This is a genomic window from Halobacillus litoralis (genome assembly GCF_009856445.1).
Taxonomy (GTDB): domain Bacteria; phylum Bacillota; class Bacilli; order Bacillales; family Halobacillaceae; genus Halobacillus; species Halobacillus litoralis.
The window spans coordinates 1-56,929 of the sequence record NZ_WMFA01000004.1; the positions used below are offsets into that span (position 1 = coordinate 1).

A 56,929-nucleotide genomic window follows, 5' to 3' on the forward strand; every position below is an offset into this window, starting at 1 on the left:
GAAAAAATCTACATTGATTAATGGACCTTATTTACGTACCACATTTAAGAGTTACCTTGAATCACTGGTGGGTTAGTTTAAGGTCAGCTTCAACTGTCTCGAAATCAAGTTTTAAAGTAACGGGGGCGTTAGTTGGATAGTATCTTTCGATTATTGATCTAAAGGAATAAACAGGTGAACTGGAGTGGACCATTATTAAAACTATTTTAAGTAATGTAGCATTTGCAATTGTGACAATTTTTACGTTAGTTCATATAGTAGATAATTATTTATTAGGGATAATTCCTTTAATTTGTCTTTGGGTAATATTTGACTACATGAAAAATCTTGAGCATAAAGCTGATGTTAATACAAAAACAATAAAGATCGGTACAGTTAGTTATTTTTTAACTGGCATTATAGGTTTGTTACTCGTGTTCTTATTATAGTTATCAAGCTAAGCTTGGCGGGATTAGCGCTTGGTCAAAATATCTCGAAATCAAATCTTCAAGTATAGGGGGCATTAGTTGAAGAAGTCTTAAAAAAAGATGAACTCCTCTAGATTGGAATTCATCTTTCTCCTACTATCATACGTTAGAAGTCTTTAAACTTTCTCATTCATTGTTATTAAGTTTATCTTCAATAAAATTCCTAGCTTCTTCATTGTTCCCAGTCTTTAACACTAAACCTTTAGTATCAAAGAAATAGTACTGAGGAGTTTCCTCAATATCTAGTGAGGAGTATCTGTTCCTGGCTTCTGTTTTGGCAATCCCGATCCAAGATGGGAAAGTTTTATTCAATTGTTCATCGTCATAATGACTTAAGAAATCAGGAGTGCTTATATTATTATCATCATCTCCAAATATTTGTAGCATGGTGTAGGTACCTTCGACTTCAGGAAGTAGCTCTTTAGATATTTCTTCATTTTCACTACTGCAGCCTACTAAAAATAAGGATAAAATAATTATCATAGTCCAAGCTTGTTTTTTCATTTTTATTCTCCTTTACTATTTTAGGTCGATTATCCCAAAGGACATCTTTTAGTTCAAATTTTCTCGTTTGAAGTTAAAACCAGTAACATATCATCGAGAATTTAATTATAAGTTATCTTGAAATCGAGTCTTCATGTAAAGGGGGCAAATCAGAAATTACGATTTGTTCTTTCTTGAATTAATTGTGCAAGTAGTACAATGAAAATTATAGTGCAGGGTATAGGGGGATTAACTTGATGAAAGTAAATATATTGACAAGTTTTCTATTCTGTATCGTTTTTTTAGTTGGTTGTTCAAATGAACAAACATTTGAAGACTTTTTTCATCAAAAAATGAAAGAAATGCACGATGGGGAAAAAAACTATTCGTATTCACTGGTACATACAGAGTTAAATGCCGTTCGCGAAGAAGATGGTGTTGCAGTATTTAGAGAGCACAACAACCATCAAGGAGAACAGGTTTATATTGCTTATATTCAAAAAGATGGTGATCAATGGGACTGGAAACAAACAAGAGGAGCTGAATGGAATACCCCTGTAAAATGGTCTTCAATGAACCAAGCCCCATATATATATTCTGGTGCAATTAGTGATAATTCAATTACTGAAGTATATGCAGGCGAAGAATCAGCAAATATCATTAACGTTGAAGATGATAAAAGATTTTGGTACGTAATAAGCCCAATAAAGGATGTTAAAGTAAAGGTTGTTAAAAAAGATGATAGTGAAGAGTTTATTGAAGAAATAAACCAAGAAGAACTATAGTACAAATATTGCTTTTTGAAATTATGTACTTAAAGTAATAGATGGATTAGTTGAAAACGAAGATATCTCGACTTCGAGACTTTAAGAAATGGGGGCGTTAGTTATATAGTGTATAAGCCCCTATAAAAAAGAGTACTTCCACTTAATTGGAAGTACTCTTTTTGTAGTAATATCAACACTAAACTTTAACAGAATCCTTGGGATAAGGAAGTATTTATCTCGAAAAGAAGAGGCGGTCTAGAAGTTGTTAAGTATCCATTAACCACTCTAACCAGCACGTTACAGACGCCGGGGGAGAGAAGTCCTGTGCGACCAGAGAACTTTATTATTTCCTACCCACACCCATATGTCTTTTCTACGAAGTTTATAATTTCCAAAAGTTTCTAAGTGACTAGAAACTTTTGGAATGCTTAAAAATATTTGAAATTCAGTTGAGAATTTTTTTTTGTGTGGTAAACTAACTTATATAGTTGATATTGATAATCATTATCGATGGAAAATGTGGAATTCCATTATGTTACATGAAAATATCTGGTGTTTAAGACTGGATAATATAAGTATAGATAATGGGAGTATCAGTTCAATGAGTTTTTCTTTGCAAAAAAATAGGAAAAGGAAAGAGGTATGCAAATGGGGAGATTTAAATTAATTTTCATTATGCTGTTTTTTGCTTTGGTATTGGCGGCTTGTTCTAGTTCGGATGAGGCATCAGGTGAAGCTAAAGAATCTGAATCTACTGAATCTGAGGCTGGTGACGGTTCAGAGGAGTCGAACGAACCTGCTACTATTGAAGTTACTGATGCTCATGGAACGGTTACAGTCCCCGTAAATCCAGAGAACGTAGTTGCTCTGGATAATAGAACATTTGAAACGTTAGCTGATTGGGATATCGAATTGGCAGCTGTTCCAAAGCCGATTATGTCTACGGATTCACCATATGTAGAAGATGAGAACGTAGAAGATGTCGGCAATCACGGTGAACCAAACCTTGAAACAATTGCTGCAGTAGACCCTGAATTGGTCATTGTTGGCCAAAGGTTCTCAGGATATTATGAAGATATTAAGGAATTAGTTCCAAATGCTGCGGTTATTGATTTAAATATCGACGTTTCTGAAGAAGCTGATGCTGGAGATAATCTTGTTAATGGCTTTAAGGATACTACTCTTACTTTAGGACAAATTTTTGATAAAAATGAAGAGGCAGAAGAGTTGACAGCTGAATTGGAACAGGCCATTGAAAATGCTGAATCTGCGTATAATGAAGAAGAGACTGTTATGAGTGTTATCGTTTCCGGTGGAGATATCGGTTTTTCAGCTCCTTCTACTGGGCGTGTATGGGGTCCGCTGTATGACATGTTCGGATGGACTCCTGCATTAGAAGTTGAAGATGCCTCGACAGACCACCAGGGAGATGAAATTTCAGTGGAGGCCATTGCGCAAAGTAATCCTGACTGGCTTCTAGTATTAGACCGTGATGCTCCAATTTCAAGTTTAACGGATAAAGTTCCTGCTCAAGACGTGATTGATGAGTCACCTGCTCTTCAAAACACGATAGCAGTTAAAGAAGAACAGATTGTGTATGCACCAACGGATACCTACTTAAACGAATCCATTCAAACAATGATCGAGTTGTTTGACAACCTTGCTAATTCATTTGCTGAGTAAGGTTAAAGGAGTTTAACATCGTGCAGAAAAATACCATTACCGGGATTGAGGGAAATTCTCAATCCCGGTATTATAATCAGAATAAAATATGGACAAAGCCCTTTATAATAGCGATTGTAGTAGTGATAAGTTTAGCTGTACTCTCTCTGTTTATAGGGGTTTATGATGTGCGTGGACAAGAAGATGGTATGGAGATGTTCTTTATCACTCGTGTTCCAAGAACGATTGCGTTGATGCTCACTGGTGCGGCTCTGGCAATGGCGGGTCTCGTTATGCAGCTGATTACTCAGAACCGTTTAGTTGAACCTACGACCACAGGTACATTTGAGTGGGCAGGTTTAGGGCTCCTTTTTGTTTATTTACTATTTCCTGCTCCAACAATCGCTTTAAGAATGACTGGAGCTGTCATTTTTTCTTTTGTCGGAACGATGATCTTCTTTTTATTTTTAAGAAGGGTCAGACTTCGTTCTTCTTTAATTGTCCCTATTATTGGTTTGATGCTTGGCGCAGTCATTTCTTCCATTTCTACATTTTTGGGTCTCTTTTTTCGGATGACACAAGTGATTGAAAGCTGGTTTGTAGGTTCTTTTACGGGTGTTCAGGTTGGAAGGTATGAATATTTGTGGATTATTGTAATCATTACAATTCTTGTTTTTATTTATGCCAACCGATTGACATTGGCTGGACTGGGTGAAGATGTTGCTACAAGTGTAGGTGTAAATTATAAGGCACTCATTCTTCTGGCAAATGGTCTTATTGCTGTGGCAGTAGGTGTTGTTGCAGCAGTTATTGGGAACTTACCATTTTTGGGGTTAATTGTCCCCAACATTGTTTCAATGATTAGAGGAGATGACCTTAGAAGTAATCTGCCCTGGGTATGTTTAATTGGAATGGGGACGATTACTTTTTGTGATCTTGTTTCTAGAACCATAATTATGCCTTTTGAAGTTCCTGTTTCTTTAATCCTTGGAACAGTAGGTTCAGTTGTGTTTATTACTATCTTATTGAGAGATCGGAAAGCAAGGAGGCTGAAATGAACGCTTTAGAATACAGAAATAATGAGAATAAACCAATGAATTTTAGCCTTCCTAACAAAAACAGAACGGCCAGCGCTTTCCGCACAATGAAAGATAAAAGGCGTTACTGGATTTTGCTGACAACATTCATCGCTTTGGGCCTTCTTTTTTCATTCGGTCTGCTGGTTTACAACAATCCAGTTCCAGTAGATTCACCCTCTTTTATCCCGGTAGTTAAAAATAGAGCCGTAGCTATTGTAGCGATGCTTATAGCTGCAATTTGTCACAGTTTGTCGACTGTTGCTTTCCAATCGGTTACGAATAATAGGATTATAACGCCATCCCTATTAGGTTTTGAGGCCCTTTATTCAACCATACATACGAGTACAATGTTTTTATTCGGTGCTAGTGCAATGGTTAACTTTAGTGGTATCGGACCATTTTTGCTTCAAGTTGGTCTTATGATCTTAATGAGTGTGATTCTTTATGGATGGCTGCTTTCCGGAAAGTACGGAAATTTACAACTGGTCCTGCTCGTTGGGATCATTATCGGGACTGGGCTGAACAGTGTTTCTGTTTTTATGAGAAAACTTCTTTCTCCATCTGAGTTTGACCTTTTATTGACAAGAATGATTGGTTCTGTGAATAATGCGGATCCTGAATATTTTCCTATTGTGATACCAATGGTCATTGTTGTAGCACTGCTGTTATATTCCTTTTCCAAGAAATTGAATATATTGTCGCTTGGAAAAGATGTATCTACTACTTTCGGTGTTAATTACCAGCCTAGTATCATTTATACGCTTGTATTAGTTGCTGTATTAATGTCAATTTCAACGGCCTTAGTGGGTCCCCTTACTTTCTTTGGGTTTTTAGTTGCCATTCTGGGTTATCAAGCGGCACCTACTTATGACCACAAATATATTTTTCCGATGGCTTTTGCTATAGCGTTTTTTGTACTCACGAGTTCCTATTTTTTAATGTACCACGTATTTAATGCGTACGCTGTTTCTGTTTTTATTGAACTGTTTGGTGGGCTTACATTTTTAATCGTTATTTTAAGGAAGAGGTCTCTATGATAAAAATTCATAATGCAAGAAAGACGTATGCTGAAAAGGTTAAAATTGGACCCTTGGACATTGAAATACCAAAAGCTGGTTTCACCTCATTGATTGGACCTAATGGGGCTGGAAAGTCTACTACGCTTTTAATGATTGGCAGACTATTAAATATGGATGAGGGTCAAATTAAGGTAGCAAATATGGATGTTTCTTCAACGAAATCCAATGATTTGGCAAAGATTGTAACGATATTGCGGCAGGAGAATCATTTTGTGACGAGACTTACTGTTAGGCAGCTGGCTGGATTTGGACGTTTCCCGTATTCAAAAGGGAGATTGACCAGAGAAGACGAGGAGATTATTTCTAAATATATCGACTTTTTAGATTTAACCGATTTAGAACATAGATATTTGGATGAGCTTTCAGGAGGGCAGAAACAGCGGGCCTATGTGGCTATGGTGCTGTGTCAGGAGACTGAGTATGTATTGTTGGATGAGCCTCTGAATAATCTTGATGTCGCTCGTTCTGTTCAAATGATGCAGTATTTGAGACATGTTGCTGATGAATTTGGAAGGACTATTCTGACGGTTATGCATGATATAAACTTCGCAGCCAAATATTCTGATAAAATTTGTGCTATGAAAGATGGACAGATTTCTGCTTTTGGCACAGTAGAAGAAGTTATGAATCCGGATCTATTAACAGATATTTTTGAAACGGAAATCGAAATTATGCATGGGCCATATGGACCGTTAGCTGTCTACTAGCTCTATAGTTTTAGGAGAGAAGAAAATCTCTTGAATATGTTTGAAATTTATTTTTCCTAATCCTTCCGCTGGTTTATCACAAGATCTATACCAGATGGTGGGAGATGTATAATGAAGGAGGATGTAAAATGCAAATCTATTGGACTAAAATAACCGAGATTATCCAAGAAACGTCTGAGGTCACAACGTACCTGCTTGAATGTCCGCAAGACTTTACATGGGAAGAAGGCTCCCACACTCACTTTGCACTGCAGGGTTTTAATAGTGGTGATACCCCGAATCGCAGCCTGGTCCGCCATATGTCAATTTCCACTTTACCTCATGAGAACACGATTGGAATTACAACACGTATTCGAGAGCAATGCTCCGAGTTCAAAACGATTTTAAAGGATCTTAAAGTCGGAAGTGATGTTGCTCTATTTAAAACCCATTCTAATGTCCCGCTCAAAAGACAGGGGAAAAATGTTTATCTATTGTCGTCAGGGGTAGGTCTGGCTACGTTCAGACCGCTTGTACTTGATTATTTAAACAGGGCTGACGATGTGAATCAAATCCATTCGCTGAATATCGATTCGTCAAAAGAATTCTTGTTTACCGATGTTTTTGCATCAGACCCTGACCAAAAGTTCACTTCAAAGTTTGTCGATAACCGAACAGACTACTATGAAGAAGTGAAAAACCTTGGGGCTGATAAAGACGGTCTCTACTATGTTGTAGGCGGTGATGAATTTCTCATGCAGAATATAGCAGTTCTGCAGGAACAGGGAATTCAGGCAGACCAGATCATGCTTGACAAGCATGATCATCAACTGGCTGAGTTCCTGTAAGTTGACTTGTAGTATTAATTTCTGGAGAAATACTCATATAAAGGGGACCAAAACTACGTGTAGGGTTGGTTCCCATATTTTGATTTTGGTAGGCATTCGCTTTTTAAAAACTACGAAGGACGAGCGAGTAATGTAAAGTCAAATGAGGATTACATACAACGATTGAGATAAATGGTAGGTAATAAAGGATATTTGATTCATTCTTGAACATGTAGAGAGTGGATTTGACCAAAATATTTAAGTGAATTATGAGTAGCTAGATTATCTAATATCTCCAATTCAAATCTTACAGTAACGGGGGCAATTGATCAAGAAGCTGATAAATCTGCTTTGGGTAAGAGTGCCTGACCACGCTGCTATATAACTGTAAAAAATTAGGGGGGGTAGGCACTTTCCTCCTTTCCTCTAAACCTGGGCACTTTATACCTCCTTTGGAATTTTTCAGAATAAAAGGAATTTTATATATCTTTGAAAACGCCTTCATTTGTATCGATAATGCTTTATACTAAAAAAGGACAGCAATAGACAAAAACGGCTGAGGTATGAATAATCATTGCTGTTTTTGCTTTTACAACAAGAGAGGGGGAAATAGTATTGCTTAAAAAACGTAAAGGAATGTTTCAAAAAGGATTGGATGCCATTGAATATGTAGGGAATAAGCTGCCCCATCCAATTACACTATTTGCTATCTTGGCACTACTAGTTGTCCTACTGTCTGCTATCGTTTCCAGTTTTGGACTGAGTGTAGAGCACCCTGGGGAAGAAGGGAAAATAGTTGAAATAAACAACCTCCTCAGTGCAGAAGGTATTGAGTATATTTTCTCCAGTATGACCGAGAACTTTATTGGATTTGCTCCTTTAGGGGTCGTTCTAGTGACAATGCTTGGGATAGGAGTAGCCGAAAGAACCGGACTGATTAGTGCATGCTTACGTGGGTTTGTGCAGTCCGTTCCAAAATCATTGATCACTTATGGACTTGTATTTGCAGGCGTCATGTCCAGTGTTGCTTCTGACGCTGGTTATGTAGTATTACCTCCACTCGGGGCTGTCATTTTTGCAGCACTTGGCCGTCACCCATTAGCGGGACTTGCTGCTGCATTTGCGGGTGTTTCTGCAGGATTTAGCGCTAACTTGTTTTTATCAGCTACGGACCCCTTATTAGGGGAGTTAACGATTGATGCTGCTGCTATCATTGATCCTGCCTATGCGGAGAATATGAATATAGCGATGAACTACTATTTCATCTTTGTTTCTGTATTCTTGCTAACATTTGTAGGGGGATGGGTCACAGAAAAGATTGTCGAACCCCGTTTGGGACAGTACAAAGGCGAGTTCCGTGAAGATTTAAAGGGATTGGATGATACAGAAAAGAAAGGTTTGAAATGGGCAGGTATTTCTGTCGCTGTAGCAACCGTACTTATTGCTCTTTTGATTCTTCCAGCTGGAGCCCCTTTAAGAGGAGACGATGGAGGGATCATACAATCTCCGTTTATGAGTTCCCTTGTGCCAATTATCACCATTCTATTCTTTATCCCTGGGTTGTTTTATGGCATCGCCGTCAAAAGTATTAAAGATGACAAAGATGTGGCAAACCAGCTTTCTGAGACGATGGCTTCCATGGGGATGTTCATTGTACTTGCTTTTACTGCCGGACAATTTGTAGCTTACTTTTCAGAAACAAATATGGGACTCGTCATCGGTGTTTATGGCGCGGAATTATTAGAATCGGCCAACCTATCAGGGATCCCATTAATCTTAGGTTTTATTTTAGTGGCCGCTACCATTAACTTGTTTATAGGCAGTGCTTCTGCAAAATGGGCAATGATGGCTCCGGTATTTGTACCGATCATGATGCAGTTGGGTTATTCACCTGAATTAACACAGATGACCTACCGTGTGGCAGATTCTACAACAAATATCATTACGCCTCTAATGACTTACTTTGCTATCATTATTGCATTCGCTCAAAAATACGATAAAAAAATGGGAATTGGGACTCTGATTTCTGTTATGTTCCCATATACGATCTTTTTCCTTGGATCTTGGACACTCATGTTAATTATTTGGATGATGACTGGCATTGATTTGGGACCAGGCTCTCCCATCCACTATTAATGAATCAACAGAATACTAATTAAAAATCAGTCGGTCTATGCTAATTCATTAGCTTAACAAAATGTTAGCATCTTCCCCCATTATTTTAGCATTGTAAAAGTTTTGGACCAGGCACCATCTTTTAGAAATTAGAGTTGGGGAATATTTGCATTAACTAAGAGAAATTAAGAAAGAGAGCTAAAATTTTTAGCTCTCTTTCTTAATTGTTGAAAACAACGTGGATCTTTCCCTTAAGTAATAAAAGTAGAACAATGGAAACAAGAAGATAGTGATTTTATTAGAAAAAAAGTGATTGAGCACAATATGAAGGAGCTTCCTGACGAACTTAAAACTCCAAGTGAAAATATTAGTTTTGTACTTAAGGATGCCAACGGAAATATCAATGGAGGAATTACAGCAAACATGTTCTGGCATCATATGCACATTGAGTTTTTATGGGTAGAAGAAAAACTTAGAGGAGAAGGTTATGGTCGTGTTCTTTTAGAAAAGATTGAGCGTTTGGCGATAGAAAAAGGATGCAGGTTTATATATTTGGATACATTTAGCTTTCAAGCTCCTGAGTTTTACAAACAAAACGGGTATGAGGTACTATAGAGGATCATCCGAAGGGGTTTAATCAGTATTTCTTGCATAAAAGCTTCGATAAATAGTCTTAAGAAGGATGAAATATTACCATAAATATCTCGAATCCGAGTTTTACATAAACGGGGGCAACCCTGAGATTAATGAAAAGAGGTATCTAATGTATCCACGAGCAAAGTCTTTGGGATTAGTAATTCATAAAGACCTATTGTTACTAGAGCAATATAAAGGTAAGCATTCTAATGGAGAAGGAAATTTTTATCGACCTTTGGGTGGGACAATAGAATTTGGTGAGAGGTCAGATTGGACAGTAAATAGAGAATTTAAAGAAGAATTAGGAACCGAAGTAATTATTCAACGTTATCTAACCTGTCTAGAAAACATATTCAAGATTAATGGTGATGTTGGGCATGAAATTTTTCAGATATACCTTGTAGATCTCAAAGAGGAATGGATGTATGACAAACCATATCTTGAAGTGAAAGAGGGGACAAGGTTTTATAAAGCTCATTGGGTTCCAATTAGAAAGGTACTAGATGGAAATGAATTTATTTATCCAGAAGGACTTACTCAAATAATTAAAAATTATGTTTTATTTTGAATTCGAGATAAAATTTCCTTAAGTATCATTTCAGCCTAGTTTTTTTATGAAATTTAAGAATAAAGGAAAATAGGTTATTCCCTGTTAGGGGAACAAATCTTCAGCATCGTCAGAATCGACCGTGAAAATCCAGTGGCAGCCTGGGACGAACATAATAAAACCTTAATTAAAGCTCGTGGATATTTGAATAGTAAGCATTTTCTATAATGAAAAAGGTGGAAATCGAATGAAAGACCGGTTCCGTGTCGGAGAAGTGGCCAAACTATTTCAACTCTCACCTTCGACACTTCGTTACTATGATGAGATTGGGCTTTTCCAGCCCAAATATGTAGATGCTGATACAAGCTATCGTTACTATACCATTGAACAATTTGTCGTACTCGATACCATCATCTTTTTGAAGAAAAATGGATTTTCCATAAAAGATATCCAGCAGCAGCTGGAGCATCGGACTCCTGAGAATACAAAAGCTCTGCTAAAACAAAAGCTTGGAGAAGTGGAGGAAGAAATGGAGCGGTTGAAGAAGGTTTCTGAGAAAATCAAAAATAAGATTTATACAATCGAAGAGGGGATTTCTCTTAGCGAAGATCCATCGTTGGTGTATCGCTCGTTTCCGAAACGTGCTATTTCTTATTTGTATAATGATTCGCCGATCGATTTGATGAAAGAATTGGAATCATTGTATTTAAAGGACTTAGAGGGTCTTTCTTCAGCTGGACTCGGTTATGACGGATTTTTCACAGGTGATTTTGGGGCTGTCGTTGAAATAGATAGTCTAAAAGAAGGGTCTGTGAAATATCGAGCTGTCTTTGAATTGCTTCACCAAGAGAAGGAAGCTTTAAAGACATCCTATTTGAAGCCAGGGTTGTACGCTTGTTATCCGCATCACGGACCATATGAAACGATTAAATCTACCCATTCCTTTGTCATAAAACGTCTCCAAAAAGATGGTTATCGAATGAACGGAGCCCCAGTTGAAATAGCAATGCTCGATGAGTCCGTTATTCAGGACAAAACAGCCTATGTAACCTTGATTCAAATTCCGGTTGATAATAAAGGTTGACCTTCAAGCTCCTTGAAGGTTTATGCTATCTCTTGTAAGAAATTGCAGGAGGAATTATAGATGAATGGAACACATGAATTTTTAAAGCATCAATCCGTTAAAAAAGTATTTTTTCAATATTTATTTCCATCTTTATTAGGGATGATGCTGATGTCTGTGAACATCCTGATCGATGGGATTTTTGTTGGTAACGGTGTAGGATCGGAAGGGCTTGCTGGCGTTAATCTTGCTATGCCAGTGTTCTCTCTGATTTTCTCAATCGCATTGTGGATTGGAATTGGTGGGGGGACCATCTATTCCATCCATATAGGAGAGGAAAATATGGTGAAGGCGAGAAGCGTATTCTCAATAGCTGTTGCCAGTTCATTGGTGCTTTTGCTCGTCATCGGAGTGATCGGATATTTTAACGTAGAGATGATTGCGAATTTGCTTGGAGCAAACGCCTCTACCCTTTCCCATACCATCGACTACTTAACGGTTCTATTTCTGTTCGGCTGGCTGATCTCAGTACAGCAGCTGCTCAGCATCTTCGTGCGTAATGATGGCAGTCCGACTTTGGCGATGGTCGCTCTCGGCATGACGGCCATTATTAATATTGGCTTGAACTATTATATGATTTTCATCTTAAAGCTGGCTGTTTTTGGCGCGGCGCTTGCCACTGTCCTCGCAAGCTTCTTCGGGGTTCTTGTTCTTTTGCTTCACTTCTTCAAAAAGCATTCAAATTTGAGGAAGCTTTCCTTCCAGTGGTCATGGCATGCGCTTAGAACCATCTTCTTCATTGGGTTCCCGAGCTTCCTTGCAGAAGCGGGAGTTCTTGTCTTTGTTGCCGGTTATAACCTGGCGATGGTCGGCTTACTGGGTACAGAAGGAGTCGCTGCTTTTTCTGTCGTTAATTATTTGCATGGCTTCATGTTTCTATCGTTCTTTGGCATTGAATCAGCGCTGCAACCGATGATCAGCTACTATCATGGGGCAAACGAAAAAGGCCGTATCAAAGAGAGTGTGAAGATTGGTGAAAAGACAGCATTCATGCTTGGGGCCATCCTCTTTATTACCGGTCTGCTTACTGCACCATTGCTCGTTTCACTCTTTGGACTGGAATCAGAAGAAGTCCGTGAATTGGCTGTTCAAGGAATTCGGTTGTTTTTCGTAGGTTATCTTTTCCTTGGTTTAAATTTCGTTTACATGACTTATTTTCAGTCTATTGGTAAAATCCGTCCATCGGTCATCATTATTCTATTAAGAAGTTTTGCTTTCATTTTGGTCCTGCTGTGGATGCTTCCAAAACTTCTTGGCATCTCTGGTGTCTGGCTCGCACTTCCGATTGCGGAAATGATGGTTGCTTTGCTGCTTTTCTTTTTCACAAGGAAACATGTGGTGCGATAAATTTAATTAGGCTTTTGCTTCGGACATGGTGCTTTATGAAGGGATTGTCCTTTTTTCCGTTATACGAGGGGGCATTAAGCGAAATGTTTAGAAGAAGGTAAATATCCTCCTATAAGTAATGATGTTTTACTCTTTTTAGGAGGCTACCTTAAAATTGGAGATGAAACGATTATGAAACAAAACAAATATGATAATGCAAATTTCTTTTCTGCTTATAAAAAAATGCCACGGTCAGTCAAGGGGCTTGAAGCAGCTGGAGAATGGCATGTTTTAAGAGGACTAATGCCAGAGTTACGAAATAAGACTGTTCTTGACTTGGGATGCGGTTTTGGGTGGCATTGCCGATATGCTCGAGAACAGCAAGCAAGTTCAGTGATAGGTGTAGACATATCTGAAAATATGCTTCAAAAAGCTCGTGAAAACACAAATGACCCAGCCATTTCGTTTATAAAAATGCCAATTGAAGACATAAAATTTACTGAGTCTCAATTTGATGTGGTTATTAACTCGCTGGCTTTTCACTATATTAAGGCATTTAAAATAACTTGCCAAAAAGTCTACGATTGTTTAAAACCTGGAGGGACTTTTCTTTTCTCCGTTGAGCATCCCATCTTTACTTCTCGAAGTGAACAGGACTGGTACTTCGATGAACAGGGAAATATACTACATTGGCCAGTAGATAATTACCAAACGGAAGGCTTACGTAAAACCACTTTTTTAACTGAGAATGTAATCAAATACCACCGAACCCTCTCGACTTATATAAATGACATAATTGATGCAGGATTTAAAATAAAAACAGTCGAAGAGCCCATACCCTCTAATGAAATGTTAAAGAGTGTACCAGAAATGAAAGATGAAACCCGAAGACCTATGTTTTTAATGATTTCAGCAAAAAAAGTATCGACTAATAAGGGTATTTATTGGACCGTTCCTATACTACGAGCTCCTACAATAAGTAAAATCTTGTTTTTTGTAACAAGTCCCATTATCCCAAATATATCTCGACTTCGAGTCTTACGTTAACGGGGGCGATAGTTTTATAAGTGCTATCTCTTAGGGTGCTGAAATAATGGTTAGCTTTAAGGTTTTTGATTTTTAATCCTTTTATTGGTAAAATGCATTTACTCTGTTTATTACCTAAATGCTAACGATTGTCCAATAACAGAGCTGACCCGCCTTCTAACCCCAGGCGGGTCTTTTTATATAGTCAAATATATCGGAAGTTAGATTGAATCGCTCACTCAAATTAGAGTGAGTTTTTTTAAAATGAAAGAAACCCCCAACTCAATGAGATGGAGGTACTCTGTCTAATGGTTTGGTCGCTATTAATATACAGAGCATTATTAGTATTGCACAAGAAAAAACACTTATCCTATCTTAAATTGGCATCACACCTAACGAATTATAAACACCCTTCATGTCATTGGGATATTTTATTGAAGTTTGAATATCCGTGTAAGAAGGGGGGATAGAAATGAGGTATGAAAGTGTTCTGCAATATCCATTTGATATGCTTTCTATTATTAGAAACGGATTACCTATTGGTGGAAAGAGTAACAAAAAGAAAATAATCATTATAGGAGCAGGGATGTCCGGTCTTGTTGCAGGTTCTTTACTTAAGCAAGCTGACCACCACGTTACAATTTTAGAAGCAAACAATCGCGTAGGAGGAAGGGTTTATACGATTCGTTCCCCTTTTTTTGCACCCGGGAATTATTTTGACGTCGGTGCAATGAGAATACCATCAAATCATAAGTTGGCTATGGAGTATATACATAAATTCCGTTTACCAGTAAACCCGTTCTTCAACACGAACCCTAACGACTTAATTTATGCTAATAATGTTCTTACTACTAGGAAGTATTATGAGTTAAATCCAGATGTCTTAGAATATCCATTAAAACAGAGCGAAAGAGGTAAGACAGCCCAGGAGCTTTTTTTAGAAGCCACCCAGCCGTTCCGTGACTTATACTACGGCAGCCCACCTCAAGAACAAGAAAAGTTAAGAGATAGGTTTTCGCAGTACTCAATGAGAGAATTCTTAAAGTTTAATCCTTATGGTATTAGTCTCTCTGACGGGGCTATTAGGAAAATTGCTGTTCTTTTAGGTATTGAGGGTTTTCCGGAGTATTCCTTTATTGATATATTGACCGATATTGCGTTCCCTATTTTTAGTCAAGAAATAGATTTTGTAGAAATCACAGGTGGGAATGATCGCTTACCTTGGTCATTCTATCCCGGCCTGAAAAGTAACATATGCTTTAACCAACAAGTTGAACGAATTTATAACACAAAAGGTGGCATAAGAGTTCAGACTAAGAATACTTTGACAAACCAGATTTGTGTTTTTGAGGGGAATTATTCAGTGATAACGATCCCATTCCCTTTAATACAATTCGTGGATATTTACCCTTATGATTCTATATCGTTTGATAAGTACCAAATCATTAGGGAACTGAATTCAATCAATGCTGTGAAGATAGGAATAGAGTTTAAAAACCGTTTTTGGGAGAGGATTGGTGTTGGCAATGCAGTCACAGATCAACCAACAAGGTATTCTTACATACCAAGTCATGGTAGGGGGACTCCTGGACCAGCCGTTTTATTAGCGAGCTACACTTGGGGGCATGATTCAGAGTTATGGACAAGTTTATCATTGGAGGGAAAAGTCAAAGAAGCGCTCACAGATCTTGCTAAAATATATGGAAATGTTGTATACAAGGAGTACTTAACGACTGTGGCTTACGACTGGGCATTGAATCCTTTTTCAGCAGGGGCTTTTACTCTATTTCTTCCAGGACAAGGGGAAAACTTCAGCGCTGTGATGAAAAAAACGGAAGGTCGGTTACACTTTGCGGGGGAAGGACCATCCGATTTTCATGGATGGATTGAAGGGGCTATTGAATCTGGAATAAGAGCGGCCCATGAAGTAAATAAGAGAGATTAGACGCCTAGATAAGTGTTATAAACACTTATCTAGGCACCTAAGTGGGGGTTAAAGATAGTCAAGTTCGAACAATTGATGGTTACCCTGGCTTTGGAAAAATAATTCTACGCATCATCTTCCATAAAATACATTATTAAAGTAAAATATTGGTTGGAATGTAATTTATATTTAATGGAGGAAGTAGTGAGTGAAGTCAAATTCTTTTTATGAGCATCTAGTCCAAGAGTACACGAAAAACTTGGAGCGTGAATTAACAGAAAAGGAAAGAGAATTTCTCTTATGGCTTGCGCATTCACATATAGATAGCAAAGAATAAATATTTAGAGGCTCTAATATTATCTTGAAGCTGAGTCTTACATAAACGGGGGCAATTCTTTAATAGCAGAATTGCCCCCGTTAGTTTTTGGATCAAGTTAGTTGAACATCCAATTTCAGATATTATGTAGAATGTATCTAATTAGTAGCTAGCCTCCCCTTGTCAACTTGGTGCTGAAATATGGGATTGTGCATCAAGGAGTTCGAATATTGTACATTAATCCTAAGAGAGTTAGAACAGAAGGGTTTAATAGGTGGGATAAATTAACAAGTGATCATTAATAGATGATATAGTTAAGGTGGCCTTGTGACGACAGCTTTAATGTATAAAGGGTGTGAGTAATTGAATTTACCAATTAAACAACATATAGTTCCTCAAACATATCTTCGTCAATTCAAGACAACCTCACCTAAAAAGCAGGAAAAAATTTGGGTGTGTCAGAAAGAGTCAAAGCATATTAGGGAACAACGCATAGCAAAAACCCCTGTCATAAATGATTTTTATACTTTTATTGATGAAGAGAATGCTGGGGAAAAACATTATGACGCAGAACTTTTATTCGGTAAAGATATTGAACCGTTGTTCCGTAAAAGTGTCGAACCGCTAGAAAATAACAATATGTTGAGCGATTATCAGAAAAGAGAATTTAGTATATTTGTTTCTTCACAAAAATTAAGGACTGTAAGTATGAAAGAAAAAATATCTACGGAAATTGAGCAGGCATTTAAGTATGGTGTTTCTGGAGAGTGGTTTGATAGTAATGCTCTAAGTATTTTCAAACAAGAATTTCTTGAAGGAGATAAGTATATTACATATGAAGAATTTATTGAGAAATCAGAAGGGAACTTTGAAGAGGTTAGCACAGAGGTAAATAAAAACTGTTTTATCCTCTTTATTCCATGGAAATTAATTGATTTTGCGAATGAGATTGCTTCACAAAACTGGAGCTATCTTGTGGCACCCAAAAATAATTACTTCCTTACTTCTGATAACCCAGTAATACTTGAAAGGGAGATAAACGACCCTTATTTTCCTATTCAAGGAGGAGTATTCCCTTTAACCCCTAAATTAGCACTCAATATTAATTCTAATGAGGAGAAGTTTAAAAAAATCGGTGGTAAGCATATGAGGAAAATAAATGAGCAGATTATATTTCATTCAGATCGATTTGTTTATTCGCATGATGAAGAGTTCCTTAAGAGGATAATAAGAAAAGTGACTTCTTAGGCAGCAACTATTTTTTCTAATTTCCAACGTGGTATTTTTTGTGCTTTTATTGATTCTTGGATAAAAAGTTGTCTTCAACTAAAAGGGCGTTTATCCAATATGGCCGATCGCTTTTATAATTAAATCAGGTTATTTTAGTAGGGAGTGTTTTTGTGGAAGAAGTAAAATCGATGGAAATACACCATGATATGTGGAACCTCTTATCATTTGCAACCTCAGAAAGAAATATTATCCAAGAATATAATTTGTATATGAAATCGCCGACCAGAAAACTTTATTGCTATTACCTTGCAGATGAGGTTGTAGGATGTATCGGAATTGAATTATTTACGCAAAGGCGATGTGAAATAAAGCATATTGCAGTGTCGACAAAATACAGAAACAATAATGTAGGAACTAAAATGATTAACTTCATTTTAGAAAAATATTTGTTCGAAACTGTCTTAGCCGAAACCGATAGTGAGGCTGTGAATTTCTATAAGAATTATGGTTTTGAAATAACAAGTTTAGGAGAAAAGTATCCTGGAGTTGAACGGTTCAGGTGTACTTTGACTAATGAATAAACATTTTATTCTTAAAATATCTTGAAACTGAGTCTTAAACAAACGGGGGCGAATGCTTAAAAGAGCGATTATAGAATAATTGCAATGCAAGGAGGTTGCCTAATGTCTAAAAGCAAGATGACTTTCATTATTGTGATTTTAGCTATTACTTTAATGGGGTGTTCCCAAAATAAAGCAGGAACATTTCTTCTTGGGAATATAACAGAGATTAATGATAAAAGTGGGAATATGGAAATCGAAATTGTAGGATCGTTTACAGTTGATGATGCAGAATCCTTAACAGAGTTATATGAATTTGAAAAACAACCAAATTCACTAACTATAAGAGTTTCCAATCCCAATGAATATGAGGAAGGACAAAAAGTGCAGGCAAAAGCTATTAAAAATTATGAAGAAGAAGTATGGGATTTAGACAAGTTAGAATTTGAAGTAGAAGAGGTAACTTAGAGTATTCATCTATTAGCCCCGTATTGGAAAGTCCTTAAAATATCTCCAAATCAAGTCTTACGTTATAGGGGGGCTTTAGTCAAAGAAAAGCTAAGGAGGTAGGAATAGTTGAACGTACTTAAAAAGGTAAACTTCATATTTGCCATTATAGGTATAGGACTAGTGGTATTGTATTTTTTTATAGAAGATGTTCAAATACCTAAATATGGAATATTCTCTTTTTTGCTGGTTACGTTCTTGTTATTAGGAATTGAAAAAGTCAAGGATCAGCATGATAGAAGTGGATATTTATATGTTGTTACAGCTATTGTTATGTCTTTAGTAGTTATAAAAGAATTAGTTAATGTACTATAAAGAACTCGTTTCAACGGTGGTTTGGTCTAAGTTTTAGCAATTTATCTTGAAATCAATTCTTACAGTAAAGGGGGACGTTTCTATAAAATACTTAATTGATTTATTCTCAAGCTTTTCATACTTAATAGGCTGGTTCATAGTAGTTGTGGCTACATGCTACTTTATTCCATCTATATTTCTTGGAGGGATATTTTTAATAGTCTCTTTTTTAGCTATTTTATTTGGAGTGATGCTCGTTTGGGTGTCAAAACAAATATAGTTAATATGTGCAATTACGTGATGATAAAACAACTTTAAACCAGTCTTCCGCAAGCTTGGGCGTTTCTCTAATATAGAGGATCGGAGGGGAATAAGTTATGAGAGAATGGAAGCAACCTGAATGGTTTTGGTGGGCAATAGGTATCTTTTCCATATCAGAAATAGGTTTTTATTCTTTATTTTCTGTCCTCGGCAACAGTCCTAAGGATATTCTCAACGCTTCGTTGATTATTGGTTTTCTGTTATATCCTATATTCACTATTTGCATTTTATTGTTTCTAGATAAGAGTGCAAGGAAAGACATTAACACATTATTTTATTTAGCATTTCCATTAATTATTAACATACCTTTTTGATTAGTCTTCCTTGATATAATAAGACAGTTAACTGAAAGATTTTTTTAGACAATATTGAGATTGTGAGCTTGTCATAATACCACGGTTTGTAGCCAAATTGCACGTAGCAAAATTAGTAATATCTTGAATTCAATTCTTCAAGAAACAGGGGCTTTACTTCAATATTGAGAATACCTTTCTTATTAGATTAAGGATGCAATTAATAAATATAAGGAGGGATATTATATGGACAGAAAGTTGTTTATAAAGTTCATTCAACATAACCCGATACAGATAATGCAAGGAGGCACATTATGTTAGGTTATGGTCTGGATTCTGATTTTTGGTTGGGGTTATTGATTATGTTAACTATAGTTAGTGTATTATTGGTTTCTTTTAACACAATAATTAGAAAATGGTTAAAGGTGGAGAGAAAGAGGATACTTTCCTACAACCACGTTAATGAAAAACATAAAAGGATTGATTGGATAATAAGAATTATTGCTGTAATCAGTCTAATTTTAGGATATAGCATAAACATTATGAGCTATCCAGCAAATACATATTGGTTTTTACAGCCGTGGTATATAATTATTGTATTTCTTGTTGTGGCGGAATTAGGAAGAGCTGTAATGGAACGAAAGTATGCACAAAACTCTAATGCTTATAAAGTAACCATTTTGGAGATGACATTTATCCTTCTGATATACATATCGATATTAACCACAGATTTTTGGGGACTGGTATAAGTCACGCCATAAAGTGTATCTGTTTAAGAGGAGTTCCACATTAGCTTTTTCTATTAAGTAAATGAATTTCAAAAATGAAGTTGATTGAGAGGGAGTTATTATTAGAACAAGTATAATTTATATTGTAGGAGTTATTCTTTTTACAGCCTGGTTAGTTATAGCGGATTATATTAGACATGACACTTTAAACTGGGGACCAAATATTGCACAATCCTTGTTTGTCGTGACATTTATAATTGCAGCACTTTTGTTAGGGAAAAAGATCCGAAAAAATTAAATGAAATAATTGGATATAGCGTGTTAGGAATTGCCGCAGAGGGAAGTGAATGAATCACCAAAGGATTGTGCGATATAGGTGAAGTGGATTTTAAGGTTTTAAATTATAGACGATATTATATCCTCAAATATCTTGATATCGAGTCTTAAACAAAAGGGGGCAACTGTGGAATAAGAATCAGCGCCAACCTAGATAACTTGGAAATACAGATGTCTATCATTTTCTTATGGGAGTGGTAAAGTGAGTAAAAAAATCTTTAACATAATTGGGTGGGGGCTGCTTTTGGGAATGGGTGCTTCGTGGATAGGGGTTGGTTATTCGAATTGGTATTTAATATTACTTCCAATGGCGTACATTTCTTTTTCAATTAACGATGGCAGCATTAAAAAAATTGGAAAGATAAAACAGATGTCTATACTGCAAGTAATTCTCATCTTGTTTGCATATGTTACGTCAATCGTTATTGTTTATGGTCTCTTGCAATTATCTAGTTACTTGATAAGCGATATATTACACTTAACTGGAGGCATAAAGACCTTTAGTGTGATTATTGCAGTGATTCTTTCTTTATATCCTGTTAAGTTTACTTTTGGCAGAGTTGTTTATAAATTAACAAATGGGTTGAACGCTACAAGGTAAGAAAGTTGTTTTCCTTTGCTTTTAGGGGGGGCGCTTTAAAGAAATATTTGTTCGAGGAAGGAATAAAGAACAAAGTGTAAGTTCTTAGACTATTAAGGAATGCTTTAATATCTTGGAATCAAGTCTTACACAACCGGGGCAATTGCTCAATAATCAATTCTAGTAGAAGGAGGCGAAAGTTAGAGGAATAAACAAGTTATTTTCTGGAGTATAATAGCTGTCATTCTAGTATTGATTTGGCTCTTCTTAAGATAATACATATAATATAGGATTTTATAAGCGAAGAAAGATATCTCGAAATCAAGTCTTATAAAAACGGGGGCGATTGTGTAATAAGTATGATCGCTTTTCATTTAAGTAGCGCCTATATTGAACAGTAAATATTGTGAGCTTCAAGGTTAATTTTTAGAATAATCCAAAAGGAGAGTTTATTATGTACCACAAATTTAATTTCATATAACTTAGAATAAGGGGTCCTCCTTAATATGATTGATCTATGGCACAATTAATAAATCATAAATGGAGGGAACAAGTATGAATAATATAGATGTTAGAAATAAAGAACTTGAAAAGCTATTTGATTACTTAGAAAGTAACCGTTTATTTAGTGGTGTAGTACTATTGTCCGAAGAAGGTGAAGCTTTTTATAAAAGAGCTGTTGGAAAGAAATCAGAAATAAAACAGCAAACCATTGATGCAATCTTCGAAATTGCTTCAATTTCAAAAAGCTTCACGGCAGTAGCAATTATGATGTTAAATGATGAGAAAAAATTAAGACTAGATGATGATATTACAAAATACTTTCCTTCGCTTCCGTATAAAGGCATTACTATCAAAAACCTATTAAACCATACGTCTGGACTCCCAGACTACATGGAGTGGTTTGAGGATACAAAAAACTGGAATCATAGTAGGGTTGCTACAAATCAAGATGTAATTAATTACCTAAATAAGGAAAAACCAGAAGTGTTATTTAAGGTTAATGAAAAATGGGAGTATTGTAATACTGGCTATGTTCTGTTAGCAGAAATAATTGGAATGGTTTCTAATTTGACTTATGATGAATTTTTAAATAAGAGAATATTCACTCCTCTAGAAATGGTTAATACATCGACTCATTCCCAGTTTTTAGAAAGTAGACTAGAAAATTTTTCTTTAGGCTATATATACGATTGGGAAAAAGGGATATATTACCTTCCTCAACAACTTAAAGAGCATAAGTATGTTTACTTTTTTGACGGTGTTAAAGGTGACGGTGGTATAAAGTCCACTGCAGCTGATCTTCTCAAATGGGAACAAGCAATTTACAATAATGAGCTTCTTTCACAAGAAGCCATTGATATGATATTAAGTTCTACTTCATTAAAAGGAAATGTGACTACAGGTTATTGTCCTGGGCTGCATAAGGATTTTGGTGGGTATGGTCTTGGGTGGAAATTGGAAAATCACCCAAGATATAAAGAGATCGTGCTACATGATGGGTATTGGGCAGGTTTTTGTACTAGTTTAATTAGCTATAAAGATTTCAATAAGTCCATCATTATGTTAAATAATCTAGACTTTACAGACGAAAAGTTAAATGAAATCCCACACATCTTAACATTAGCTCTAGAGAGAATCTTATTTTATGAACAAGTAAATTTAGAAGAGTTTGAACAACTGATCAACTAAACTGTTCAACTAAAAGAAGGAGAATTTTTCTCCTTCTTTTTAAGTTAATGTTTTTGTGAAAGTATGTGCTTAAACTATTGATTACATTATGTGACTGTAAACAACATCAGGTTATCTTAAATTCAAGTCTTCAAGTAAAGTGGGAACATCTCCAGTTATGATTTGCCCCTCTCCAATCTATATAGATAATAGTGTTGAGCTAAGCTAAGAGATCAGTCATCATCAATAAAGTTTGAATACACTGGAGGTGTAATAAAGAGTATGAGTAATATACATTTCAAAGACATAGATGATACTAATGAATACATAGTTCGAAATATAAAATTGAAATCTGGACAAGAAAAATTTATTGAAACCGTAGATGAATGTTTGAAAGAAGCCGATACTTACCATCAATGGCATCCAGTAGCTATATATTGTAAAGAAGATATTATTGGATTTGCTATGTACGGTTCTTTTGGCCCCAATAAAGAAACTTGGCTTGATAGAATAATGATAGATAAAAGGAACCAAGGCAAAGGTTACGGTAGAAATGCGATAATAAGACTGATTGATATAATATCTAAAGAATATGAGGTAAACGTTATATATTTAAGTATTACGGAGGACAATATACAAGCTTTTAACCTATATACAAGTATTGGATTCGAGTATATGAATGAGAGAGACCCGAATAATGGAGAATTATTATTTAAATACACATTATAAGAGAAATCATCATGAACTCATTCGTCTAATAAAAGGTGCCTTAGTCTTTATTTGCCCATATTATCTTGAAATCGAGTCTTAAAGAAACGGGGGCGATTATTCAATAAGAATAGTCGCCCTGTTTAATTAGAGGCTTAGAGAGTATATTTGATAAATCAGTTTCAAGGAAATATGAAAAGGTTGGGAATGGAGTTACGAAATTCCTTGCAGAACTGAAAATCGAACATCTGAATCTGTCTGATAATGTGTGTTAGAAACATGATCTCTTCTAGTATAAATAACGAGAAAAGACACAGTACTAACACGAGGTGGTAGATGTGGCATTTATTATAATCGCAGGCTTTGTTATTCCATGGATCACAGGTGTTTATTTATATAAAAAAGCACCGATAATTTTTTATACAACGGCACCTATCACCGCGTTAATTGCGGTTGTTTTGAACCAGGCAGGAATTCATATGGGACTGTGGAGAGTGAATCATATGCCGTCAATTGTTCTATTGGATTCCTTATTTTTAGATTTAGGTATCTTCACCATCGCTGGAGCGTGGTTCACGTATATGCTGGTGTACAAAAGCATTAATCCTCTCTGGATCTATATTATATTCATCGGGGGTATGGCGAGCTTAGAAATACTTGCTCTTCTAGTAGAAACAATAGAATATAATCAATCATGGAATTTCTTTTATACCCTATTAATGTATATTGGGGGGTTTCTTATCATTGGGTGGATTGTCAACATATTAGAGAAACTAAAAGTTTTCCCATAAATTTTTAGGCATTAGAATATTACCGGTCGTAAGAAAAAAATGTATACGGATTTCTAGTTTAACTGAAAACTGACTGTGGCAAAGGAAGATACTGAAAGATACAAAGATATGGATTAATATGATCTCTAGCATAATATCACTTGGATAGCACGGCCTATGACATGGGAAGTAAACGAGTCAATAGATGTAACCGAAGAGTTTCTGAACATGGTAATTAAAGGATACGAAAAAGGTGAACCTGGTGAATGTGCCATTGAATGGAATGAAACAGGCTAAGTGATTGTTGTGGCAGCCTTTATTGATTGGAGTAATAAACATAACTGCGTAGAGTTGGGGTACTTTTTATCGGAAGAGTATTGGGGACAAGGAATTGCTACTGAAGCACTTCAGGAACTTGTTCGCTATGGTTTTAACGAACTTTGTCTTAACAGAATTGAGGGTAGGTCCGATACAGATAATTTCGGTTCTCAAAAGGTAATGAAAAAGTTAGGCATGAACTATGAAGGTACTTTAAGGAAGAATGAGTTTATAAAGGACGAGTATAGAGATACAGAAGTTTATTCCATATTGGAGAGTGAGTATTGATCCTATAAAGAGTTTTTTATTATCTTATAAATTTATGGGGATTACGCCGAATTAACAAAGTTGTTTAGCGTTTTCCCAAATACATATTTCATATAACCTAAGCCCATTTATACAAAAAAGAGACTTCCAAATTTGGAAGTCTCTTTTTACCTAGTAACGATTATTTTTGAACGTTAGCAGCTTGTGGTCCACGGTTACCTTCTACGATTTCAAAGGAAACTGTCTCATTTTCTTCTAATGTTTTGAAACCTTCGCCTTGAATAGCAGAGAAATGAACGAATACATCGTCTTGACCTTCTACTTCAATAAAACCGAAACCTTTACTTTCATTAAACCATTTAACATTACCTTGTAACATAACTTGTTACCTCCTGCGTGGAACGGATCCACATTGTATTACTATTATTGCTCTGCATATTCATTCCAGACGAAAGTTACTTACTAGTTACTTAGGCTTTCATTCGTAAACACGAACAAGAATAATTAACTTTAATTGTACCAACAAAGTCTATTTTCGTCAACCGGAGAGGACGGGGACGTGGGTTTTTTCTTATGTTCCTTATAGTAGCTGTTGTCTGTTCCACTTTGATGTTGTAGCTCCTGGTCCAAGACTATGGGACGAAGCTTGTACCCTTTATATAATTGGTCCCATAAGTAGACTTTATCAGAGCAGAGCAAGTGAGGCTGAATATTATAATGCTTCACATGGATGCAGAACGGATACAAACAAGAATTAAATTGTTTTTTGATTCTTACGGTATTGAAGGTGTACATAAAGGTTATTTAGAGATGGTATTGTTGCGATTAGAGGGGTTATATATAAATGAAAAGAAAGACCGATGAAGAAGACATGGCATTTCAAAGAATGATAAACGAAGGACATTAGACGATTATGAAAAGAAGAGAGTGGATTTAATCGGAATTACTAATGTATTTGTTGGGGTATAAGATCATCTAATATCTCCAGTTCAGGATAAAGGGCTCTTTCTCTAAGTGAGGATATAATGAACCGAATTTTAATTACAAGTGAACTATCTAAAAGGACATTTTAAAAGAATTCACCAAGTCTTAGATGAATCTACCGAATTATCCTGAAGTTGGATATTCCTTTAAAATACTTGAAGCTGCCACTTTTAGCCACTCTCTTCCATCTTTCCATACTTATCGCTCTAAGTTCGACTTTCACCCTAGAGTATTTTATTATGAAGGGAATATATTCTTTCTGTCGAATTAGTTCGATAGGAGGGAGGTGGTGGAATGCAGCACCCATCATCAAGGCTTGATTATCTAATTGTTTACTTGGAAACCCTTTCAAAGATTATTAGCGGGGATGAAGAAACGTATCCTGCGTGGGTGAATGAAAAGATGCAACAAACATGTGAACAGATTGAATCCTTAAGTAAACAACTTTACTAAATTGTGGCACCCCATAACGGGGTGCTTTTTCATGCTAACAAAACTATTAAATAAATGGGTACAAGGGTAAGGTGTTATGAACACTTAATCCAATGGCTTTAAGGGAAACAAAAAAAAGATAGGGAATTAAGGTGAACCAACTTGGAAAATGGACCGGCCAATTCTTTATTGCAAATTCCGTGCGAGGATAAAATAAGAATTCTTCCCATTTAGTTTATCTAGAAATTAAGCTTTCAAGTATAGAGGGCGTTTCTGTATTAAAAAAACTAACACTATTTTAAAAGAGGTGTTGAAATGGAATTCATAGCGTTTTTCTTATTTGGATTTTCAGCATGCTTTCTCATAAGTTCTATATTTAACTTTGTGTTTAATATGAGAAGCAGAAGGGACTGGATCATTACATTGGTATTGAGTATTGTATTAGGTTTAATTTTCTTGCCTTTCATGGTAGGTTAGATTGTTTATACTCAATATCTTGGATTTATCTCGATTTTAAGCCTTCAAGAATCGGGGGCTTTTTCTTAATACCGTTCTTGCCCCCTCAATACATAAGTATAGGTTTAATAAGTGTTAGCTTGTTGAGTGACGGTGCAGTTGAAAAAATTTACTGGAGGAGATTTTAATTACAGGTATTTTAAAATATTTAACTTATTTTGTATTTAGTCTGTTTATTATCCAATTATCCATTAATTTATGGACAAATGAAGGAATAGATTGGGTTATATTCATTGGGATGAGTCTTGGTGGGATAATAGGGGTATTGATTGTAAATAAACTCAGTAAAGTATTTGGGTAAAATGGTAAGAAACCCTAAGAAATATTTAATTTTATATGTTTGTTAAGTAGTGTTTCAGTACTCTTGTTTTTTATCATAACTTCTATATGGAATACTTTTTTCTGAAAAGAGGGGGGCAGGTATGCTGGTACTGATGTTTTCCTTGTAGAAAGCTACTGAACAAATGAGGAGTGGTGGAAATGAAAACAGGATGGAAACGCTCGACTCCGGTCATCATCCCGGATAATCAAACATTATCTAACATGCTGCATTCCTTCTTGCTTGACAGAGGGATCACGGGGGTTGAACCCATCGGTGGAGGACTCAGCAATTCGAATATCAAACTCTCCCTTACGAATGGGGAGGATGTTGTACTACGAATCTACAATGGTGGCGGCATTAAAGGTCATATCGAAAAGCGGATTCTGGAACGCGTCCAAAACCACCTGCCCGTTCCGGAAGTCCTATACCATGATTTTTCCTTGTCCCGGGTCGAGTACCCTTTTCTCTTGTTGAATTGGGTGGAGGGTTTTCAGCTTTCTGAGTTGTTCAAAGAAGGGGATACCGATAAATTATCGGTTGCCGGACACGAAGTCGGCAGGTGGCTAGCCGAGATGCATTCCATTCAGTTCTCCGGACCAGGGTTCTTTGATGAAGAGTTGAATGTGCAGGAGTTTCTGACGATAGGAGCGGATTCTTTCAGAAGTGTATTAGAGGATATCATCAGTGAGGGCTATGTAGAGGAAAACATAGGTTCAGAAATGGTTGAGGAAATCAGACGATTCGCTGATGAGCAGGGTTATTTGTTGAATCGTATTGGGGAGCAGCGTTCTTTAGTACATAGCGATTTCAACCCATTGAAAATTCTCGTCAAAACTGGCGGAGAAGAGGTGGAAGTGACGGGCATCTTAGATTGGGAGTTTTCGTTCAGCCACTCTCCGTTACATGACATCGGAAACATGCTTCGCTATGAGGATGTGGAAAACTCTCCATTCCTGCGCCCATTCATTTCAAGTTATCTTAAGCATGGAGGGGAACTCCCTGCGGAATGGCTGCAGCAAGCGAAAATGATGGATGTGATCGCGTTATGCGATATGGTGAGTAAAAAGGGTTGTGAAAAAACGCGGTTGCGTGATATTCAGAGCCTTTTTCGAAAAACGTTTCGCGAATGGGAGCGCTATGCGGAGGTTCAAGAGAATATAAGGTAGACGATGGCATGTGCACCAAACGGTAGGTCTGGAAGGAAAGTGCCAGTTTTTCATTCCTTAACCAAGGTATAATAAGTTAAGAATGTTAGAATATATCTCGAATTCAAGTATTTAACAAACGGGGGCGATCGTTCAATAGAGAATTAGCCCTTTAATACATAAGCGTAAGTAATATCAGTTGTTAAACCTATTTAACTGACAGATTAGTAAACTTTAATAAGTAAAAGGGTTATCATTAAAAAAAATATGTGGGGGTGTAATAATGTGGTTAATATTTGGGGTTATTGCCATAGTGGTAACTTTTATAAATCTTTTTTTGTATGCAGCAGGAAAGGATTATAAGCTTGCTATGGCGTTGGCTTTATCATTTACAGCATTAACAATTTGTGCTGATTACAGTTATCTTAATCGGTGGATAGATGCAGAAGATTGGGCGGCTATAATGGATGTAGTACCTGGTATGTCAAAGGTATTTTGGTTTTTGACAATTGTTTCTATCTTACTAAATATATCACCTATATTTTTAGAACGAATCCGTAAGAAATAATGGCTAAATATCACGTCATTTATTTAATATTCAACAATTGTGTAAGTTTTTATGTATAACTAAAGTGGTTTCAAGTAGAACCGTGAAAGATATCTCGAATTCAAGTCTTACATAAACGGGGGCTTATCCGTAATCGACAAAGATAGAATGTTTTAAAAAATGGGTGTTCAGAAAGTGAAACAAAAATATTCTTATGCTACTAAATGAAAAAAGAAAATATTTGAGGTGTGAGGTTCAAATTTCTCAAAAGAGGTGGTATTATGTGCGTTCTTTATTTGTATTGCTTATAGGTTGTCTAATAGGAATGAATGGTTGCTCTAGCCCTGATCAAATAATAAGAGTTGGACAGCCTAACACAGAGAATTCTGAAAACGAAAAAGGATATAACATACAAGGCAGTAGCATTACTCAAGAGATAAAAGATGAAGAGAGAGTTAATCGAGTAAAAGTTATTTTTGAAAGCTTCAAAAGTATTGAGGAACCTACAGACATCACTTTCCAAAAGCCCGACGTATTCTTTGAAGTATATGAACCAAATAACAATGTGTCTGTTCACCAAGCTTATTTGTGGTACAAGGCAGAAGGTGGAGCTGTTACAAGTAAAACGACAAACGAAAATGAATATTATGAAATTACTGCAGAACAAGCAAGTACATTAAAAGATCTATTTAATCATTAGTTGATCATACTAAAGAAAACCAGATACCGGTTGTTTCTTGGAGTTAACGATCTTAGTTGATTGTAGCGGAGGGGAGTGGGAGATCTCAGGCGGTTATGCCGAGGAGGCTCCCATCCCTCCACGCGGAAATCAACGGACAAACTTTATCGTCCAAAGACAACAATCAATGCGAATTCAGCCTAAATAAAAGAAGTTAAATGAATGTCTTATTTAACTTCTAACAGCTTGTTAGAAGATAACTACTTTTGGGGTGTTACTGCATAGATTGCAATACTTTCTTGTGATAAGTATCTAACAATCTCAGGGATTTGTTGTCTTGCAATATTGACTTTAAATCCATATTGTAAGTGTTCAATTTTATCAATAAAAGCAATTTTTTTAAGTACTTCTAAAGTGGATTTTTTATCTGCTACTTCAAAATAGACTGAGAATTTTTTGTCACTATAATCAAATGGTGTTGTTTCCAATAAAATCACTACTTTCTATAAAAATTCTTTATATTTAGTACCTGTTTATTTATTATATGAAAAATATCCGTTTTAAGCTAAAGGGGTCACGCTATTAATAGCTGCCTATGTTTTAATGGCCTGTTTGATCTTGAAACCAAGTCTTAAAGAAACGAGAGCAATTATTCAATAAGAACAATCGCTCAGGGGCATTTATTGAATGACTAAGGGAACCCATTTTTAATGAGGTTCCCTTTTTAAATCCACTATTATATGTTGTGAGTAACACCGTTTGAAGTTTCTCAACGCTTAGAGAATACAGAAAGCTTTATCAGGTTTCTTTCATCATATGGCGGAAAATGATTGGAGCTAATAAAGAGAAAAGAAGGACACACAACGTTACCCACCAACCAAACGATTTAAATGTGTCTTCAGGAATGATAAATGTGTATCCCAAATAGGATAAGAACAAAATACCTTGAAGTACTTTCAATGTTTTCGCATCGGCTTGATTCTTCTCGGCTACAAGTCTCTCATCCGTCTCCGATACAATAATTTTAGGGTTCTTTTTTATTTTCATTAGTTTAAGGAAGGAAGCTAGTGCTGCACTGAAAGGAATGAGTGATAAGGCTAAGAAGGCTTTGCTGTTAGTAAAAGAAATGGTCGTTGTTTCGAAAATAAACCAGGTGATAAAAAGGGCTAAGCTAACAAATAACGATATACCAATGGTTAATTTGGTTTCCTTGACTAACTTTTCAGCACTCATTGATCATTCCTCCCAGAATAAATCATCTAAAGTTTTATTTAATGCTTTACATATGGCCGTGCACAATTTCAGACTCGGGTTATAGTTGCCAGCTTCGATTAAATTGATGGTCTGTCTTGTAACTCCTACGATATCTGCTAATTTTTCTTGAGAAACGTCGGCTTCAGCACGGGCGATCTTCATTTTTTTGTTTTTCAAAAAAAATCATCCCCTCCTCCTACATTTATAATATTCAACACCTTACAAAATGTCAATTATATTTTACTTTTTGTAAGGTGTTTAAAGAGAAGTTTCACCATGGCCTAGAAAAGCATCTGTGACCTGCAAATTTTACCTTTAGGGGAAACTAGTTGATTAAGATGTCCAGGGCCGAAATTTTGGATTTATTAGGGTTGTACCTTGAAGTCGAGATTCCGGGAGGGGAATAAGGGAACAGATTCCACAAAATCTATCTCGAACTCGAGTCTTACATAAACGGGTCGATTGTTCACTAGAGCATCAGCCCTTGAAGTCCTTTGTTGTTAGTAATATCAACAAAAAAGGGGAGTGTTTCAACACATGACTCGATTAGGATTCAAATCACGCGCTTCAAAGTTTTCTGTGTGAAGGTAGGTGGTTAAGACTTCATAAAGTTCTTCATCACTCAACTCCTGAGTAGAGATGTTTAACATTAAAAAAAACGGACGCTCTTAGGAGGAGCGTCCGTTTTTATCCTTACTTTACCGATAGATCATGAATCGATGTTTTCATGTGTTTGGATAGTTCCTGAAACAAGTCAGCGCTAAATTCCTTCATAGGGAGAACTTTGAAATCCTGGTCATTTTCAAAGTCTACATATGTGAGTTTAAACCTGGGTTCCTTTATATTGATGGATGTTCCTTCCATTCCCTTCACTTTTTGTACAGTCATCCCCGCTATCCCACCAATCCTTCGGTACTTTTCTTCCTGGCCTGAGAGAAAATTGCCGAGAGAATAAAAAACGAGGCTTTTAGACCCATCCGTATTTTGAATCCACTCCGGTGGCTGCAGCACGTGCGGGTGATGACCGAGGATAATATCTGCGCCTTGCTCGGCGGCAAAAGCTGCCAATTCCTTTTGATCAGCACTTGGGTTTCTTTCATATTCCTTGCCGAAATGTAAACTCATGACGACGACATCAGATTTGCTGGAGGCCCGCTTGATGTCAGAGGCAATCAGGTCTTTATCAATCCTGTTCACCAGGTAAGGCTTCCCATCAGGGGTCGGAATTCCATTTGTTCCATAGGTGTAAGCCAAAAAGGAGAAAGTGATGTCATTCTTTTTGATCGTTGTGATCTTGTCTCTTTCCTCCGGTGACAAGTAGGAACCAACCTTTTTAATTCCCAGGAAATCCCATTGATTAATCGCGTTTTCAATAGCGGGAACACCCCGGTCCAGGGTGTGATTGTTGCTCATTGAAACAATATCAATGCCGTTAGCTTTTAACGTATCTCCTAATTCAAAGGGCGTGTTGAAGGAAGGGTAGGTGGATACGCCGATTGCTGCGCCACCCATGATGCTCTCTGAATTCGCAAATGTAATGTCAGCGTTTAAAAGATAGGGAGTGACCTCCTGAAACATAGGATTAAAATCATAGCATGAAGAAGTCTTCGCATCATTGTATACTTCTTTATGTATTAACAAATCCCCTACGGCTGCGAGAGAAACTTCTGTCACTTCTTTCACTTCTGTCTTCTTCGTTGGTTTGTATAGCGTTCTCATATTGGCTGACACGCGTTTTTCCAACTCTGCTTCATTCGATTGAGAGAAGATGGTGGAACCGCCAATGAAACTGGAAATCAAAAAGATCACTAAAATAATAAGCAGGCTTTTATTTCTCATCATATCCTCCTGATTTGTAGATATTTTGATTCGGTTTTCCTATAAACCACCAGTAGTATCCTTGAAAATTATGTTAAAGAGCATTTACAAAACCTATATAAGCAGGCACACGCGGTTTTTTAAAAAGGCATAAGCGGAATAGTTTCGACATATTAATGTTTATTATTATAAAATAATTTCAAAATTCAGGCAAATAACACCATTATTATTTATGATTCCCTAATATCTGTGAAAGAATGTATAGGAACAAAGTCCTTAAGAACCCTTTCTTTAGCGAAACGATTCTTAAGGACTCCTCTGTTTAGTTAGCTTTCCTGATGTGGATAGGCGTGTTTACCACTACAAGGAAGAAGTAGGTTAGCAGATAGATAAAAGTGTGAAGCATCAGGTCACGATACCTTTTTTGCGAATGAGGAGACAATCTTGGGTTACAGAAGAGGAAGTTCAAGTGTTTGTTAGTGAAGAAGTTACAAAAAACAAAATCCCTTATGTGAGATTGGAAATGAGTTCTATTTCTTTGTTAAAGCAATGGATTAATGGTTAACTGAAGCAGGACCAATGAAAGTCGGACAACACTAAAACCTTCTTAGTAAACGGGGGGATAAGTTCTTATAGTTGATTACTTTGAAGAACTTTAGGGTGAAGATCTGCAAAGACTGGCCAGATTGTTGAAAATCGCTTGTTAATAAGATATTAGTTAGTGTAAAGATTGTACATAGGTAACGTAAACTAACCCGATTTCATTATGGAAACCAATAATTATGGTAGAAGAAAAACAGGACCGGCGTACTTTGTTCGGTTTTTTTAATATTTTTGTAAGATATTTGAGTTTCTCGCGTCTTATATGTAAGGAGGTGAAATGGTGACACAGCTTGAGGATATTTATCATACATACTTTAAAGATGTATTTTTATACGCGTATAGTTTATCCGGCGATAAGCATATTTCTGAAGATATCACTTCAGAAACTTTTATGAAGGCATTGACATCGCTACACAGTTTCAGAGGGGATAGTGATATCCGTGTTTGGTTATGTCAAATTGCCAAAAATAGTTATTACTCTTATTTGCGTAAGAAAAAGAGCTTTGTAGATTTTGATTCGGTTCCAGAATCAACTAGTGGAGACAATGTAGAACACGAAATAGCCAATTCAGAAGCGTCTATGAAGGTACATGAAACGATCCAGAATTTAAAAGAGCCATACAAAAAGGTCTTTACGCTCCGTGTATTTGGAGAACGATCATTTAAGCAGATTGGCCAATTGTTTGCAAAAAGTGATAACTGGGCTTGTGTTACTTATCACCGTGCAAGAGAAAAGATTAAAGCGCGATTGGAGGATGATCGATGAAAATCAGCTGTAATGTGATTAGGGATGTATTGCCGCTATATGTCGAGAATATGGCAAGTCAAGATACTAGAGATCTAGTTGAAGAACATATAGTTTCTTGTGAAAACTGCAAAAAACAACTTGAAGAAATGAGGACTTTTGAAGAACCGCCAGTAGATACCGATATAGCTCCCTTAAAAAATATACAAAATACATTGCGAAGGAAAAAGCTTCAAACGATTATTCTTTCAGTCATGGTAACAATGGTTTTGGCGGTGGTTACAATGGCTTATCTGACAACGCCCGAATACATCTCTTATAATGAAAATGCGGTTTCAATTATTGAAAAGGATGACGGAACAGTACTTTTGAATTTTAGTGAAGAAGTCTCTGGATTTAATGTAGAACAATATCCAGCAGCAGACAATTCAGGTTATGTCTATGATATAACAACATGGGAAACGATTTGGAACCAGGAAATAAGCAAAAACAACCTGGAAAATACGGTCTTAAATCCGAATGGGGAAGCGGTCGCTTCCATCTATTATTACAATACTGATGGAAGTGAAAATACTTTAATTTATGGAGATCCAATAACGGATGGTTCTGTCATGACGTTACCTCGGTTAGTTTTAAGCTACTATGTGTTGTTTGCTATAGGATTTTCAATGATTTGTGGAATTGGATTAGTCATATTCCGGAAGAACGAGAAAATTAGAAATGGACTAGAAAGAATTATTCTAGTGCCTATCTCTTACGTGTTTGCTCACTTCCTTATAAAAGGTCTTCACTCTGCTACTTACCTTGCTGGACGAGACTTTTATCTAATATTACTAGTCGCCATTTCTTTATATTTTACCTTGTTAGCTGGAAGGAACATATTTAAGAAGTTATCATTTAAGAAGCCGGAAAGAACCTTATAATAGAGTTGCTTTCACTTCGAGTCCACCTTCAACAAAAGAGTGCGTTTGTTGAAGAGCGAGTTGCAGAAAATGATCAAACTTTTTTATAAAACAAAAGAAGAAGCCGTTTTGATTAAACTTTTTCAAAACGGCTTCCTTTATGTATAAAAGGTGAAAGTTGAAGTTCTTATATTTGTAATAAGTCTCACCAATTACTATGTTGGTGTTTTTAATTTCCTCCGCAAGCCTTTCATTGGAAAAAGAGATGGCAAAGTAAACTGAAAAATAAAGCTTATTAAGCTATTTGGGGGTATATGGTGAAGATCAACTCCATATTAACTCGGATTCGAGTCTTCACTAGTTTGAAACAAAATGCGAATTTCTTTCGTACATATATTTGAAACGGATGAAAATATTGAAGAAAGACTAATTGCAAATGTAATTTTGAAGATTAGAGGTGATCAAGGTGTTAAGTCATATTAAATTTTTCTTTTCCATGATTGTCGGCCTTTTATTATGGAATGCATTGTTTCCATCTAATAACCAGGCAATCGTTGATATATTGGGGATCTCTTTTTTAGCAACATTCTTTAAATGGTTGTATGAAGTTGCTTTCGAAGGAGCAGAAGGTACTGAGAAGTCTTAAATTAAGGTCATTAATGGAGGTGGAAACCATATGAGGTGTCTATGTGAAGAACAAGAAAAAAATGAATTAAAAGTTGAGGGAGATGTGGGAGCAGACCCTATCTGGTGTAATCAATGTAATTGTAACCTTGATCTAGAAGAGGTTCCAATTGAACTCCATTTGAAGTTGGAGTTAATGAAATGGATTGAAGAGTATGGAGCATGGATGGATTGGTGTAAAGATGGAATAATTCCTAATGGCGTTGAACTTGAAAAAGAGCATAATAAAAAGGATTGAAACTAACAGAAAAAGTACAGAAAGAACTTCAAGGAAAATATAAAGTTTCATTTTCACCTTCGACATTTGCAAAAGGCATATAAACCCAATACCGTCACCCTTAACGGTGCTAAAGTAAAGACTACCCAAAATATGTCTTGGATTAGAGTCTTACAGTGGTTTTTGTGCAATTCAGAAATCGCATATAAGAATTAAAAGATTGTTTTACTCTCATACCATTCAAACTCTATTTGAGATTCAGCAGAAGTGCGACTCCACAAAAAGAACATTGCGTTTGTTCCTGGCTCTATAATCAATCGACCGTCAACTCTAAAACCCAGTTCTGTCTTTTGGGGACTTAACGCTCTTGTACCTACAACTCTTCCTCCTGAAAATGAACCTGATACACCAGGGTTAAATAAAATTTTTCCTACAGGCTTAAGATTGGAGGCAAGTTTCAGAACACTCACGTCTGATGATAGGTGTGGAATTCCAGGTGGGTCAGCATTAACAACAAAGTCTGCTTTCACTAGTTTAGTCGAGAAGTTTGTCAAAGCAAAAAAAGAGACATATAAATTGACATTAGATTCTAACGGATTTACAAGTTGAGCCCATGCATTTTTATTAGCACCCGTCTTCAACACCCCGGAAGTTCCAGCAAACAACCTTCCTTTACTACTTTGAAATGCCGTGTTAATAATATCTACTTTTGGCTTTATTTCCATGTAAGATCTACCTCCTGCCAAGTCAACTTTTTACAATATATACTTTAGATTAGTCATTATGCTTATAAACCAATTAATATTTTTCAGGGGTCTAAGTTGTATATAGAAAGTAAATTTAGTTTACTTCTATACTTTCCTTTCAAATGGGCAGGAAAACACCCATAACCCAGGACGGGGGAACAATGGATAATCTGTCTGGAAAAATATCAGTGGAGGTGATAGGTTGAAACAGATCGTACACACATGGGTTCCGCATGAAGCATGTACCCATTACATTTCGTTGGATAAATGCACACTCCTGCCTTACTGGTTAGAATTGACTTTCGTGCTGCTTTTCCAAAATGATGAGGGCTGCTTTTGTGAGTCAGGAAAAAAGATCACCTTTACGTTCGAATCCCCTATAGCCGTGCGGTACTCGGAGGAGGCAGATCGGGAAGACTTAATTCATGCAGATTTTATTGATGCGGCATCTGTGGCCCAAGACCTTGTGTGGCCTTACTTCAGAGTGGAAAATTCCGAATTCCTGCAATGGCAACTCGATCTTAATGCAGCTATTGACGACCCGAGTGAGCTGACGTGTTTTGGTTTTACCGAAGAGCACTATTTATTTGAAATTCTAAGTAATGAGGACCCTGTCGTGAAAGTAGATTAATCCGCCCCCTTTTACATAAGGTGTTTTACTGAAGTATAGGGAGATGGAATAAATTTCCTATGGAGGTAGTAAACGTTGAAAGTACTTAAAATAGTGAATTTCATCTTAGCTATAATCGCAATATTGCTGGGGTTCTCTCATCTATTTGTTAACAATTCCCGAATATTATCCGTTATATTTATCCCTTTATTGTTGATCTTCTTTTTACTAATGGGAGTTGAGCAGATAAAGACTAATCGAACGAAAAGAGGATATTTATACATTGTTGCAGCTATCCTTTTCGTTTTTCCAGCGATAAAAGTTTTTGCTGACTACTTATAATATATAATGATGCCTATGTAATTACATAAGTTATTTAACGGGGGCAATTCTGCTAAATCAGAATTGCTCCCCTTTTTTATGTGTTGGTCAGGGGAGAAGATGGCTCAGTTTAGATACTAATGGAATAGTTACCTAAATTTTGAAACTTAATCCAGTTTTATTCGTAACTAATAGAAGGAGGGATAATTTTTAAAAACATAAATAAATACGCCCTGTTCATTGGCATAATTACCTTCTTTCTTTGTTTTTTCATCACAAAATTCGGATGAATCTATGTAAGCAGGTGGTAAAGTTTACTTATGTACATCTTTAGAAATCTATAACAGTATAAATGTCAACTTGTATCTGAGAAGAAGCGGAGTAGGAGAAGTGAATTTGGATTATTAGCATTTCTAATATACATAATCAAAAGAGGTGGAAAGTATGGATAATTCTGAAAAGAGAACTTGCCTTAAATGTGGTAGCGAAATGACTAAATGCTATGTGGCTGAGGGATTTAGGGGACTGCTTGTAAAAAACCCCGAAGGAGATCGAATATTAAGCAACAAGAAAAACACAAATATCAATCCAGTTATTTGCACCCATTGTGGGTTTGCTGAATGGTATGCAGATGAACCGGAAAATTTAATTTGATATATTCTTTATTCAAATAAGAAAAGTACATAGTCCTCTTAACCATGAGGACTCCTGCAGAAAGCAATTCTTATATAAACATTGTGTTACTAAAACCGGTTTGTTTGAGATGGATTGGAGGGTAAGGATGAAAGGGAAACGGTTTCATGCAATGAATATTATCCTGCTGATGATCATATCAGCAGCAGGATTGCTCGCTTGGTTCGGAAATGCAATGAGCCAGGTGACGTATTCTTCAATAAATTTTGCAATCATGACAACTTTTGTGTGGTGGGGAGTTTTTTATTGGATTCAGTTTTCAAGAAAAGAGACCACATGGCGTGTGGTTTGGTTTCTCATCTCCTTCGGGACTCTATTATATTGGATGGCTGGAGGAGGGGCATCCTTTTATAATTTGATCTTAGGTTGAAACAAAAGGGCAACGCTCATATTTTGCAGATCCATTTTTCTATTGATACCAAACACATGCACATAGTTTTTTTATGTAGTAATTGTAAGAAAGAAGGGGTGCTGAATTGAAGGATAAAGATATTCTACTGGGGATCTATGTACTGATACTAAGCGTCGTCCCTATCTCCGGGTTTCTATCATTACTTTTTCTTCCAGGTTCGAAAGATATCATAGTAATATGGACGTTTTTGATTATAGCCACGATATTATCCATTCTATCTTTTAAGAGACAAAAATTTTTTGCGATTTTATCAATCATTATTTTATTGGGAACTGCCGCTCTAATTACATTTGCTGCAATGATGGCCGGGATGTCTCCTAATTCTTAAGTTAAGATTTTTTTATTGTAATGTGTCGTACTTAAAGTAAAAGGTTCACTTAGCTATTTCGATTACGAGTCTTCCTGTACCGGGGGCGATGACTTCATAGGATACTCGCTTTTCTTACATAATCATAGGGAATAATAATAGTTTGATGGTGCAGGGTTACTAGTTATTTCAATAAGATCGCTAAGGTGAAGGTGGTGTAACTAACAATGGACGATAATGCATGGTGTCCTGAATGTGGAAACGAGTTGAAGCAAGGGTATATATTCTCTCCTCGAAGAATTTGCTGGTCAGACTCGCCTGATTCCATCTTTGCGGATTTTGGAAGTGAAACATTAATAGGTGATGCATGGTTGAAAGTCAAAAAAGTTCCAGCGTTAAGGTGTAAAGAATGTAGAGTCGTTATTTTCAAACATAGGGAACAAAATATATAAAACAGATTTAGGGGATGTGTAACAAACTGTGTAGTTAAATGAAGAAATTTGTAAACCATAACGGAAAAGTGGCTTGCATATTTAGGGTTATTGACTTAGAGACACGTTTCATGGTGTGAGTATAAATAAGGTTAGGAGGAACAATTTATGCCTTCTATTATATCTGGAATTATTTTTGTCGTTGGATTGCTTTCTTATTATTGGTTTTTCTTTGTGGAATACGGAGCCATCGTCACAGTCATTATTACTTTTCTTTGTGGCTTGTTTGGAGGAGCGATTGCATTAGGTACTAAAAAACGAAAACTAGTGACCATGCATGCACTTCTAATTCTTAGCCCATATCTTCTATTGTTAGTTATCAAAATATTTTAATAGTCGCTTGTAGAACCTGGTGCATTGTGTTTATTTAAGTCATTAGTATTCCCCCCATCGAGGCGATGGCTTAATAGATACTCGCCCGATGAATCAAGAATAAGGCCCTTCATAAACGTGATTTTTTTACTTACATAGCAAGATTGGCGAACAATAGGAGCAAACAAAGTTATCGGAAGGGAAATATAAATGATGGGCAAATATAAGAAAACAAAAGGGACTACTTATTTAGCGGTTGGACTTGGTATGGGGTTTCCTTTAGGGGCAGTGCTTGGTTTAACTATAGTTGATAATCTAGCAATCGGCGCTGGTATAGGTTTGGTTCTTGGGACAACAGTTGGAACAGCAATAGACTCAAATAAAAACTAACAAGAATAGATAACTACTTATCCATTCTTGTGCTAGAGAAAAAGACAGTAAGAGATATCTTAGCTCTGAGTGATACAGAAAAGGTGGCAATTCTATAATGAAGGATTCGCCCTTTTTTTGTTTAGTCAGGTATGTCGGAGACTTAGTTTCAAGGTAACCGTCTATATTGAAACCATACTCTTGTTCAGAAAAGTTAAATCCAATTCAGCATATATGTAAGAATTATGCGTGATAGTTAATTTGAACCGTTCAAAGGGGAGGACTATGCGATACTTAATTATTTTAGGCTTAACTTTACTTAGTATTCTAATAGGTTGTGATACGGAGACTTCCAACAGAGTAAACAACAAAAAAACGGACACAAGTACCCTAACTGAAATAACTTCTAATAAAAATGAATACATAATTGAAGCTACCACAGAAGGCGGACAAACGTTACGAATATTTTCTGCCTACGAATATGTCGAAGAGTTTGTGAAAAAAGTTGAAGAAACAGATGAATGGAATAAGCAGAAGAAGATGTGGAACAACATCGTTATGGATCATATACAAGAAGCATGTTTGAGTGGGGAATACTCTCATCTTGTGAAGGAGTATGTGAGAACTCCTCCGAGAGAGCTGAAAAAAGTAAAGGATGATATCACCATGCTTCAGGCTGCAGAACCAGAAAAAACAGTACTTCAAGCTTTGAAGGAATCTGCTGATCTATTGCCAGGCGAGGATACAACGGTCTGTCTTCTTCCTAGAGGGAATGTGGATTATGGAGGAGTAAATGTTGGAGCAGGCAAAGTGTCTGTGTTTTACTTCCCTCATTTTAACAAAGAGCGATTGAAACAAACTGTTGCACATGAATATCACCACAGTGTGTGGACCGAGAAATTTGCTCGGAACTATGAATGGGATTTACTGGGTAGTATTATTTTTGAAGGGAAAGCTGAATACTTCTCTTCCTTGTTATACGGAGAACCAGTAGTGAAAACGTATCATATGGAAGACGAACAAGAGAAGAAATTATGGAATCAAGTAAAGAGTTCTCTGGATACTACGGAGAATGAACTAGTGAATACGGTGCTTTATGGAGATGGCACTGAGTTTCCATACAGCTTCGGTTATATTATCGGCTACCACATTGTTCGTAACTATGCTGACAACCATCCTGAGACAACGATTGAAGAATGGACGAAATTATCACCCGAGATCCTCTATGAGGAAAGTGGATACGAAGAATCTTTAAAATGACAGATTGATTCCCTGGAAATACGCATAAGCCTGTTCATTCAAACTACCGTTAATTTCTCTTCTAATGAAAATAAACTTGAGAAATATCTAGAAATCAAGTCCCCATGTAGTTTAATTTACTATGAAATGGAAGGAAGATTAGTTGTGGTATATATTTTAATCTCCGGTATAGTTTCCCTGATCGTAATTATCATTTTCTCAGTTAGTTACAGGCACAAATCAAAAGTAGATAAAGGCCCTAAGTTAAATTACTTTAGCTTGTCATACAGAAGAAAAATGATTAGAACGTTAATGACCTTTCCTGTCGTTATTTTAGCAGTTATTGCAATTCTCCTGTTTCCGAACTTTAGTATTCGTATTGAAATGCTTTTCGTAATATTTTTGCTTTTAGTTTTTGTTATTCAACTAATCTATAACTTTTATATGTGGAAGAAAAAAGAGGAGTAAGTTACAAATATTTTTATACATACTGTCTTTAAAATGAAACATTAACAATCGGAACAATTACTATAGTGATGTATAACTTCGAGTATTACCTTTCATTGGAAAATTTAAATAGCAAAATTGATAAGTTAAACCGGTTCTTAGATATATTTTAAAGGAACCGGTTTTTTATGTAGTAATGTGCTTTGTCGTTGTAGATCCTCCTTTTCACGAAGCTATCCTATGTAGGAAATCTAAAAATCCATGTTAATTGACACAATTAAATACAATTGCTAACATTACCTTACGACCGTTCGTAAGTTTTTGTGGAGTAGTTTAAAATATAATTAAAGGAGTCTTATATATGAAGCTTTCTTGGTTTTATGTTTTAATTGGATCTTTATTTGAGGTGGTTTGGGTTATAGGTTTAAAGCATGCCTATAATAGTTTTACATGGATAGGAACAGGTATAGCCATATTTCTTTCGTTTGCTATGATTATTAAAGCCACGAAGAATCTAGCCGTAGGAACGGTGTATGCTGTCTTTACAGGACTTGGCACAACCGGTACGGTATTGATGGAAATGTTAGTTTTCGGAGAACCTTTTAAGATGTTAAATGTCCTGCTGATTCTTATTCTTCTCATTGGAGTGATGGGCCTTAAGTTAGTCACTGGTGAACCTGAAGCAGAAAGGAGTGCGTCCTAATGGCATGGGTATTTCTTTTAATTGCTGGAGGTTTCGAAGTCATGGGAGTAACCGGACTGAATTTAATAAACAGACACAAGAATGTGGGGTCCGTGGCCGTATTCGTGCTTGGAATGATCTGCAGTTTCAGCTTCTTGAGTTTTGCTATGCAGACTCTGCCAATGGGAACGGCTTATGCCATATGGACAGGGATCGGAACAGTAGGGTCCGGCCTTATGGGCATCTTATTTTTTGGGGAATCTAAGCATTGGCTTCGAATTGTATTTATGACTATGGTCATAAGTGCAGCAATTGGATTAAAGTTGATTAATTGAAAAAGCTGTCAAGTATGATAAGAGGATGGTGACTTACGTTGAGCATTACTTCGGTTCAAATTAAAGAAATATCATTGAAAAATTTTGCTCGAAATGGATATGAAGGGGCATCGATGGCGGAAATTGCTGACGAAGTAGGGATTAAAAAACAATCAATCTATACTCACTTCAAAGGAAAAGACGACCTTTTCCTTACTCTGTGCCAGGATGCATATGAACAAGAAATAGCATTCTTGATGAATTATGTTGAACAAAAGAAGGAGCTTCATTTAAAAAACTTTTTGTACAATCTTCTTATAGAAAGTAAGGAACGTTACGAAAAAGAAGACTCAACCAAGTTCTGGATCCGTACAGCGTTTTACCCGCCGGTTCACCTGACTGACCAGATCATGCGCCTAACCTATGATTACCTGGACAGGGCAGAGGAATTATTGCTTCCTGTTATAGCTTCCGGCCAAGAAAAAGAAGAAGTTGCTGCTGAGGTTGGAAAGAAGCAGGTTGCTTCTGCTTATCTGGCCCTGCTGGATAGTCTTTATGTGGATATGCTTTACGGAGGTCCTCGTCGCTTAGAGAGAAGGTTAGAGGCTTCGTGGTATATTTATTGGCGCGGAATTTCGTATCGATCTCAGTAAAAAGGATAGATGAAAATCATATACTATGGCGAGTTTATAGATGAAGAAATGTATGACATATTGCAAAGTGAGTATTGATCTTATAAAGAGTTTCTGATCTTTTATCCAAGTCTTAAACAAAGGGGTGCGATCTTTTTAACAAAAAGACCGCACCCCTTTCATCATGCTTGGATAGCATTGTTAGAAAGCTAGTTTCAATAATGATTAGACATGAAGATGAGCCATTCTCTGCCTTGAGTAGTCATTCCATTAAGGTACATCAGTACAGTCACCAACAAACGTAACTGGGTTTATATGGGCAGTGAAAGTGGTAGAAAAAGTGTTTCCATGGGAATCTGTAGTATTAACGGTCTATAAAGCTAAACCTCCTGCTAACCCTCGGGTGATAGTCACTTCATAAATACCGCTAGGCAGAACATTCACTGTTGTTCGAGCTCTTCCACGTAGACGTGCAAAGGTGTTATCTTCACAATCAATTTCTATTCTTCGTCCGGCAAGAAAATTGATTGTGTTACCGCCACTACTATCGTACATTTATTTTTTGTGTCAAAAAAGAGGGGAAGTAATCGAAAGTGTAGAAGTAATGTAATTGCCATGTAACATAATTTGGGATTTTTCAACAGTACATATTAAGAAAGAGGATCAGACATGACAATTACATTCTTTCGGAAATCGCTGATTCAATTTATTCTTACGTCTATCAGCATTGTTTTGATTGGATCGCTTCCTTATCTCTTCTTCAATATGAAATCGCAGGTGGACGTATTGATGATGATTGAAAAAAAAGAGTTGAATAATACGCTCTTTTTACAGGATACGATAGTGTTTAATGTTCAAGAATATGGTCTCCATATGTGGAATACCGTTAAACTACTGACGACTGGAGGCATGGTAGAGTACTACGAAAGTGGGAGATACTATTCACTTTTTCCTGAGCTATTAGAGTTATTTACGAAGTCTATGATGTATCTGATTTTAGGATTAATTCTTGGTCTAGCTGTAGCTGTTGTGATGACGATGTTGATTATGTCGTTATCCAGCAAAGTCCGGAAGTTCCCCAAAATGATATTGTTTGTTTTGGAATCCCTGCCTGACATCTTTATCATTCTAATTCTTCAATTATTAATCATTTGGATCTACAAAAAAACAGATCTTCTTATATTCAATATCACCAGTACTTTGGATGGCGAACCTGTCTTACTTCCCATCCTGGTTTTATCACTTCTGCCTGGGATTTATGTCACGAAGTACTTGTTATTGGCATTTGAGTATGAAGAAGAACAACCCTATGTGAAGTTAGCCTTAAGCAAAGGACTAAGCAAATGGACCATACTGTTCGTACATATGTTTCGAAATTCTGTCCTAACGCTATTCAATCATTTTAAAAGTATTTTCACCTTTGCTTTGGCTAATCTTTTGATGTTGGAAATCATATTTGATATAGAAGGGTTTATGACGTTCATTTATAAAAATAGTGTGTTGAATCCGGAAATACTGACGATCAGCTTATTTCTTGTGTTTGTTCCGTTTTTTATCGTTTTCACAATTATCCAATGGGTATTGGAGTCGAAGTTTTTGCAGGGGGGTGGGACTCTTGACTAGGAATAGCAAAATCTTAGTTTTCATCGGGGCTGCTTACCTTATTGGGTTAATGGTAGCAAGTTTTGGTTACAGTCATTTCATAGAACCTAAACTAGCAAAGCCGGAGAAATTATTAATTGATGATGACGGCAGTCTCATTGCCATGGCGCCATTTCCACCCTCTATGGCCTATCCTTTGGGAAGTGATATTGACGGGAACAGCTACCTCACCAAAATCATAGAAGGGGCGAAATATACGATTGGTCTTTCCGTTATTATTGCTTTAGGGAGAGTTCTTTTATCTTTACTGGGTGGCTACCTTTTATTTTTACTTCCGACTTCAATGAAACGTACGTTTAAAGGGCTCTCGGATGCGCTGCACTATGCTCCAGTCACTGTCTTCACTTATATATTAATCACGCCGGTTATTTTAACTTTTAGTTGGAGCTACGATTTGACAACCAAAATTGTATTTCCATGTTTAGTAATCATTGCAGTGAGCGTCCCTGTGTTGTCTTTATATGTACAGGAAGAGATCGACCTCGCTTCCAATAATGAGTTTATTGATAATGCGAGAACGATGGGGGCGAGCAGGTTCCACATATTTAAAAAACATATTGTCCCTTTTCTTACCCCTAAAGTAGTAGTAACCTTTGTTCAGCAAATGGGACAAACCCTCATAATATTTGCTCATTTAGGGCTTTTAAATGTATTTATAGGAGGTTCAGATACGAGGGTTATGGAGTACGATATTGAAACGGGAGATGCAATTACTGAAACGTTTACCATGTCAAATGAATGGGCAGGCATGATCAGTGATAACTTTCAATACATAAGGTCTTTTCCATGGATGGTTCTTGCTCCTGTTACTGCCTTTGCATTGACGATTCTGGCCATTAACTTCATCGCGTATGGGCTGAAAGCGAACCGGAAACCTAAAAGAGTAAATGTACCACAGGAAAAATTAAAAACTACAAGTATGTCTTTGGACAAGGAGAAATTTCGCATGGTCAAGTAACCTGACTATTATTCATGGTAAGGAAAACCTTCAAAATTTCAAGGTGAGATTTGGATTCCAGTTAGAAAGAATGAAAATTGAAAATATTACTGAAATCAAAAGGAACTTCCATAACAATTGGACGTTCCTTTTTGTAGGCAGATCGATCATCAACCTTAAGATAGCCCAATTAGAAGACTTTGTAACAACCCACCCTTCTCCATAAGGGAAGAAGGGTTTTTAGTTCTTCTCTTCTCTCAGGTGAATAAGCTTTAATTGGGGAATCTTTGGGAGGAGTGGGTGTGATGAACCAATATGGAAATCCGGATATGTTGGCATGGCAGGCTGCTAAATATGATATGCTCGCCAACTATTATAAGTATTTGAATCCGCAAAAACATGTGCACTACTACCACATGCATCTGCAATGTATGCAGCAGTGGTTGATGAGTGAGCGAAGTGATCAAATGATGGGGATGACCGGCTCCCCGGCAAAAGTGAGAGTTCTCCACGCGTCTCCAGATGCACCAGCTGTTGATGTGTATGTGAATGGTCAGAAGGTCTTGGAAAACGTTTCTTATAAGCAGCAAAGCGACTACTTAGAAGTTCCGGAAGGCCAGTATAAAATCGATATTTATCCTGCTGGGAACACCAATCAGCCCGTACTTTCGCAGAACGTCGGCGTAGAGGGCGGGAACATGTATACCGTTGCCGCTGCTGGAAAACTAAACAACCTCCAACTGATTGCAGTCATGGATAATAACGCAGTGTCTAATGGTAAAGCTAAGGTTCGTTTCTGGCATTTATCCCCGAATGCACCTGCTGTTGACATTGCTGTCAAAGGAGGAGACGTTCTCTTTAGAAACATCCCATTTGGAAAGGCTACCCGCTATTTGACTCTGCCGCCAACCACTGTCGATTTGGAAGTCCGCGTGGCAGGAACCAATCAAACGGCTTTAGAAGTACCTGGGGTAAGTGTAAGCCCGAATCAGATATATACAGCTGCAGCGTTAGGTTTAGCTGGTGGTCAACCACCGCTGGAAGCTATGTTTCTGCAACCTTAAAAAACAGGCATAGACTATGCCTGTTTTTTCGTTTGAAATCATTTACTATCTTCACCATATTTTACTCGTAGTGATCTTACATGAGGTTCCTAAATTATATGAATTACAAAATATGGATGATGTGGTACGGTTATATTAATAGAGTTCAACACAAAAGTTTTTTTCACGGTTCCACAAATTTGCTACGTACATGTCTGCCCATTAAAAAGGAGGGAGTAAATGAAAAACATAGTCATGTATTTCATTTTATTTACTGTACTAATTCACGGTGTACTGGATATATTTGATGGAGTTGATTTGATTTACCGATTAATTAATTTAAGTTTTTTACTGTTTATTGCTGTTGTCGTTCACATATTATCAACAAAGAGAAAGAATAGCGCTGAAAACACTCAACTATAGAAACAAGGAAGAAATTTTTTGTCTTTCGTTGGTGTTTTTCTTCTATTTGAACTGCCATCAGAAAAAGAACGTTTACGTGTTTTTCAGATGCGCTGCACTATGTTCCAATTACTGTCTTTACGATCAATCTAATCCCGTGAAAAAGAATAGGAATTTCATTATCCATACGTCCACCGAGAGGTCAGTGCGAAGAGAACTTAGCAATAAAGGGGGAGGTATTTTGAGGAAAATAAAGATCGCCTACGTTCTAAACACGATTTTCAGCGGCTTCATTGCGCTTCTTATATCCACTTTTTTTGCTGGTGGTACAATAGCCGAGAACTATACCGACAAGACGTGGGTGGCCCCGGAGTTTTTTGTAATATTACCTATATGGGCTCTGGGGTGTTTACTTGGATTACTTATTTATAAGAGTAAAGTCCCTGGTGTGTATTTGTTTATCTCTATTCTTATCACATGGGCTTCAATCCCGGTAGGAATACATTTTGGATTTAATTTAGCTACATAAGCTTTCATTCTCTTCGGAAAGTAATGAGACATGTGCAGGTCAGTTTTCAAACAAACGGGGAGCTTCAATAAAAAATACTAATGGGGCGGTATAAATTAAAAACAGACAGAAAAGGGCTATTTCTGTCTGTTTTCCGTATTAGAATGAGTATGCATCTCCATCATCTGGAACTAAAATATTAGAGGAGATCCCTTTTTCATTAGAAAAACTCTTTAATTCTTCTCTTGATAATGTCCAGTGATTGACAGCTTCCATATGAACAGCAATAATTTTTGAATTCGGAGCAGCCTTATACACTTCATAGACATCATCTTTTCCCATGACCAAAGAGCCTCCTTCAAAGAATTGGTTATCTCCAGCATTCACTACAATAATTTCAGGTTCATGTGTGTGGATTGCCGTTTGAACTTCTTCATACCAAACCGTATCTCCAGCTATATATAAGTTTTTTTCTGAGGAATGTTTGAAGACAACGCCACATACCAGCCCAGCCATTTTTAGGATTTCGCCTCTTCCATGCTGGCCTTTGGTTTTGATCAATTGGATACCTTCGAACACCGTATCTTCTTGTAAAACCTCTACATTTTGGAATCCATCGTTTTGAATTTCTGTCGCATCTTCTTCATTCTGGGAGAATATCTTCATTTCTTTTGGCAAGGCTTCTTTAGCGGCATCATCCCAGTGATCCGCATGCAGGTGAGTGACGATCACCGCATCAACATCTTGAATAATACGATCGATGGATGTTGGTAAGCTTACCAAAGGGTTGTTTTGATCTTGTCGTGGTGCGTTGGGGAAAGGTGGGTAAACTCCTTTCTCAGCAAGCATAGGATCGATTAAAAACTTTTTACCGGCGAATTCAACTACGATAGTCGCATTTCGAATGTGGTGGATATTCATATCTGATCTCTCCTTTTCTTTCTAAATGAATAGGTTCAATGTATATTTTATAATAGGACCCATAAATGGATATATAGAATGAATAAAGTCTTTTGGACGTTTGACTTTATTTTTGAAAGGAGTTTAAAGCATGTTAGATCGGACAGATTCACTTATCTTAGATGAACTTTCCAAGAACAGCCGAGTAACAATGAAGGATTTAGGCGAGAAAGTTCACTTAACAGGACCAGCTGCATCAGCAAGGGTGCTCAAATTGGAAGAGAGCGGAGTTATTGAGGGTTATACGATTAAAATGAATCAAGCAAAAATGGGGTATCCTGTTCACGCCATCATTCATATCTATACCGAAAATCCAAATCACCAACCTTATCTTTCCCATATAAAAGAGCAAGATCGTTATGTCGTTAACCATTACAAAGTCAGTGGGGAAAGTTGTTACCTCCTCGAATGCAGATTTCCATCCAACGAGGTTTTGGATGAATTTTTGACAGTCATAAGTAATCTTGTGAGCTATAAATTATCTTTAGTGATTAAATAAAATCTCTGTAAAAAAATATACTTAACCTAACTTCTGGGAATGTCAGTTTAACATCCTTACGATGATATCTTGGTTTCAAGTCTTAATAGAATCATTTCATAAAAAAGCTGAACTTCCATGATAACGGAAGTTCAGCTTTTTTAGGGTGGATAGATCAACACTAACCCCAACAAACTTTAAATACTTGAACGCAAAAACCGCGAGGGCTATAAAGGAGAAGTTTTTCGAGTGTAGAGTAAGACATCTATTGTATGGCTTGTTGGAAATAGAAGGTGTTCCCAAAGCCAAGCGATGAGGCTATAAAATGAGAGCCTCAAAAACATATAGCATTTTCGTGTTATGGATGCGTTATTTCAGTACGGCGTCATAGAAGGAGGCCCTCCGGAACAATGGTGGGTCCTCCTATTAGCCATTCGCAAATTTCCCTTCATTCATTAGATATGTCATAAGTTGATAGAGTAGTTTCTACCATTATCCTCCTATTGCCTTAACTTGCTCCAAATCAAGGCAAGTGTAAGTTAGGAATTTACAAAACAAGAAAACTTTTGTTAAAAAACCACCATATATGTCACAGTGTGATATAGTCGTAGTGTGACATACTTAAAAATGGAAAAAGGGGCTGAATGAATGAGAAAGCCAGAAAAAACATACATACCTATGACCGAAACGGCTTTCTACATCTTGCTTGCATTAACGGAACCCCGCCACGGTTACGGCATCATCAAACATGTGGAGAACCTGACAAATGGAAGAATACGTTTAGGTTCGGGGACTGTTTATGGCACGTTGACGAAGATGCAAAGAGATGGTTTGATCGTCAAGTACGCGGATGGTGAGCGAAAAAAAGTATATGAAGTTACAGAAGAAGGTAAAAGGATCATGAGAATAGAGATAGAAAGGCTGAATGAACTTTACACTAATGCGGTTCGTTATAGGGAGGATTTTTTATGACTACATCAATCTTTCGTCCATTTTGGAGTTATGACCCGATTAAAACGGAACAGTGGCTTGAGAAGAAAGCGAGTGAAGGGTTAGTTCTGAGCGGCTTCAATCGTTGGTCAAGAAAGTTCCATTTTGAAGAAGATGATCCTAAAAATTATACATTTAGACTTTATTATGAGAAGGTGGATCACTTCCCGAAGGCTTTAGAAGAGTCAGGATGGGAATCGATTACGAAAGAAGGTCGTTGGAGAATGATTCGTCATGAAGGCGCTGCGAACAGGGAGCCCTCAAGGGATCATGTGGCTACTAGGAACAAAGTTCATTACTATATTTTTCTGGCGGTTTTGATTTATATGCTCCTTTCCGCTGGTTTGGTTGGAATCCTGACGCTCTCAGTATTTTTAGGTGGGGGATCTGCGACGTTCGTTCCCAGTCCATATTGGGCCATAACCATTACCGTAGGGTTGACACTTTGGACGCTGGTTCCTTACTCGACACTGAAGTTACATAAAGGATTAAAAAAACTTAAAGTGGAGCCTTCATTTTCTACTGAAGAAAACTCAAAACCTATTACATTCACAAAATGGCGGTTAGCCTGGGCGTTTGCTCCTGACCGTTTAGAAAAGTGGTTGGAGCGTATGGAACAAAAAGGATATCAATTGGAGAAGGTAAGCAGATGGGGGATACGGTTTTCATTCAGTGAAGGAGAACCAAGAATGGTAAGTTATGCAGCTGATTTTCAAAAATCGATTGAATCGGACTATTTCTATATGCACAGCGACCGAGGGTGGCGTCAATTGTTCCACTCTACCTCTACGTTCATGTCTTGGACGTTATGGGCGAAAACGTACACGAGTGAAGAAGATAAACCACAGCTGTACAGTGACCCCCATCACAAGTTAAAGCATGCCAAGCGTGTGACTATATGGCAGGGAGGCATTTTCCTGCCATTGACGATTTTATATATAGGATTAATCACAACGAATATCCGTACTATTCTTCAGGGAGGCATTTTTGACTCTACCTTTTGGATGGTAGTGGTGCAAACGATCGTCGTCATCGAATTCGGTTATTTTTCTGTTCGGTCCTTTATGTATTATTGGCGAGTAAGGAAGAGCATACAGTGAATGGGAAAGTATAACTCTGACCTTTAGATATAAATGAATACATAAAATGAGTCCTTAAAGGCTAGAGAGGATTTTAGATATCTTTAAAAAATCATTCGCTACGTTTTATGTAACTCTTCTCATTTATTATTTGAGAATGAACCTCCTAATAAAAAGAAGAGAAAACATACACAGCATGTTAAAACGCGTAGAAAAGAAACTTATAGACTCCGGTGTAATGAATGAGAATTTTGAACAGGGTACGGTCAAGCCTGAAAATAAAACCATTGAGCGGCTGCTTCATGGTTTTTTGGTGAATCGATCCTATTCAGAAGAAGAAGGATATTACGGATACGTGGCTGATTCATTAATTGAAAAGAATAGAGCTACTTTTTTTAAGGTTTCGCTCTTTTTTACGTTTGTCTTTGTGTTATTGTGGCTCGGGATCCGAATATATGTGATGTATTTTTATTCCATTTCAGGAATAATAGCAATGGGAATGTTCATTGGCCTGTTTGCGGCGCCGTTCTTGGGTTTATTAAGTGCTATTTTGGTTCCTGGTCGGAAAAAGTACCCCTTAATACTCTTGAATCTGGGTCTGCTGATTTTTATCAATTTCAGTCTGGTATAGGGTGAGTTGGACTTTTGACGGTGTCCATGTTTTTCAATACGAAATGAGATAATTAAAACCATAACCAGTGCAAATAAAAAGCGTAGGAAACCAAGATTATAAGTCTGGTTTTCTAAGCTTTTTCATTAATTATAAGTCTGGAAAATTAGGATTATGTTTGGCTTTCCACATGTGTTTACCTCGTCTTCCACCTTTGATTTCTAGTCGAATTTGACTATATTCTGAATAGTATAAATACTATGATAACATAGGTGGTATGTCGGGTATTTGGAAAATATGGAGGTGAAACATCCTCCTAAAGGGGTGTTGAATAACCGATGGGCAAGTTTAATCTCCGGACTCAAAGTGAGAAGAATGCAGTTAAAGTAAACACGTATGACTGGAAATTGAGTCTTTCATAAAGGGGACTTTTCTGAAGCATCATGGAAACTCTCTCATCAACATTTTCATAAAATCAAACTGGGGGAACTCAAGTTGAAAGTACAAAGAGTCAATGCAGAACAAACGTATAAACTGCGTCACAAAATACTGAGACCACAACAACCATTCGAAGCATGTCAATATGAAACAGATCATAACGATAATGCTTTTCATATTGGTGCGTTTATTGAAAAGGAATTGGTTAGTGTGGCTTCTTTCTATTTAGAATCACGCCCTGACTTTCAAAGTTCTATTCAATACAGATTAAGAGCTATGGCTACTTCAGAAGAATGCAGAGGTATGGGAGCGGGAAGGGGAGTTGTCCATTTCGCTGAGAGTGAATTGAAAAATCTCAACGCTGATCTCCTTTGGTGTAAAGGAAGAACTTCCGTCCAGCTATATTATGAAAAGTTGGGTTTTCAACCTTATGGAGAAGTTTTTGATTACCCTCCCATTGGGCCTCATGTAATTATGTATAAAGAATTAGGGGGCGGAGGTAAGAAGTGGAAATGGTAACAGGCTCGTTTTCTTAAAGGACTTTTACTAAAGGGGGTGGTGGCATGATGTCGAAGAAGTCTCTTTCCATTAGTTCGGCCCTTATGTTTATATTACCTGTGTTTCCTTTGTTAGCTGGGCTAACCCGATTGGGAAATGACATATTTACAGCTGTTTTAAATATAAGGAATTTTTCACCTTTAATATTTGGAGTTCTGGGATTAGTCGCTGGTTTATTTGGAATAAAAGGAAGTAAAATAGTAAGTCTTGTTGTACTCAATCTTAGGGTGGCCTTTCTGACTCAGGGTTTATATTATTTTGTCGATTGGAATAAACTATCTCCATAAAGGAGTTGGTAGCGTGGATGTTAACGGTAAAATCATTCAGGGAGAATTTGATCCGATTAACGACGAATTTGTATTGAATCAAGTGAAGCACTTTACGACTCAATCCACTCTTAATAAAGACCAATTGGATACCGTTTATGACTATTTGATGAACCATAAAGATGAAGAAGATGGTCAAGTCCTTACGTTGAATGAGCAGATGCTTGTACGGTTAAGTCAGGAAGAGTCGAGTCAATTTATAGAAGACTTGACCCAGATTCGTGAATTGTATCAATAAGGGATGTTGGCACCTGAAATTTTTTCTTTTGTGCGTTTCTTTGTTTGACGTAAATGGCAGAGAATAATCACCTTCCATTTTTCACCTAAGATATGGAGGAGGTCCCGACCTTACTGCCAGATTCACATAGGTTTTTGGACGGAAAGGAATAGAACAGATATCTTCATAAAGGCTGATTATTTGATCGAATAATCAGCCTTTTCTTCGTTCGTTGTTCATTAATGGAATACGCAGGCGGTAGGATCTCTTCTAAAAGATGAAAAGTACATTTAGCTAGTGTAGGGGGCAGTTACTCTATTAGAATGGCGGCTTTTTCAAAATATATTAGCATATTCGTGAGAGACAGTTTTGTGTTTTATTGTGGGATTAATTTCCATTTGGATAATTCTTTGATAGGATTAAGGTAGTGATTTCTTTTGAATGGACTTCGAGAGGAGAAGGTGTAATGATATCCCGGGGAAAAACCAAGACAGGAAAATGGTTTGTTTACATAGGTATATGGACGTTTGCTTTTGGATTTGCCTTTAGTGAGTGGGTGGGAATGGAAGGCACACCATCTCTACTGGAGGCAGCATCCATACCAATGATCATCATGGGGTTACTGCTAATCGTCTTGTCCAATTTCTTTAGAAAAGACGTTCATGGTTGAGGAAAGCGGATGTCTAAAAAATTTTCTGAGGACATTTAAAACTATCCCAAAACATACGTAAAAGAAACGATTATTCCTAGCTATTCCACAAAGAAGGGAGGGATAGAATGAGGTTAATCTTGTCAGCTTTTGCCGCGCTTTTTTTACTCATTGGTTGTCAACAAGAGGTCGATCATGAGTATAATGAGGTTTCCATTAAGGACGAGGAAAGTAACGTCCTGGTGACATCAGCGGATTTTGAAAAAGCAAGTATTCAGGAAGATTCTGACCGCCTACGAGTTAAGGTAGACTTTAAAGACAGTAAGCTGCCTGAAGAAATGACGGAGCAGTATTTGAATGAGCAGGTTTATATCTACTTAGGAGATAAGGAAATAGCGTCTCCAATCATTCGAAAAGTGACCAATAATGATTCCATCCAGATCATTGGTGATTATACGAAGGAAGAAGCAGAGCAATTTGTGAGTGTCATTAACCAATAGGCATAGTCTTAAGCTTGAAGGGAATGGGAGGTCATCTATGTGACCTCCCATTTTTCATGGAATGATGTTTACTTGGGTATTAAGTCATACAACGGGAGCGGGGAGGTGTTTGTCCGAATTTTATTATATCGGGTAGAAATCTTGAAGGTTGAAGCTTTGAGAGATGGGAAAGTCCGGTTCTATTACATGGTTAACAAGTCGTTTTCAGCAAGGACTTTCCCAAGTAGCTTTCTTGTCATTTTTCCTCTTTTTTCGATTTGTACATGCTACTATGTTAATGAAAATACTTCCCCTTGGAGTATTTACCAGAAACGAAAGAGACTAGTCCTACTTGGAATTGGCTTTTATCAGGAAAGGTAATTGCTGGTTTTTACTTCTTTCTTTTTCCTATCCCATTTGTCGTCTTTCTTTTCTGAAGACGGGAAGAACATGTTAAAAGCCATTCATCAACTAGAAAGAAAAAGGAGTGGTTCTTTATGATACGAAAAGTATCGATTCTAGTCATCGTGTCATTTCTGATGGCACTTTCCGGTTTACTATTGATGGTAAATCTCATCGATTTAGAACCCGGCGAAAAGTTGGGAGAAGGATGGTATCTTCTTAAAGCTTATACGGAACAAGAGATAACGAATGGAGGAGAGGTCTACATTTCGCAGAAAAAAGAGCATGGTGAGGGGATTATTAATCTCTCTGTACTTTTCAGTGTAGGAATGGGGCTTCTCTATTTTATCTATAAATACATACTGTCTAAAAGGGTTACTGGTGGATAAGCATGTATGGACTGACGGGATGGAAATAGCTTAGGATCTATAAAAGTTATCTCCCGGGATTTTTCATGGGGGTAATTCTTATGGGAATGCAGTAGTCGGAGAATATGCTTTTCTCAAGACATCTTTACAGGTGTTAAAGGAAAAGAGGAGAAAATAATCCCTGTTTTCAGTCACATACATCATCATTTTCTAGACGAAACAATGCTCTGGACTTATAAAGCACGAGGAATGGACGGAAAAGCATGTGTCCATTCCTCGTGCTTTTGTTCTATTTATCGTAATGATGTTTGGTCCATACGCCTCGGGGGAAAAAGGGGCGTATTCGGAGGTGCAGCTTATGAAAAAACATCGGAAATGGTGGATTGGACTGCTTGTCCTGGTTGCCATAGGTCTTGGAGTGTTCGGATTCCAATCATCCATGTCCCATCAACAGGAAGAACAAATCGTCGCGCTCGGCGATTCCCTGACTTATGGAGTGGGGGATGAGAGCGGCCATGGATATGTCGAGAACCTGCAGCAGTGGTTCGATAAAAATCATGACGATCCGGTCACTGTCGATAATTATGCTATTCCCGGCCAGCAAAGTGATGGAATGCTCGATCAGATGAATGAGACATCTGTCATGAAGTCGATCGAACATGCGGATTACATTCTATTCTTTATCGGAATGAATGATATCATCAAAAGTAATGGAGGGGACCTTTCTCCATTATATGAAGATAAAATCGCCATGGGGAAAAAGGATTATGAGAAGAATGTCAAAACGATCCTGGATCAAATCCGTGAGGAAAATCCAGAGGCACCGATTTTGTTTCTCGGATTATATAATCCTTACCCGGACAACCCTGAAGTCGGTCAAATCATTAAAGGATGGAACGACACAAGCGAGTCGATCGTTGGCTCCTATGAGAATATCACGTTTATCCCAACGAATGACTTGTACGAAGAGAAGTCCTCCCGTTATTTCAGTGATGAAGTCCATTTGAATGAACAAGGGTATGAGAAGCTGACGATGCGGATCATCAAAGCTTATGATTTCAAATAAGGCATGAAAAAAGGCTTCCTTATGAGGAAGTCCTTTTTGAAAGCTTTTAACTGGGGATGAATCCTCCCAGTTGGAAGCCGGTCCAGGCTAAGGCGATTCCAAATGTGTAGCTGAGGACAGTGTACAGGATGAATGTTTTCCAGTTCTTTTTGAAATGAAGTTGGGCAGACTCCAACTTGAAAGTGGAAAAGGTCGTTAAAGCTCCCAGGACACCTGTTCCGCCAAAGAGTACCCAGAATGTTGAAAGATCAAGTCCAGTGAGCAGACCCAGGATAAAGGAGCCGAGCAGGTTGACAAAAAGGGTGGCGACAGGGAGAGTAGATGCTGTACGTTTAGTAATCCATTGGCTGATCCCATAACGGAGACCCGCACCGATGAATCCTCCCGCGCCAACGAGGATTAGTTTAATAAACATCAGGCACCCCACCTTCTGCCTAAGGTGAATCCGAGCATGGAAAAGGCTAGACCACCGGAAATGCTTAGGGCTATGTAAAGGGAACTAAGGATTACGTCTCCTCGTTCATAGAGAGCAACGGCATCCATACTCAGGGTGGAGAATGTCGTGTACGACCCGACCAGTCCTGTGCCGAGAGCTGCTTTCCATTTTGATGAGAGGGAAAACTTCTCAACGATTCCCATGGTGAACCAGGCAAGGATGAAGCTCCCGGTCAAATTGACGGTCAGGGTG

The 56,929-nt window shown here is 37.1% G+C and carries 67 protein-coding genes and 2 pseudogenes (1 of these 69 cut by a window edge); 58 read left to right on the plus strand and 11 right to left on the minus strand.

The features are described 5' to 3' along the window. Positions 1 to 593: 593 nt before the first annotated feature. The gene (locus GLW00_RS11885; RefSeq protein WP_160914333.1) at positions 594 to 971 is read right to left on the minus strand and encodes a hypothetical protein; all 378 of its coding nucleotides are present in this window, start codon (positions 969 to 971) and stop codon (positions 594 to 596) included. A gap of 236 nt (positions 972 to 1,207) precedes the next feature. On the opposite strand from GLW00_RS11885, the gene GLW00_RS11890 reads away from it, so the two are divergent. The 24 genes and pseudogenes from GLW00_RS11890 to GLW00_RS20685 all read left to right on the plus strand — a co-directional run bounded on the left by GLW00_RS11890 (position 1,208) and on the right by GLW00_RS20685 (position 24,667). Beyond that, positions 1,208 to 1,735 carry a hypothetical protein gene (locus GLW00_RS11890; RefSeq protein ID WP_160914823.1) on the plus strand — a complete coding sequence of 176 codons (528 nt, stop codon included), beginning with the start codon at positions 1,208 to 1,210 and terminating at the stop codon, positions 1,733 to 1,735. Between the two features lie 630 nt (positions 1,736 to 2,365). After that, the gene (locus GLW00_RS11895) at positions 2,366 to 3,400 is read left to right on the plus strand and encodes a siderophore ABC transporter substrate-binding protein (protein ID WP_202412481.1); all 1,035 of its coding nucleotides are present in this window, start codon (positions 2,366 to 2,368) and stop codon (positions 3,398 to 3,400) included. 20 nt (positions 3,401 to 3,420) lie between these two features. Then, the gene (locus tag GLW00_RS11900) at positions 3,421 to 4,437 is read left to right on the plus strand and encodes an ABC transporter permease (RefSeq protein ID WP_160914337.1); all 1,017 of its coding nucleotides are present in this window, start codon (positions 3,421 to 3,423) and stop codon (positions 4,435 to 4,437) included. Beyond that, positions 4,434 to 5,495 (plus strand): iron chelate uptake ABC transporter family permease subunit, encoded by a 1,062-nt coding sequence (locus tag GLW00_RS11905; RefSeq protein WP_160914339.1) that lies wholly within the window; start codon positions 4,434 to 4,436, stop codon positions 5,493 to 5,495. Before GLW00_RS11900 ends, GLW00_RS11905 begins: the two co-directional genes overlap by 4 nt. Beyond that, the gene (locus GLW00_RS11910) at positions 5,492 to 6,244 is read left to right on the plus strand and encodes an iron ABC transporter ATP-binding protein (RefSeq protein ID WP_160914341.1); all 753 of its coding nucleotides are present in this window, start codon (positions 5,492 to 5,494) and stop codon (positions 6,242 to 6,244) included. Before GLW00_RS11905 ends, GLW00_RS11910 begins: the two co-directional genes overlap by 4 nt. A 128-nt stretch (positions 6,245 to 6,372) precedes the next feature. Continuing rightward, a complete protein-coding gene (locus GLW00_RS11915) occupies positions 6,373 to 7,071 on the plus strand; it encodes a dihydropteridine reductase (RefSeq protein ID WP_160914343.1) in 699 nt (232 codons plus the stop codon). Between the two features lie 594 nt (positions 7,072 to 7,665). Then, positions 7,666 to 9,186, plus strand: a complete 1,521-nt coding sequence (locus GLW00_RS11920) for an AbgT family transporter (protein ID WP_160914345.1) — start codon at positions 7,666 to 7,668, stop codon at positions 9,184 to 9,186. Positions 9,187 to 9,423: 237 nt separating this feature from the next. Then, a pseudogene (locus GLW00_RS11925) lies at positions 9,424 to 9,836 on the plus strand (GNAT family N-acetyltransferase). A 92-nt stretch (positions 9,837 to 9,928) separates the two neighbouring features. Further along, entirely contained in the window at positions 9,929 to 10,369 is a 441-nt protein-coding gene (locus GLW00_RS11930) for an NUDIX hydrolase (protein WP_160914347.1), read from the plus strand. A 96-nt stretch (positions 10,370 to 10,465) separates the two neighbouring features. After that, positions 10,466 to 10,576 carry an aminopeptidase gene (locus GLW00_RS11935; protein ID WP_335808480.1) on the plus strand — a complete coding sequence of 37 codons (111 nt, stop codon included), beginning with the start codon at positions 10,466 to 10,468 and terminating at the stop codon, positions 10,574 to 10,576. A gap of 19 nt (positions 10,577 to 10,595) precedes the next feature. Then, positions 10,596 to 11,432 carry a MerR family transcriptional regulator gene (locus GLW00_RS11940; RefSeq protein ID WP_160914349.1) on the plus strand — a complete coding sequence of 279 codons (837 nt, stop codon included), beginning with the start codon at positions 10,596 to 10,598 and terminating at the stop codon, positions 11,430 to 11,432. A 60-nt stretch (positions 11,433 to 11,492) separates the two neighbouring features. Beyond that, complete coding sequence (locus GLW00_RS11945) at positions 11,493 to 12,818, plus strand: MATE family efflux transporter (protein ID WP_160914351.1); 1,326 nt, start codon at positions 11,493 to 11,495, stop codon at positions 12,816 to 12,818. Between the two features lie 171 nt (positions 12,819 to 12,989). Beyond that, positions 12,990 to 13,718, plus strand: a pseudogene (locus GLW00_RS11950) (class I SAM-dependent methyltransferase); the annotation flags it as partial. Positions 13,719 to 14,295: 577 nt separating this feature from the next. Then, the gene (locus GLW00_RS11955; RefSeq protein ID WP_160914355.1) at positions 14,296 to 15,768 is read left to right on the plus strand and encodes a flavin monoamine oxidase family protein; all 1,473 of its coding nucleotides are present in this window, start codon (positions 14,296 to 14,298) and stop codon (positions 15,766 to 15,768) included. A gap of 658 nt (positions 15,769 to 16,426) precedes the next feature. Continuing rightward, positions 16,427 to 17,311, plus strand: a complete 885-nt coding sequence (locus tag GLW00_RS11960; RefSeq protein ID WP_160914357.1) for a DUF4238 domain-containing protein — start codon at positions 16,427 to 16,429, stop codon at positions 17,309 to 17,311. Between the two features lie 152 nt (positions 17,312 to 17,463). Beyond that, on the plus strand, positions 17,464 to 17,874 hold the full coding sequence (locus GLW00_RS11965; protein WP_160914359.1) for a GNAT family N-acetyltransferase: 411 nt from the start codon (positions 17,464 to 17,466) through the stop codon (positions 17,872 to 17,874). Positions 17,875 to 17,976: 102 nt separating this feature from the next. Continuing rightward, positions 17,977 to 18,321 carry a hypothetical protein gene (locus GLW00_RS11970; protein ID WP_160914361.1) on the plus strand — a complete coding sequence of 115 codons (345 nt, stop codon included), beginning with the start codon at positions 17,977 to 17,979 and terminating at the stop codon, positions 18,319 to 18,321. A 108-nt stretch (positions 18,322 to 18,429) separates the two neighbouring features. Next, the gene (locus GLW00_RS11975; protein WP_160914363.1) at positions 18,430 to 18,675 is read left to right on the plus strand and encodes a hypothetical protein; all 246 of its coding nucleotides are present in this window, start codon (positions 18,430 to 18,432) and stop codon (positions 18,673 to 18,675) included. Between the two features lie 907 nt (positions 18,676 to 19,582). Beyond that, positions 19,583 to 20,017: a DUF4181 domain-containing protein gene (locus GLW00_RS11980; RefSeq protein ID WP_160914365.1), complete on the plus strand. Its 435-nt coding sequence runs from the start codon at positions 19,583 to 19,585 to the stop codon at positions 20,015 to 20,017. A 517-nt stretch (positions 20,018 to 20,534) separates the two neighbouring features. After that, a complete protein-coding gene (locus GLW00_RS11985) occupies positions 20,535 to 20,933 on the plus strand; it encodes a disulfide bond formation protein DsbD (protein ID WP_160914367.1) in 399 nt (132 codons plus the stop codon). Positions 20,934 to 21,467: 534 nt separating this feature from the next. Beyond that, positions 21,468 to 22,604, plus strand: a complete 1,137-nt coding sequence (locus tag GLW00_RS11990) for a serine hydrolase domain-containing protein (protein WP_160914369.1) — start codon at positions 21,468 to 21,470, stop codon at positions 22,602 to 22,604. Positions 22,605 to 22,865: 261 nt separating this feature from the next. Further along, entirely contained in the window at positions 22,866 to 23,312 is a 447-nt protein-coding gene (locus GLW00_RS11995; protein WP_160914371.1) for a GNAT family N-acetyltransferase, read from the plus strand. A gap of 317 nt (positions 23,313 to 23,629) precedes the next feature. Then, positions 23,630 to 24,082 carry a hypothetical protein gene (locus GLW00_RS12000; RefSeq protein ID WP_160914373.1) on the plus strand — a complete coding sequence of 151 codons (453 nt, stop codon included), beginning with the start codon at positions 23,630 to 23,632 and terminating at the stop codon, positions 24,080 to 24,082. Between the two features lie 276 nt (positions 24,083 to 24,358). Continuing rightward, positions 24,359 to 24,667: a GNAT family N-acetyltransferase gene (locus GLW00_RS20685; protein ID WP_335808473.1), complete on the plus strand. Its 309-nt coding sequence runs from the start codon at positions 24,359 to 24,361 to the stop codon at positions 24,665 to 24,667. A 160-nt stretch (positions 24,668 to 24,827) separates the two neighbouring features. Here the strand turns inward: GLW00_RS20685 and GLW00_RS12010 are convergent, their stop codons facing one another. Further along, entirely contained in the window at positions 24,828 to 25,025 is a 198-nt protein-coding gene (locus tag GLW00_RS12010; protein ID WP_035543224.1) for a cold-shock protein, read from the minus strand. Positions 25,026 to 25,924: 899 nt separating this feature from the next. Between GLW00_RS12010 and GLW00_RS12015 the strand changes: the two genes are divergently transcribed. The 4 genes from GLW00_RS12015 to GLW00_RS12030 all read left to right on the plus strand — a co-directional run bounded on the left by GLW00_RS12015 (position 25,925) and on the right by GLW00_RS12030 (position 29,292). Continuing rightward, positions 25,925 to 26,083, plus strand: coding sequence for a hypothetical protein (locus GLW00_RS12015; protein WP_160914375.1), 159 nt, complete (start codon positions 25,925 to 25,927; stop codon positions 26,081 to 26,083). A 975-nt stretch (positions 26,084 to 27,058) separates the two neighbouring features. Next, positions 27,059 to 28,066 carry a phosphotransferase family protein gene (locus GLW00_RS12020; RefSeq protein ID WP_160914377.1) on the plus strand — a complete coding sequence of 336 codons (1,008 nt, stop codon included), beginning with the start codon at positions 27,059 to 27,061 and terminating at the stop codon, positions 28,064 to 28,066. A 262-nt stretch (positions 28,067 to 28,328) separates the two neighbouring features. After that, positions 28,329 to 28,613: a hypothetical protein gene (locus tag GLW00_RS12025; protein WP_160914378.1), complete on the plus strand. Its 285-nt coding sequence runs from the start codon at positions 28,329 to 28,331 to the stop codon at positions 28,611 to 28,613. 262 nt (positions 28,614 to 28,875) lie between these two features. Further along, positions 28,876 to 29,292 (plus strand): YhfM domain-containing protein, encoded by a 417-nt coding sequence (locus tag GLW00_RS12030; RefSeq protein WP_160914380.1) that lies wholly within the window; start codon positions 28,876 to 28,878, stop codon positions 29,290 to 29,292. A 239-nt stretch (positions 29,293 to 29,531) separates the two neighbouring features. Here GLW00_RS12030 and GLW00_RS12035 read toward each other — a convergent pair whose 3' ends face one another. From GLW00_RS12035 to GLW00_RS12050, 4 genes are all read right to left on the minus strand, one after another. After that, entirely contained in the window at positions 29,532 to 29,759 is a 228-nt protein-coding gene (locus tag GLW00_RS12035) for a hypothetical protein (RefSeq protein ID WP_160914382.1), read from the minus strand. Positions 29,760 to 30,069: 310 nt separating this feature from the next. Then, on the minus strand, positions 30,070 to 30,504 hold the full coding sequence (locus tag GLW00_RS12040; RefSeq protein WP_160914384.1) for a hypothetical protein: 435 nt from the start codon (positions 30,502 to 30,504) through the stop codon (positions 30,070 to 30,072). Between the two features lie 3 nt (positions 30,505 to 30,507). Further along, positions 30,508 to 30,702, minus strand: coding sequence for a helix-turn-helix transcriptional regulator (locus tag GLW00_RS12045; protein WP_160914386.1), 195 nt, complete (start codon positions 30,700 to 30,702; stop codon positions 30,508 to 30,510). A gap of 516 nt (positions 30,703 to 31,218) precedes the next feature. Further along, positions 31,219 to 32,364, minus strand: coding sequence for a CapA family protein (locus tag GLW00_RS12050; protein ID WP_160914388.1), 1,146 nt, complete (start codon positions 32,362 to 32,364; stop codon positions 31,219 to 31,221). 859 nt (positions 32,365 to 33,223) lie between these two features. On the opposite strand from GLW00_RS12050, the gene GLW00_RS12055 reads away from it, so the two are divergent. The 4 genes from GLW00_RS12055 (at position 33,224) to GLW00_RS12070 (ending at position 35,515) form a co-directional block, all read left to right on the plus strand. Continuing rightward, entirely contained in the window at positions 33,224 to 33,712 is a 489-nt protein-coding gene (locus GLW00_RS12055) for an RNA polymerase sigma factor (protein ID WP_202412482.1), read from the plus strand. Continuing rightward, positions 33,709 to 34,614: a zf-HC2 domain-containing protein gene (locus GLW00_RS12060; protein ID WP_160914392.1), complete on the plus strand. Its 906-nt coding sequence runs from the start codon at positions 33,709 to 33,711 to the stop codon at positions 34,612 to 34,614. Before GLW00_RS12055 ends, GLW00_RS12060 begins: the two co-directional genes overlap by 4 nt. A 445-nt stretch (positions 34,615 to 35,059) precedes the next feature. Beyond that, positions 35,060 to 35,239: a hypothetical protein gene (locus GLW00_RS12065; protein ID WP_160914394.1), complete on the plus strand. Its 180-nt coding sequence runs from the start codon at positions 35,060 to 35,062 to the stop codon at positions 35,237 to 35,239. 30 nt (positions 35,240 to 35,269) lie between these two features. Next, complete coding sequence (locus GLW00_RS12070) at positions 35,270 to 35,515, plus strand: immunity protein CdiI family protein (RefSeq protein ID WP_335808474.1); 246 nt, start codon at positions 35,270 to 35,272, stop codon at positions 35,513 to 35,515. Between the two features lie 191 nt (positions 35,516 to 35,706). Here GLW00_RS12070 and GLW00_RS12075 read toward each other — a convergent pair whose 3' ends face one another. Further along, positions 35,707 to 36,219, minus strand: a complete 513-nt coding sequence (locus GLW00_RS12075) for a DUF6143 family protein (RefSeq protein ID WP_160914396.1) — start codon at positions 36,217 to 36,219, stop codon at positions 35,707 to 35,709. Positions 36,220 to 36,442: 223 nt separating this feature from the next. Here GLW00_RS12075 and GLW00_RS12080 point away from each other — a divergent pair, with 223 nt between their 5' ends. The 15 genes from GLW00_RS12080 to GLW00_RS12145 all read left to right on the plus strand — a co-directional run bounded on the left by GLW00_RS12080 (position 36,443) and on the right by GLW00_RS12145 (position 47,642). Then, entirely contained in the window at positions 36,443 to 36,871 is a 429-nt protein-coding gene (locus GLW00_RS12080) for a hypothetical protein (protein WP_160914398.1), read from the plus strand. Positions 36,872 to 37,615: 744 nt separating this feature from the next. After that, positions 37,616 to 37,825, plus strand: coding sequence for a hypothetical protein (locus tag GLW00_RS12085; protein WP_160914400.1), 210 nt, complete (start codon positions 37,616 to 37,618; stop codon positions 37,823 to 37,825). A gap of 127 nt (positions 37,826 to 37,952) precedes the next feature. Further along, a complete protein-coding gene (locus GLW00_RS12090) occupies positions 37,953 to 38,234 on the plus strand; it encodes a hypothetical protein (RefSeq protein ID WP_160914402.1) in 282 nt (93 codons plus the stop codon). A gap of 576 nt (positions 38,235 to 38,810) precedes the next feature. Next, positions 38,811 to 39,035 carry a PF20097 family protein gene (locus GLW00_RS20695; RefSeq protein ID WP_237417501.1) on the plus strand — a complete coding sequence of 75 codons (225 nt, stop codon included), beginning with the start codon at positions 38,811 to 38,813 and terminating at the stop codon, positions 39,033 to 39,035. Between the two features lie 147 nt (positions 39,036 to 39,182). Beyond that, on the plus strand, positions 39,183 to 39,407 hold the full coding sequence (locus tag GLW00_RS12095) for a hypothetical protein (RefSeq protein WP_160914403.1): 225 nt from the start codon (positions 39,183 to 39,185) through the stop codon (positions 39,405 to 39,407). Positions 39,408 to 39,596: 189 nt separating this feature from the next. Continuing rightward, entirely contained in the window at positions 39,597 to 39,776 is a 180-nt protein-coding gene (locus GLW00_RS12100; protein ID WP_237417502.1) for a glycine zipper domain-containing protein, read from the plus strand. Positions 39,777 to 40,040: 264 nt separating this feature from the next. Next, a complete protein-coding gene (locus tag GLW00_RS12105) occupies positions 40,041 to 41,015 on the plus strand; it encodes a DUF2268 domain-containing putative Zn-dependent protease (protein ID WP_160914405.1) in 975 nt (324 codons plus the stop codon). A 787-nt stretch (positions 41,016 to 41,802) separates the two neighbouring features. Next, on the plus strand, positions 41,803 to 42,144 hold the full coding sequence (locus GLW00_RS12110; protein WP_160914416.1) for a DMT family transporter: 342 nt from the start codon (positions 41,803 to 41,805) through the stop codon (positions 42,142 to 42,144). Further along, complete coding sequence (locus tag GLW00_RS12115; protein ID WP_160914418.1) at positions 42,144 to 42,458, plus strand: DMT family transporter; 315 nt, start codon at positions 42,144 to 42,146, stop codon at positions 42,456 to 42,458. Before GLW00_RS12110 ends, GLW00_RS12115 begins: the two co-directional genes overlap by 1 nt. Positions 42,459 to 42,496: 38 nt before the next feature. Then, entirely contained in the window at positions 42,497 to 43,090 is a 594-nt protein-coding gene (locus tag GLW00_RS12120) for a TetR/AcrR family transcriptional regulator (RefSeq protein WP_202412483.1), read from the plus strand. Between the two features lie 648 nt (positions 43,091 to 43,738). Then, positions 43,739 to 44,692 carry an ABC transporter permease subunit gene (locus tag GLW00_RS12125; RefSeq protein WP_160914420.1) on the plus strand — a complete coding sequence of 318 codons (954 nt, stop codon included), beginning with the start codon at positions 43,739 to 43,741 and terminating at the stop codon, positions 44,690 to 44,692. After that, on the plus strand, positions 44,685 to 45,689 hold the full coding sequence (locus tag GLW00_RS12130) for an ABC transporter permease subunit (RefSeq protein ID WP_160914422.1): 1,005 nt from the start codon (positions 44,685 to 44,687) through the stop codon (positions 45,687 to 45,689). The genes GLW00_RS12125 and GLW00_RS12130 overlap by 8 nt, the downstream gene beginning before the upstream one ends. A 284-nt stretch (positions 45,690 to 45,973) precedes the next feature. After that, on the plus strand, positions 45,974 to 46,732 hold the full coding sequence (locus GLW00_RS12135; RefSeq protein WP_160914424.1) for a DUF4397 domain-containing protein: 759 nt from the start codon (positions 45,974 to 45,976) through the stop codon (positions 46,730 to 46,732). 219 nt (positions 46,733 to 46,951) lie between these two features. Continuing rightward, positions 46,952 to 47,134, plus strand: a complete 183-nt coding sequence (locus GLW00_RS12140; protein WP_160914426.1) for a hypothetical protein — start codon at positions 46,952 to 46,954, stop codon at positions 47,132 to 47,134. A 220-nt stretch (positions 47,135 to 47,354) separates the two neighbouring features. Continuing rightward, the gene (locus GLW00_RS12145; RefSeq protein WP_202412484.1) at positions 47,355 to 47,642 is read left to right on the plus strand and encodes a hypothetical protein; all 288 of its coding nucleotides are present in this window, start codon (positions 47,355 to 47,357) and stop codon (positions 47,640 to 47,642) included. Positions 47,643 to 47,780: 138 nt separating this feature from the next. Here the strand turns inward: GLW00_RS12145 and GLW00_RS12150 are convergent, their stop codons facing one another. Then, entirely contained in the window at positions 47,781 to 48,542 is a 762-nt protein-coding gene (locus tag GLW00_RS12150) for an MBL fold metallo-hydrolase (protein WP_160914427.1), read from the minus strand. Between the two features lie 130 nt (positions 48,543 to 48,672). Between GLW00_RS12150 and GLW00_RS12155 the strand changes: the two genes are divergently transcribed. The 7 genes from GLW00_RS12155 (at position 48,673) to GLW00_RS12185 (ending at position 53,298) form a co-directional block, all read left to right on the plus strand. Further along, on the plus strand, positions 48,673 to 49,080 hold the full coding sequence (locus GLW00_RS12155) for an Lrp/AsnC family transcriptional regulator (RefSeq protein ID WP_160914429.1): 408 nt from the start codon (positions 48,673 to 48,675) through the stop codon (positions 49,078 to 49,080). 627 nt (positions 49,081 to 49,707) lie between these two features. Next, positions 49,708 to 50,031: a PadR family transcriptional regulator gene (locus GLW00_RS12160; RefSeq protein WP_160914431.1), complete on the plus strand. Its 324-nt coding sequence runs from the start codon at positions 49,708 to 49,710 to the stop codon at positions 50,029 to 50,031. After that, on the plus strand, positions 50,028 to 51,149 hold the full coding sequence (locus GLW00_RS12165) for a DUF2812 domain-containing protein (protein ID WP_160914433.1): 1,122 nt from the start codon (positions 50,028 to 50,030) through the stop codon (positions 51,147 to 51,149). The genes GLW00_RS12160 and GLW00_RS12165 overlap by 4 nt, the downstream gene beginning before the upstream one ends. A 175-nt stretch (positions 51,150 to 51,324) precedes the next feature. Further along, complete coding sequence (locus GLW00_RS12170) at positions 51,325 to 51,759, plus strand: hypothetical protein (RefSeq protein ID WP_160914435.1); 435 nt, start codon at positions 51,325 to 51,327, stop codon at positions 51,757 to 51,759. Positions 51,760 to 52,233: 474 nt separating this feature from the next. Next, entirely contained in the window at positions 52,234 to 52,695 is a 462-nt protein-coding gene (locus GLW00_RS12175) for a GNAT family N-acetyltransferase (RefSeq protein WP_160914436.1), read from the plus strand. A gap of 44 nt (positions 52,696 to 52,739) precedes the next feature. Further along, positions 52,740 to 53,021, plus strand: a complete 282-nt coding sequence (locus GLW00_RS12180; protein WP_160914438.1) for a hypothetical protein — start codon at positions 52,740 to 52,742, stop codon at positions 53,019 to 53,021. 13 nt (positions 53,022 to 53,034) lie between these two features. Beyond that, positions 53,035 to 53,298: a hypothetical protein gene (locus GLW00_RS12185; RefSeq protein WP_160914440.1), complete on the plus strand. Its 264-nt coding sequence runs from the start codon at positions 53,035 to 53,037 to the stop codon at positions 53,296 to 53,298. On the opposite strand, the gene GLW00_RS20940 is transcribed toward GLW00_RS12185, so the two are convergent. Then, on the minus strand, positions 53,292 to 53,390 hold the full coding sequence (locus GLW00_RS20940; RefSeq protein WP_160914832.1) for a winged helix-turn-helix transcriptional regulator: 99 nt from the start codon (positions 53,388 to 53,390) through the stop codon (positions 53,292 to 53,294). The two genes, GLW00_RS12185 and GLW00_RS20940, sit on opposite strands and share 7 nt — an antisense overlap. A gap of 353 nt (positions 53,391 to 53,743) precedes the next feature. Here GLW00_RS20940 and GLW00_RS12195 point away from each other — a divergent pair, with 353 nt between their 5' ends. The 4 genes from GLW00_RS12195 (at position 53,744) to GLW00_RS12210 (ending at position 56,241) form a co-directional block, all read left to right on the plus strand. Beyond that, positions 53,744 to 53,947 carry a hypothetical protein gene (locus GLW00_RS12195; RefSeq protein ID WP_160914442.1) on the plus strand — a complete coding sequence of 68 codons (204 nt, stop codon included), beginning with the start codon at positions 53,744 to 53,746 and terminating at the stop codon, positions 53,945 to 53,947. 107 nt (positions 53,948 to 54,054) lie between these two features. After that, positions 54,055 to 54,426, plus strand: coding sequence for a SecDF P1 head subdomain-containing protein (locus GLW00_RS12200; RefSeq protein ID WP_160914444.1), 372 nt, complete (start codon positions 54,055 to 54,057; stop codon positions 54,424 to 54,426). Positions 54,427 to 54,902: 476 nt separating this feature from the next. After that, positions 54,903 to 55,196, plus strand: a complete 294-nt coding sequence (locus GLW00_RS12205) for a hypothetical protein (protein ID WP_160914446.1) — start codon at positions 54,903 to 54,905, stop codon at positions 55,194 to 55,196. 337 nt (positions 55,197 to 55,533) lie between these two features. Further along, on the plus strand, positions 55,534 to 56,241 hold the full coding sequence (locus tag GLW00_RS12210) for a DUF459 domain-containing protein (protein ID WP_160914447.1): 708 nt from the start codon (positions 55,534 to 55,536) through the stop codon (positions 56,239 to 56,241). A 46-nt stretch (positions 56,242 to 56,287) separates the two neighbouring features. On the opposite strand, the gene GLW00_RS12215 is transcribed toward GLW00_RS12210, so the two are convergent. Continuing rightward, positions 56,288 to 56,656 carry a fluoride efflux transporter FluC gene (locus GLW00_RS12215; RefSeq protein WP_160914449.1) on the minus strand — a complete coding sequence of 123 codons (369 nt, stop codon included), beginning with the start codon at positions 56,654 to 56,656 and terminating at the stop codon, positions 56,288 to 56,290. After that, positions 56,656 to 56,929: the 3' portion of a fluoride efflux transporter CrcB gene (gene crcB / locus GLW00_RS12220; RefSeq protein WP_160914451.1), read on the minus strand. Its footprint extends 101 nt past the window's final position; only the last 274 of its 375 coding nucleotides appear in the window; its start codon lies beyond the right edge, outside the window — the gene reads right to left on this strand; it ends in the stop codon at positions 56,656 to 56,658. Before crcB ends, GLW00_RS12215 begins: the two co-directional genes overlap by 1 nt.

What these genes read in the sequence shown, in the direction of transcription:
- GLW00_RS11885 (WP_160914333.1), bottom strand. Translation starts at nt 971, where the DNA reads ATGAAAAAACAAGCTTGGACTATGATAATTATTTTATCCTTATTTTTA.
- GLW00_RS11890 (WP_160914823.1), top strand. Translation starts at nt 1,208, where the DNA reads ATGAAAGTAAATATATTGACAAGTTTTCTATTCTGTATCGTTTTTTTA.
- GLW00_RS11895 (WP_202412481.1), top strand. Translation starts at nt 2,366, where the DNA reads ATGGGGAGATTTAAATTAATTTTCATTATGCTGTTTTTTGCTTTGGTA.
- GLW00_RS11905 (WP_160914339.1), top strand. Translation starts at nt 4,434, where the DNA reads ATGAACGCTTTAGAATACAGAAATAATGAGAATAAACCAATGAATTTT.
- GLW00_RS11910 (WP_160914341.1), top strand. Translation starts at nt 5,492, where the DNA reads ATGATAAAAATTCATAATGCAAGAAAGACGTATGCTGAAAAGGTTAAA.
- GLW00_RS11915 (WP_160914343.1), top strand. Translation starts at nt 6,373, where the DNA reads ATGCAAATCTATTGGACTAAAATAACCGAGATTATCCAAGAAACGTCT.
- GLW00_RS11930 (WP_160914347.1), top strand. Translation starts at nt 9,929, where the DNA reads ATGTATCCACGAGCAAAGTCTTTGGGATTAGTAATTCATAAAGACCTA.
- GLW00_RS11940 (WP_160914349.1), top strand. Translation starts at nt 10,596, where the DNA reads ATGAAAGACCGGTTCCGTGTCGGAGAAGTGGCCAAACTATTTCAACTC.
- GLW00_RS11945 (WP_160914351.1), top strand. Translation starts at nt 11,493, where the DNA reads ATGAATGGAACACATGAATTTTTAAAGCATCAATCCGTTAAAAAAGTA.
- GLW00_RS11955 (WP_160914355.1), top strand. Translation starts at nt 14,296, where the DNA reads ATGAGGTATGAAAGTGTTCTGCAATATCCATTTGATATGCTTTCTATT.
- GLW00_RS11970 (WP_160914361.1), top strand. Translation starts at nt 17,977, where the DNA reads ATGTCTAAAAGCAAGATGACTTTCATTATTGTGATTTTAGCTATTACT.
- GLW00_RS11980 (WP_160914365.1), top strand. Translation starts at nt 19,583, where the DNA reads ATGTTAGGTTATGGTCTGGATTCTGATTTTTGGTTGGGGTTATTGATT.
- GLW00_RS11990 (WP_160914369.1), top strand. Translation starts at nt 21,468, where the DNA reads ATGAATAATATAGATGTTAGAAATAAAGAACTTGAAAAGCTATTTGAT.
- GLW00_RS11995 (WP_160914371.1), top strand. Translation starts at nt 22,866, where the DNA reads ATGAGTAATATACATTTCAAAGACATAGATGATACTAATGAATACATA.
- GLW00_RS12010 (WP_035543224.1), bottom strand. Translation starts at nt 25,025, where the DNA reads ATGTTACAAGGTAATGTTAAATGGTTTAATGAAAGTAAAGGTTTCGGT.
- GLW00_RS12015 (WP_160914375.1), top strand. Translation starts at nt 25,925, where the DNA reads ATGCAGCACCCATCATCAAGGCTTGATTATCTAATTGTTTACTTGGAA.
- GLW00_RS12020 (WP_160914377.1), top strand. Translation starts at nt 27,059, where the DNA reads ATGAAAACAGGATGGAAACGCTCGACTCCGGTCATCATCCCGGATAAT.
- GLW00_RS12025 (WP_160914378.1), top strand. Translation starts at nt 28,329, where the DNA reads ATGTGGTTAATATTTGGGGTTATTGCCATAGTGGTAACTTTTATAAAT.
- GLW00_RS12040 (WP_160914384.1), bottom strand. Translation starts at nt 30,504, where the DNA reads ATGAGTGCTGAAAAGTTAGTCAAGGAAACCAAATTAACCATTGGTATA.
- GLW00_RS12050 (WP_160914388.1), bottom strand. Translation starts at nt 32,364, where the DNA reads ATGAGAAATAAAAGCCTGCTTATTATTTTAGTGATCTTTTTGATTTCC.
- GLW00_RS12055 (WP_202412482.1), top strand. Translation starts at nt 33,224, where the DNA reads ATGGTGACACAGCTTGAGGATATTTATCATACATACTTTAAAGATGTA.
- GLW00_RS12060 (WP_160914392.1), top strand. Translation starts at nt 33,709, where the DNA reads ATGAAAATCAGCTGTAATGTGATTAGGGATGTATTGCCGCTATATGTC.
- GLW00_RS12070 (WP_335808474.1), top strand. Translation starts at nt 35,270, where the DNA reads ATGAGGTGTCTATGTGAAGAACAAGAAAAAAATGAATTAAAAGTTGAG.
- GLW00_RS12075 (WP_160914396.1), bottom strand. Translation starts at nt 36,219, where the DNA reads ATGGAAATAAAGCCAAAAGTAGATATTATTAACACGGCATTTCAAAGT.
- GLW00_RS12085 (WP_160914400.1), top strand. Translation starts at nt 37,616, where the DNA reads ATGGATAATTCTGAAAAGAGAACTTGCCTTAAATGTGGTAGCGAAATG.
- GLW00_RS12090 (WP_160914402.1), top strand. Translation starts at nt 37,953, where the DNA reads ATGAAAGGGAAACGGTTTCATGCAATGAATATTATCCTGCTGATGATC.
- GLW00_RS20695 (WP_237417501.1), top strand. Translation starts at nt 38,811, where the DNA reads ATGGACGATAATGCATGGTGTCCTGAATGTGGAAACGAGTTGAAGCAA.
- GLW00_RS12095 (WP_160914403.1), top strand. Translation starts at nt 39,183, where the DNA reads ATGCCTTCTATTATATCTGGAATTATTTTTGTCGTTGGATTGCTTTCT.
- GLW00_RS12100 (WP_237417502.1), top strand. Translation starts at nt 39,597, where the DNA reads ATGATGGGCAAATATAAGAAAACAAAAGGGACTACTTATTTAGCGGTT.
- GLW00_RS12105 (WP_160914405.1), top strand. Translation starts at nt 40,041, where the DNA reads ATGCGATACTTAATTATTTTAGGCTTAACTTTACTTAGTATTCTAATA.
- GLW00_RS12110 (WP_160914416.1), top strand. Translation starts at nt 41,803, where the DNA reads ATGAAGCTTTCTTGGTTTTATGTTTTAATTGGATCTTTATTTGAGGTG.
- GLW00_RS12115 (WP_160914418.1), top strand. Translation starts at nt 42,144, where the DNA reads ATGGCATGGGTATTTCTTTTAATTGCTGGAGGTTTCGAAGTCATGGGA.
- GLW00_RS12125 (WP_160914420.1), top strand. Translation starts at nt 43,739, where the DNA reads ATGACAATTACATTCTTTCGGAAATCGCTGATTCAATTTATTCTTACG.
- GLW00_RS12135 (WP_160914424.1), top strand. Translation starts at nt 45,974, where the DNA reads ATGAACCAATATGGAAATCCGGATATGTTGGCATGGCAGGCTGCTAAA.
- GLW00_RS12140 (WP_160914426.1), top strand. Translation starts at nt 46,952, where the DNA reads ATGAAAAACATAGTCATGTATTTCATTTTATTTACTGTACTAATTCAC.
- GLW00_RS12150 (WP_160914427.1), bottom strand. Translation starts at nt 48,542, where the DNA reads ATGAATATCCACCACATTCGAAATGCGACTATCGTAGTTGAATTCGCC.
- GLW00_RS12155 (WP_160914429.1), top strand. Translation starts at nt 48,673, where the DNA reads ATGTTAGATCGGACAGATTCACTTATCTTAGATGAACTTTCCAAGAAC.
- GLW00_RS12160 (WP_160914431.1), top strand. Translation starts at nt 49,708, where the DNA reads ATGAGAAAGCCAGAAAAAACATACATACCTATGACCGAAACGGCTTTC.
- GLW00_RS12165 (WP_160914433.1), top strand. Translation starts at nt 50,028, where the DNA reads ATGACTACATCAATCTTTCGTCCATTTTGGAGTTATGACCCGATTAAA.
- GLW00_RS12170 (WP_160914435.1), top strand. Translation starts at nt 51,325, where the DNA reads ATGTTAAAACGCGTAGAAAAGAAACTTATAGACTCCGGTGTAATGAAT.
- GLW00_RS12180 (WP_160914438.1), top strand. Translation starts at nt 52,740, where the DNA reads ATGATGTCGAAGAAGTCTCTTTCCATTAGTTCGGCCCTTATGTTTATA.
- GLW00_RS12195 (WP_160914442.1), top strand. Translation starts at nt 53,744, where the DNA reads ATGATATCCCGGGGAAAAACCAAGACAGGAAAATGGTTTGTTTACATA.
- GLW00_RS12200 (WP_160914444.1), top strand. Translation starts at nt 54,055, where the DNA reads ATGAGGTTAATCTTGTCAGCTTTTGCCGCGCTTTTTTTACTCATTGGT.
- GLW00_RS12205 (WP_160914446.1), top strand. Translation starts at nt 54,903, where the DNA reads ATGATACGAAAAGTATCGATTCTAGTCATCGTGTCATTTCTGATGGCA.
- GLW00_RS12210 (WP_160914447.1), top strand. Translation starts at nt 55,534, where the DNA reads ATGAAAAAACATCGGAAATGGTGGATTGGACTGCTTGTCCTGGTTGCC.
- GLW00_RS12215 (WP_160914449.1), bottom strand. Translation starts at nt 56,656, where the DNA reads ATGTTTATTAAACTAATCCTCGTTGGCGCGGGAGGATTCATCGGTGCG.